Raw genomic sequence first — 56,895 nt, 5'->3', positions numbered from 1 at the left:
TCTGGCGGAGAAAACCCATGTCCGATCCGAATTTCTGGCTGACCCGGCGCGCCTTTGTCGGCAGCGCCGCGGCCCTCGCCGGTTCGGCCTGCCTTGCCGGTCAGGCCTTTGGCGACACCAAACCCAAGAAGAAACCCGAGAACATGGATCACGAAATGTCCAGCGGGTTCGTGAAGACCAAGGACCATGTCGAGATCTTCTACAAGGACTGGGGTCCGAAGGACGCGCAGCCGATCGTCTTCCACCACGGCTGGCCGCTGTCCTCGGATGATTGGGATACGCAGATGCTGTATTTCCTCGGCGAGGGCTACCGCGTCGTGGCGCATGACCGCCGGGGCCACGGGCGCTCCACCCAGACCGACATGGGCAATGACATGGACCATTACGCCGCCGATGCCTCGGCCGTGGCGGAACATCTGGACCTGAAGAATGCCGTCCACATCGGCCATTCCACCGGTGGTGGCGAGGTCGCCCGCTATGTCGCGCAATTTGGCCAGCCGCAGGGTCGGGTTGCCAAGGCCGTGCTGGTCAGCGCCGTGCCGCCGCTGATGCTGAAGACCGAGGCCAACCCGGATGGCATCCCGATGGAAGTCTTCGACGGCATCCGCGCGGCGCTGGCCGCCAACCGGGCGCAGTTCTTCCTCGATTTCGCCTCCGGTCCCTTCTACGGCTACAACCGCCCCGATGCGAAGGTCTCCCAGGGGGTGATCGAGAATTGGTGGCGCCAGGGCATGATGGGCGGCGCCGTGTCGCATTACGAAGGCATCAAGGCCTTTTCGGAAACCGACCAGACCGAGGATCTGAAGGCGATCACCGTGCCGACGCTGGTGCTGCAGGGCGATGACGATCAGGTGGTGCCCTACAAGAATGCCGCCGAAAAGCAGATCAAGCTGCTGAAGGCGGGCGAGATCAAGATCTACAAGGGCTATCCGCACGGCATGCTGACGACCAATGCCGATGTGATCAACGCCGACCTTCTGGCCTTCATCAAGAAGTAAGCCGAAGCGGCACAGGGAAAGGGAGGGTGGATCGCGTCCACCCTCCCTTTTTGCATTTGCAGTGTTAGGAACACGCCGGGCGCGGCGGGTGCGGCCTAGCTGGTCGCCGCCTCGATCGCGTCCAGAAGCGCGTCGGGGTCGATCGGCTTGGAGAGGAAATCGCGCGCGCCGCAGGTCATGGCGCGGTGCCGGGCGGCGGGCGTCGGATAGGCGGTCATCAGGATCAGGGGTTTTTCCCAGTGCCGCCGCGTCAGCTCTTCCTGCAGTTCGATGCCCGACAGGCCCGGCATGTGCAGATCGGTGACGATGCAGGCGAAGGCCTCGTGATTGTCGTAGTCCAGCAGCTCTTCCGCAGTGGCAAAGCCCAGGCCCTCCATTCCGGCCGAACGCAGCAGGCTATCGACGCTGCCGCGGACGCCGGGATCGTCGTCAACGATCGCAATCAACAGGGGATGGGACATCTGGGGACTCCGAGCGTCGGGACAAAAAGCGCCCGACATCACAGATATAGCGGCTGACGGCGCCGCGCACTATCATACCTACATGTTATACCGATGGATGCTTTCGTCGCGCACGCCCAGTTGTTCGGCCATGCGCACGAGGTCGGCCAGGGACTGCGCCTCCATCTTGCGCATGACATTGCCGCGATGGATCTTCACGGTGATCTCGCTGAGGTCGAGGCGGGCGGCGACCTGCTTGTTCATCAAGCCGGTCACGACCAGCGCCATGACCTCTTTCTCGCGCGTGGTCAGGCCATCGTACTGGGCCTGGACGCGGGCGGTCAGCTGGGCCTCGCTGCGCCTTTCCTGATCGGTTTCAAGGGCTTTGGCGACGGCATCCAAGAGCTGATCGTCGCCGAAGGGCTTGGGCAGGAAGTCGATCGCCCCGGCCCGCATCCCGCGCACCGTCATCGGAATGTCGCCATGCCCGGTGATCAGCACGACCGGCACGGCATGTTTCTGACCGGCGAGGCGTTCCTGAAAATCGAGACCGTTTTCCCCCGACAGGCGGATGTCGAGGACCAGACAGCAGCGGGCATCCGGCATCTCGGCGGCGAGATAATCGGAGGGGCTTTCGAAGAGACGAACGTGATAACCGCAGGACCGCAGAAGCGAGCCGATCGAGCCGCGCAGGCCCGGGTCGTCGTCGATCACGTTGACGCAGCCATTTGCCAAGATCTCTGTCATCCGCATGCTCCTGTCTGTGCGATGGGCAGGCGCAGGTGCATGGTCAGCCCGCCCAGGGGATTGGCCGCCGCATGCAGGCTGCCGCCGTGCTGTTCCATGATGTTGCGGCAGATGGTCAGGCCCATGCCCATGCCCTCGGCCTTGGTGGTGAAGAAGGGGCGGAACAGGGTCTCGGGGTCGGCGCCCGCCAGACCGGTTCCCGCATCGCTGACCGCGACCTTGACAAAGCCGGCATCGGCCGCGGCCGTGATCCGGATCGCGCGGTTGGGCGCCGGGGTTGCGGTCATTGCCTGTTGCGCGTTGAGGATGAGGTTCAGCAGGACCTGTTGCAGCTGCACCCGGTCGGCGCAGACCTCGGGCAGATCGGGCGGCAGGGCGACGACCATCTCGACCCCGGCCGCGGAAAGATCGCGCTGCAGCAGCAGCAGCGTGTCGGCCAGGATGGACTCCAGCGCGATCACGGCATGGACGGGTTCGGTGTTGCGCGCCAGATCGCGGATGCGGGCGATGACTTCGGCGGCGCGGGCGCCATTGGCGGCGATCTGGTCGAGGCAATCCTTGACCTCGGCCACCTGCGGCACCTCGCGCGCCAGCCAGCGTCGGCCGGATTTCGCGTAGGTGATGATGGCCGACAGCGGCTGGTTGACCTCATGCGCGATCGAGGCGGCGATCTGGCCCAGCGTCATCACGCGGGCCATGTGGATCAGTTCGGCATGGGTTTCGGCCAGCGCCGCCTGGGCGCGGTTGCGTTCGGTCACATCCATCGCGGTGATCAGCACATGGCGCCAGCCCTCGTCATCCGGCGGGCGCGAGACGCGCAGCACGACGTCGATCAGCTCGCCCCCCAGCCGGGTGAACTGGGCCTCGGCCTCGACCGGAGATTCGCCGGCCATCAGCCGTTCGAAGATCCGCGCCTGGGTGGCCCGCCCGCTGTCGGTGTGCAGGTGCAGGATGTTCACGCCGATCATGTCGGCGCTGTTGTCATAGCCGAAAAGCCGCGCGGCCTGCTGGTTGGCATGGCGGACGAAGGCCGAGGCGGCGGCCTCGCGCGCCAGCTCGGCGGTCGGGGCCGCGCCGCCTTTCAGCATCCGGTAGGCCTGCGACCAGTCGGATTCCCAGATCGGAAAGCCCGAGGCGTTGAGGATCGCCGCATAGCGCGCATCGGCCCGGCGCCGCTGTGCCGCCTGGGTGATCTGGCTGGCCGACAAAAGGCTGGTGACGCAGATCGCCAGCAGGCTGACCCCCAGCCGGATCGCGGGCGAGCCGAGCGGTGCATTGCCGTGGCTGATCACATAGCCGACCATGGCGAGCCCGGCCGAAACCGTGCCCGCTGCAAAGACCAGCCGTCGCTGGCCCGGGCGGGCAGCGATCAGCACGACGATCGTGTAAAGCACGGCCACCGCGCCCTGCAGCGGGCTGATGACGTCCAGCGCGAAGATGGCCAGCGCAAGGGCCAGAGCCGCCACGCAATGCGCGGTGGTGACGATCCGCCTTGCCTGCCTGTCGCCCTGAATGGCCGCCTCCTGCACCCTTGTCACCGATCGACGAAACCGCTTCAATCTGACGTTGTCGCGCCGCAAGGGCAAGTCTGCCTTATGGCGCATGAGGGCGGCTCTTCGTTTGGTCCCGTGGTCTGCTGAACCATCGGGCACAAGCGGCGGGCTTGCCATCATACGGAGGTTTGGGGTTGGGGTTTACACGACGGCGCGGACAAACCTCTGTATGATTGGCCGGAAGCCGCGCCGCGGCGAAGCTGCCCGCAGGGGATGGCATACGCCTATTCACAGGAGGAGACTGCGCATGTCCAGAACCGAAGGCCGGGATCACCAGATGTTCCCCGTGCTGACCCCTGTCCAGATCACCAGCGCCGCCCGCTTTGCCAGCGGCCCGGCGCGGCAGTTCGCCCCGGGAGAGTCGGTTTTCGCCATCGGTGCCAGCGGGGTCGCGACCTGGCTTGTGCTGTCGGGGGGGATCGTGGTGACGCGCCGCGACGGGCTGAACAGCCTGGCGCCGGTCACCACCCATGTCACCGGCCAGTTCACCGGCGAGGTCAACCAGCTGTCGGGCCGCCCCTCGCTCGCCGCCGGGGCCGCGGGGCCCGAGGGCTGCCTGGCCCTGCCCTTCGATGCGCCCCACCTGCGCGCGCTGATGATCGGCTCGGCCGAGATCGGCGAGATCATGATGCGCGCCCTGATCCTGCGCCGGGTCGGCCTGATCGGGCATGGCGGGGCGGGCACCATCCTGATCGGCACGCCGGGCAGCCCGGATGTGCTGCGGCTGCAGAATTTCCTGACCCGGTCGGGGATGCCCAACCTGCTCCTCGATGCCAGCGTCGACGAGGAGGGCCGCGCCCTGGTGGAACGCAGCGGCGTTCTGCCCTCCGAACTGCCGCTGGTGGTCTGTCCGGGCGGCCAGATCCTGCGCCGGCCGAGCGATGCCGAACTGGCCTGCTGCCTTGGCATCGTGCCGAAGATCGGGCCGGAAAAGCTTTATGACGTGGCCATCGTCGGGGCCGGCCCTGCCGGTCTTGCGGCTGCGGTCTATGCCGCTTCCGAGGGGCTGTCGGTCGTGGTGCTGGATGGCCAGTCGATGGGCGGTCAGGCCGGCGCCTCGGCCCGGATCGAGAATTACCTTGGCTTCCCGACCGGAATCTCGGGCCATGCCCTGTCGGCGCGGGCCTTCAACCAGGCGCTGAAATTCGGGGCCGAAATCGCCATTCCGGTGCAGGTCGATCATCTGAGCCTGCGCGACGGCCAGCTGGCCCTCGCCTGTGCCGACGATCGCAAGGTGCGTGCCCGCGCCATCGTCATCGCCGCGGGGGCGCGGTATCGCAGGCCCAATGTGCCCAACCTCGAGACCTTCGAAGGGGCGGGCGTGTCCTACTGGGTCTCGCCCATCGAGGCGCGGCTTTGCGCGGGCGAAGAGGTGGCGCTGGTCGGTGGCGGCAATTCGGCGGGTCAGGCCGTGGTCTTTCTGGCCCCCCAGGTCCGCCGCCTGCATCTGGTGGTGCGCCGCCCCCTGGCCGAGACGATGTCGCGCTATCTGATCGACCGGATTGCCGCCCTGCCCAATGTCGAACTGCATGTCGGCGGCGAGTTGCACAGCCTCGAGGGCAACCGCGACACCGGGCTTGAGGCCGCAAGCTTCCGCCACCGTGCCTCGGGCGCCATCGTCCGCCATCCCCTGCGCCACATCTTCCTGTTCATCGGCGCCGATCCCAATGCCGAATGGGCGCGCGCCTGTGTCGAGATGGATGAACATGGCTTCGTCAAGACTGGGCAGGGCGCGCTGCCGCTGGAAACCAGCCTGCCCGGCGTCTTTGCCATCGGCGACGTGCGCGCCGGTTCGACCAAGCGCGTCGCCGCCGCCGTCGGCGAAGGCGCGGCGGTCGTCTCGCAGATCCACGCCATGCTGGCCCAACAGACCGAGGTGACCCGATGAAGCGCTGCACCCACACCGACACGATCCGCACCGTTCACCCCAGCGCCAGGGGCTGCGAGGAATGTCTGAAGATCGGCAGCCCCTGGGTCCACCTGCGGCTCTGCCGGGAATGTGGCCATGTCGGCTGCTGTGACGATTCCCCGCATCGCCATGCCAGGGCGCATTTCCACGCCTCCGGCCATCCGATCATCGAAGGGTATGACCCGCCGGAAGGCTGGGGATGGTGCTTTGCCGACAAGACCGAGGTCGATCTGCCCGACCAGACCCCGCAACTGGGCCCGATCCCGCGCTTCTACTGACGCCGCACCGAACAGCGCCTATCCCGAGGCCCCCGAAGGAACCTTCCGGGGGCCTTTGCGTTGCATCTGGCAGGGCGCGGCCCTGGCGCCGGACCGGACCAAACCTTTGTATGCGATGTGTGAAGCCGGGTCCCCGTCTAACCTTTCCGCAAGGCCAAGAGGGCTCGGGTTCGACTCTTCTGGCTGACAAGGAACGACAGCGCGCGCCCCGCGTTGCCCCAGCACAACCCCAGAGGAGATCTGCCGTGACCCAAGCGAAAAAGACTGCCGCCGCCCGCCATCTTGCCACGCCCACCGACCTGTCGGCCGAGGCCACCCGCGACATCGCGGCCGGGCTGAACCGGATCCTCGCCGATGCCTTCGCGCTGTACCTGAAGATCAAGAACTTCCACTGGCACATGAGCGGCCCGCATTTCCGCGACTACCACCTGATGCTGGATGACCATGGCGACGAGGTCCTGGCGATGACCGACCCGCTGGCCGAACGGGTCCGCAAGCTGGGCCATACCACGCTGCGTTCGATCACCGGGATCATGAACACCCAGACCATCCTCGACAATGACGCGGATTACGTCGATCCGCAGGACATGCTGGCCGAACTGCACAGCGACAATCTGCAGATCCTCGGCGAGATGCGCCGCGTCCATGACATCTGCGACGAAGGTGGCGATGTCGCCTCGGCCAGCCTGCTCGAGAACTGGATCGACGAGGGCGAAAAGCGCGGCTGGTTCCTGTTCGAAACGCTGCGCAGCCCGATGACCGCCTGAACTTTCCTTTCGCCAAAACCAATGTGCCGCGCTGTCACCAGCGCGGCACATTTCATCTCATCAGGGGGCAGGGGCCCTCAGCGGGCCGCGCGCTTGCGCATGCTGTTCAGCTGCAACCCGGCCGCCACCAGCCCGGCCATGGCGCCACCCGCCGAAACCGCGGCCCAGCCATAGGGCCAGAGGAACGTGGCCAGCGCCGAACCCGCCGCACCGCCAAGGAACATCGACCCCATGAAGATCGTGTTCAGCCGCGACCGCGCCTCGGGCCGCAGGGCGTAGATCACATGCTGGTTCGACACCATGCTGCCCTGCATCGCGAAATCCAGCACCACGACCCCGACGATCAGCCCGGCGATCGAGGTCCAGAGCCCGAAGATCACCCAGGACACCAGCGTCAGAACCGCGCCAACGGCGATCACGGTATGCGGGCCGCGCTTGTCGGCGATGCGGCCAGAAATCGGGGCCGCCAGGATGCCGGTCAGACCCAGAAGCCCGAAAAGCCCCGCCACCTCGGCGCCATAGCCGAACTGCGGCTGTTGCAGGCGGAAGGCCAGCACCGTCCAGAAGGCCGAGAAAGCCCCGAAGACCAGCGCCTGCGACACCGCGGCGAGGCGCAGCGCCGGAAACTCCCGCCACAGCCCGCCCAGCGAATGCAGAAGCGCGCCATAGGACACTTTCTGATCGGGCTGGCTCCTCGGCAGGGTCAGCTGCACGGTGGCCGCCGCCAGAAGGGCGATCGGCGCGCCGATCCAGAACATCTCGCGCCAGCCCAGCGTGCTGCCGACATAGCCCGAGATCGTCCGGCTCAGAAGGATGCCGCTCAGGATGCCCGAGACGACGGTGCCCACCGTCGCCCCGCGCTTGTCAGGATGCGACAGATGCGCCGCGAAGGGCACGATCTGCTGCGCCACGGTCGAGCTTAGCCCGATCAGGGCCGAGGCGGCGACCAAGGACCAGCCGCCCGGCGCCATGGCCGCGCCGACAAGGGCGAGGGCCAGCACCAGAAACTGCAGGATGATCAGGCGCTTGCGTTCCAGAACGTCGCCCAGCGGCACCAGAAGGAACAGGCCCGCCGCATAGCCAAGCTGGGTCACGGTCGGCACCAGGCTGACGCCCGCCCGGCCCATGTCCTTCTCGATCATCTCCAGCATCGGCTGGTTGTAGTAAAGGTTGGCCACCGCCGCACCTGCGGCCACCGCCATGGCCAGAATGGTGCCACGCCCGATCTCTTGCGGTGTTTTCACGGCGGGGGCCTTTGCTGTAACGGGGCCGGGAACCGGCTGCGCGGACCCGAATGTCGGATTGATCATCTCGTACTCCATGCGGACCATCGCCGCGACTGTTTGCACGCATCAGATAGCGTATTTCCAATTCCCACATTAGCCGTTGCATTTGATCGGGCGGTATAACACTAAAGGTTATAATGAACGTCGATGACCTGGAAATCCTGGTAGAGGCCGTGCGCAGCGGCAGTCTCGTGGGCGCCGCCCGGCGCCTGCGGCTGACCTCGATGACCGTGACGCGCCGGCTGGCCGCGCTGGAGGCCGAACTGGGCGTGCGGCTCTTGCACCGGACCACCCGCGCGGTCGGGCTGACGCCCGAGGGCGAGACCTTCCTGCCCTATGCCGAAGCGATGATCGATCAGGCCGCCACCAGCCGCGAGGCCCTGCGTCCGGCGGGAGAGGGCGCACGCGGCCTGCTGCGGATCACCGCCTCCATCGCCTTCGGGCGGATCATGGTGGCGCCGATGATCCCCGGCGTGCTGGAGGCCAATCCCGGGCTGAGCATCGATCTGATCCAGACCGATGGCCTGGTGGACATCGTGGCCGATGGCATCGACCTTGCCTTCCGGATCGGCACGCTGCGCGACAACTCGCTGGTGGCCCGCAAGATTGCCGCCAACCAGAGGGTGCTTTGCGCCACGCCCGATTACATCGCCCGCCGCGGCGCGCCGCAGACCGTGGCGGATCTGCCCGGCCACGAATGCCTGACGCTCGGAGGTTTCGACCGCTGGGATTTTCGCCATCGCGTCACGGGCGAGGCGCTGTCTGCCCGGGTCCATGGCCGTTTCAGCGCCAATTCCTTCGAGACCCTCTATGGAGTCTGCCGTGGCGGCGTCGGCATCGCCTATCTGTCGCAATGGTTTGCCGCGGCCGATCTGGCGGCGGGCCATCTGGTCGCCCTGCCGCTGACCGATGCCCTGCCCGAGGATTCCGCGATCTGGGCCGTGCATCCCAGCCGCCGCCTGGTGCCCGCCAAGGTGCGCGTCTTTGCCGATGCGATGCAGAAGCATTTCCTGGCCGAGATGGCGCGCCACGCCCTGCCCGGCTGAACCTGCCTTTTGCCATTGATCCGGGCCGGAAACTGGAGGATGCCTGTGCCATGACCTGGACAGACCTGCTTCCCACCCTCACCGCGGCTTTCCTCGCCTCTCTGGTCGAGGTGGTCGAGGCTTTCACCATCGTGCTGGCCGTCGGCCTGACACGGGGCTGGCGCCCCGCGCTGACCGGCTCTGCGCTGGCCCTCGCGCTTCTGGTGCTGATCGTGCTGATCTTCGGGCCCCTGCTGGCGTTGATCCCGCTCGGCGCGCTGCAGTTCACCGTGGGCTGCCTGTTGATCCTGTTCGGGCTGCGCTGGCTGCGCAAGGCGATCCTGCGCTCAGCCGGATGGATTCCGCTGCATGACGAGGCGCTGGCCTTCGCCCGGGAGACCGACCTTCTGAAGGCCCAGGCCGCCGAGCGCCGCGCCGACATCGCCGCCGGCACCGCCGCCTTCAAGGCCGTGTTGCTGGAAGGGGTCGAGGTCGTCTTCATCGTCATCGCGGTGGGCACCGCCCATGGCCAGACCTTCTGGGCCGGCATGGGCGCGCTGGCGGCGGTGATCCTGGTGCTGCTGGTCGGCGCCGCCGTGCACAAGCCGCTCGTTCAAGTGCCGGAAAACACGCTGAAATTCGTGGTCGGCCTGATGCTGTGCTCTTTCGGCGTCTTCTGGACGGGCGAGGGGCTGGGCGCGGAATGGCCCGGCGCGGATCTGGCGCTGGTTTGGATCTTTGCCCTGTTCCTGATCTTCTCCCTTGCCGCGGTGCGCCTTTTTGCCAAGACCGGGCGGGAGGCTCTGCGATGAAATGGCTCGTCCTGATCTGGGAGGAGACCCTCGGCATGTTCGTCGATGACGGGGCGATGGCGCTTCAGGCCACGCTCCTCATCGCGGTGGTCGCCGGTGCGGTCAAGCTGCTCGGCCTGCCGCCGCTTCTGGGCGGGGTGCTTCTGCTGGTCGGCTGCCTGCTCGTGCTGGGCCTGAGCCTTTGGCGGAAAACCAGGGGCCGCTAGGCGCGCAGGCCGACCACCGCAATGCCGAGGGTTTCCAGCACCTTGGCCTCGATCTGCGGCGCCTCCATCCCGGCGGTGCGGTACATCGATTCGGGCGAGGCCTGGTCGATGAAAATGTCGGGCAGGACCATGCTGCGGAACTTCAGTCCGGTGTCGAAGACGCCTTCCTCGGCCAGAAGCTGGGCGACATGGCTGCCAAAGCCGCCGATGGCGCCCTCTTCGATGGTGATCAGCGCCTCGTGGCTGCGGGCGAGCTGCAGGATCATCTCGCGGTCGAGCGGTTTGGCAAAGCGGGCATCGGCCACCGTCGGCGGCAGGCCACGCTGGGCCAGCGCCTCGGCGGCTTTCAGAACCTCGGCCAGATGGGTGCCGAAGGACAGGATGGCGACGCGCGACCCTTCGCGGATCATCCGGCCCTTGCCGATCGGCAGGGGCACGCCCTTCGCCGGCATCTCGACCCCCACGCCCTCGCCGCGCGGATAGCGAAAGGCGATAGGACCGGAATTATGCGCGGCGGCGGTGGCGACCATGTGGACCAGTTCCGCCTCGTCCGCAGCGGCCATCACCACCATGCCCGGCAGATTGGCAAGATAGGCCACGTCGAAAGCCCCGGCATGGGTCGCCCCATCGGCACCGACGAGGCCCGCCCGGTCGATGGCAAAGCGCACCGGCAGGTTCTGGATCGCGACATCATGCACGACCTGATCATAGCCGCGCTGCAGGAAGGTGGAATAGAGGGCACAGAAGGGCTTCATCCCCCCCGCCGCAAGACCCGCCGCAAAGGTGACCGCATGCTGTTCGGCGATACCCACATCGAACATCCGCTTCGGGAAGCGGGTGGCGAAAAGGTCCAGCCCGGTGCCATCGGGCATCGCGGCGGTGATGGCGACGATCTTGCTGTCGGCCTCGGCCTCGCGGATCAGCGCCTCGGCGAACACCTTGGTGTAGGACGGCGCGTTGGAGGGCGATTTCTTCTGCACCCCGGTCAGCACATCGAACTTGGCGCGGGCATGGCCACGGTCGGCGGCCATCTCGGCCGGGGCATAGCCCTTGCCCTTTTTTGTGATCACATGGATCAGCGTCGGCCCGGTGGCCCGCGCCTTGACCGTGCGCAGCACCGGCAGAAGCTGGTCGAGGTCGTGGCCGTCAATCGGGCCGACATAGGAAAAGCCCAGCTCCTCGAACATCGTGCCGCCGACGGTCATGCCCTTGAGCATTTCCTTCGCCCGGCGCGCGCCTTCCTGGAAGGGTTCGGGCAACAAGCTGACCATGCCCTTGGCGGCCTGCTTGATCTCCTGGAACGGGGCGCCGGCGTAAAGCCGCGACAGGTAGGAGGACATCGCACCCACCGGCGGCGCGATCGACATCTCATTGTCGTTCAGGATGACGAACATCCGCTTTTTCAAAGCACCCGCGTTGTTCATCGCCTCGAAGGCCATGCCTGCCGACATCGAGCCATCGCCGATCACCGCAATCGCATCGCCCGGATCGCCGCCAAGTTCCGCCGCCATCGCAAAACCCAAGGCCGCGGAGATTGAGGTCGAGCTATGCGCCGCGCCAAAGGGGTCATAGCGCGACTCGCTGCGCTTGGTGAAACCCGACAGCCCGCCCTCGGTCCGCAAGGTGCGGATGCGGTCGCGCCGCCCGGTCAGGATCTTGTGCGGATAGCATTGGTGGCCGACATCCCAGATCAGCTTGTCGCGCGGCGTGTCGAACACGGCATGCAGCGCCACCGTCAACTCGACCACGCCCAGACCCGCGCCCAGATGCCCCCCGGTCACCGACACCGCCGAGATCGTCTCGGCCCGCAGTTCATCGGCCAGAAGCCGCAGCTCGCGGTCCGACAGGGATTTCAGGTCGGCGGGAAACTGCACGCGGTCAAGCGTCGGGGTGATGGGGCGCGATGTGTCGGACATGGATTCCTCAGCTTTCCCGCGCGATAACGAAGCGCGCCGCCGCAATCAAGGTCGCAGCCCGGTTGCCATAGGGCGAAAGGCAGGCTTCGGCCTCGGCAATCAGATCGCGGGCCCGCGCTTCGGCGCCTTCCAGCCCAAGGAGCGAGACAAAGGTCGCCTTGCCCGCCGCCGCATCCTTGCCCAGCCGCTTGCCCGCCTTGGCAGGATCGCCCTTCACGTCCAGAATGTCATCGGCAATCTGGAAGGCCAGCCCGAGGGCCTTGGCATAACCGGCGAGCGGCGCGCGATCTTCGCCCGCGATGATCGCCCCCGCCTCGGCCGAAAAGCCGATCAGCGCGCCGGTCTTGCCCGCCTGCAACCGGGTGATCTGGTCCAGCGTCAGAGGCTCTGCCGCCAGCTCGGCCGCCATGTCCAAAGCCTGGCCCAGAACCATCCCCTCGGCGCCCGAGGCCTTGGCGAGGCCCAGAACCAGACCCATCCGCACCTCGGGTGTCCCCAAGGCCGGGTCACACAGCAGTTCAAAGGCCAGGGTCTGCAAGGCATCGCCCGCCAGAACGGCGGTGGCCTCGTCCCATTTCTTGTGAACGGTCGGCAGGCCGCGGCGCAGATCGTCGTCATCCATGCAGGGCAGATCGTCATGGATCAGCGAATAGGCATGCAAGGCCTCGACCGCCGCCGCCGCGCTGAGGGCCCGGTCGCCAAGGCCGAAAAGGCGGGCGGTTTCCAGCACCAGAAAACCGCGCAGCCTTTTGCCGCCCTGCAGCGCATAGCGCATCGCCACCACCACCGGCACCTCGGCCCGGTCGGACAGCGCCGCGGTCAGCCGCGCCTGGATGGCACCGGCATCGGCGGCGAGAATCTCGGGAAAGCTCACATCCCCTCCACCGGGGTGACGCCCGTGGCCTTGCCCTCGGCGGCGCGGATCAGTTCGACCTTTTCTTCGGCATCCTTGAGCTTGCCCGCGCAATGCGCCTTCAGCGCCGCGCCGCGCTCATAAAGCGCAATCGACTGTTCCAGGGCTACATCGCCACGTTCCAGCTGGGTGACGACCTTTTCCAGCTCGGCCATGGCCTCTTCGAAGGTCATCTCTACGACGGGTTTATCAGCCAAGGCCACGCTCCTGCAAAACGCCCACATGTGCCGCGACCGAGGCCGCCAGCGCCGCCAGATCATAGCCGCCTTCCAGGCAGGATACCACCCGGCCCTGTGCCGAGGCCTCTGCCTGGTCGCAAAGCCTTTGGGTCAGCCAGGCAAAATCCTCGGTCTGCCAGTTGAGCTGCGCCAGGGGGTCGTCCTCATGGGCATCGAAGCCGGCGCTGATCAGGATCAGCTCTGGCTTCCAGGCGGCGAGCGCGGGGAAAACCTCGGCCTCATAGACCGCCCGCATCCTGGCGCCGCTGCTTTCGGGCGGCAGCGGCAGGTTGAGGATCTGGCCATGGGCGCCCTTCTCCTCGCGCCCGCCGGTGCCGGGCCAGAGCGGCATCTGCTGGCTGGAGATGAACAGCGCGCGCTCCTCGTTCCACAAGAGATCCTGCGTGCCATTGCCGTGGTGCACGTCGAAGTCGACGACGGCGACGCGAGCAAGGCCATGATGATCCAGCGCCCTCTTGGCCGCGATGGCCACGGTGCCGAAGAGGCAAAACCCCATCGGCGTTGTGGTTTCGGCATGGTGGCCCGGCGGGCGGGCGGCGACGAAGGCGGTCTTGTCCTCGCCCGCCAGAACCGCATCCACCGCCGCACAGGCGCCGCCGACCGCGCGCATTGCCGCCTCGAAAGAGCCGGGCGACATCCAGGTGTCAGGGTCCAGCTGCGCCGTGCCGCTGGAGGGTTCGGCCTGACGGATCCGGTCGATATAGCTTTGCGGATGACAGCGCAGAACCTCCGCCTCGGCCGCGAGGGGCTGTTCGCGCCGGGTGAGGCGCAGGCCCGCGACCCCCTTCTCGACGGCGTCCAGCCGGGCCACCTGTTCGGGGTGGCCGGCGGGCGTGCGGTGGCGGCTGGCGGCCGCATGGGCAAAGTACAAGGTCATGGCATCCCCCTTTTGACCGCGATCAAAGGGGAAAGCACGCGCCGAGGCAAGCCGTCACCGCATCCGGGTTTCAGGGGGGGCGACCCTGACCGCCCGCTTGTCGGGGCAAGGGTCAGAACAGATCCACGCTGCCCGATTGCGCCTGGGTCCGCGGCGGTGGCACCTCGTTCAGTTCCACCTCGTCATTCTTGACGAAGAGAAGCTTCACCTGGCCCGTCGTCGGCCGCAGGATCACCCGGCGGGCCAGCACGCCCCCCAGGCTTTCCGCGACGATGGGGATGCCTTCGTTGGCCAGAAAACTATGGGCAAAGGCACCATTCTGCCGCCCGATATCCGTCAAGGTGGCGGACATCCGGGCCCCGCCGAAGACCTTGGCCTGCAGGCGCGGCTTGGAGGCGCCGTTCTTCAACAGCTCGTTGATCAGCTTTTCCATCGCGTTCACGCCAAAGCGGATATGGCCGGAATCGGTTCCCCGCCCGGCCGGCAACAGGAAGTGGTTCATCCCGCCGATCGCGCCCACCGTGTCGAAAAGACAGACCGAGATGCAGGACCCCAGGACGGTGGAGAGCGATGTCTCCGCATGGGCGGAGACGTAATATGTGCCCTGAACGACGTAGACGAGTTTTCCCTCTGTGATCACAGTCATGATGCAACGCGTCCTTCTTCCGAGTTCTGGGCGCAGGCCCGCAGGATGGCGCCAGCGATCTCTGGCAGCGGCAATTGCTGGCGCACCGCACCGATTTCAAAGGCTGCCCGTGGCATGCCATAGACAACGCTGGAGCTTTCATCCTGTCCGATGGTGATGGCGCCGGCCTTGCGCAGGGCCAGCAACCCCTCGGCCCCGTCGCGCCCCATCCCGGTCAGCAGGGCCGCCACGACATGCGAGGCGACCGGCACCGCAGAGTGAAACAGCGCATCGACCGAGGGCAGGTGGCCCGAGACCAGCGGCCCGGATTCGACGGCGATCCGGTAAGGCTTGTTGGACCGCAATCGCATATGACCGGGACATCCGGCTGCGACGCAGACCCGCCCCGGGCGCAGTTCCATCCCGTCCTGGGCCGCCTCGACCACCGCATTGGTGCGCCGGGCCAGCAGGCGGATCAGGCTTTCGGAAAACCCCTGCCCGGTATGCTGCACAACTGCAACCGGCGGGCAGTCCGTGGGCAGCGCCGACAGGACCGCAAGCAAGGCATCCACCCCCCCGGTCGAGGCGCCGATGAGGATCAGCTTTCCCGGCCGGAAGGCACCGCTGCTGCGCGCCACCGCGGCAACCGGCGTCGCAAGCGCGGGATGAGGGCGCGGCGCCACGCGCCGCATCGCCGCCGAGATCTGCGCGCAGATGGTCTGGGGCGGCAGGGCCGTATCGATCGCCGGAAAGTCGTTGGCCGTTTCGGCATTGACCGGCGGGATCATCCCAGACCCGCTCAATCCACGATGATCCACGGTGATCCACCGCGCCTCCAGCGCGCGAAACAGCGCCCGCATCAGCGAAAATTCCGGCAATTGGGTCAGCTCGCGCGCGACGAGGACCATGTCCGGCTCCATCGCTTCGGCCGCCGTATAGGTCGCGGGCAGATCCGAGGCCTGGCTGATCACGCGAAAGCCCGGCACCGCGTCGAGAGCTTTGATCAGCTTGATCCGCATTGCAGGATTTCCACCTGCTATGATCACTGTGAGGTCTGGCACACTTCTCTCCTACCGATTCCTGGCCTGCGGGGGACGGGCATAAAGGTCAGAAATCCTGCCACATGCCCTTGGCGCTCGCCGGTTGGCTGCGTTGCGGCGCAGAGGTGACGGCAATCGGCGCCACAGCCTCCTTGGCCTTGCCGGGTTTCGGTCCCGCCTCGCGCGCGCTGCGCCGAAGCTCGAGGTTTTCGACCACGGGCCGTGGTGTTTTGACCGGAGGGCGCATGACCACGGCCTTCACCTGGAACTGTGCCACCAGCTCCGAAAGCCCGGAGGCTTCCTGGTTCATCGACTGGCTGGCCGCCGTCGATTCCTCGACCATGGCGGCGTTTTGCTGCGTGACCTGGTCCAGTTGTGACATGCCGACGTTGATCTCGGCCAGGCCCGTCGACTGTTCCGCCGCAGCCGAGGCGATGTTGGACACGAGCGTCGAAATATGGCCGACGCGGCTGACGATATTGGCAAGCGCATCGCCGGCCCGCCCGACCTGTTCCACCCCGCGCCCGACATGCTGGGTCGAGGCGCTGATCAGGGACTTGATCTCCTTCGCGGCGGCGGAGGAGCGTTGCGCCAAGGCCCGCACTTCCGAGGCGACCACGGCAAAGCCGCGCCCCGCGTCGCCGGCCCGGGCCGCCTCCACCCCCGCATTCAGCGCCAGAAGATTGGTCTGGAAGGCAATATCGTCGATCACCCCGATGATCTGGCTGATCTGGTCGGAGGAATTTTCGATCTCGGTCATCGCACTCACAGCCCCCTGAACCACCTTGCCGCTTTCTTCGGCTTCGGCCCGTGCCGATTTGACGATTCCCTCTACCTCGCGCGCGCCCTCTGCGGCGGAGCGGATCGAGGCGGTCAGTTCATCCAGCGCCGCCGCCGTCTCTTCCAGCGTCGCCGCTTGGGTTTCCGTCCTTGTCGACAGGTCTTCGGAGGATTGGCTGATCTCACGGGCGCGCGACCGGATGCTTTCCGCGGTGTCGACAACCAGAGAAATCGTCTCCGACAGGCGCCCGCTGGCCTGGTTGAAGTCCTGGCGCAGGCTTTCGTATTCGCCGAAATCCGTTTCGATCGTATGGGTCAAATTGCCGGAGGACAGGTTGTGCAACCCCGTCGTCAGATGCGAGACGACATGCTTGGCATGTTCCGCCGCCCGCTGCCGTGCCTGTTGCTCCGTCTCGTTGGCGGCAAGCTTTTCGCGCAGGGCATCCAGGGATTTCGCGATATCCCCGATCTCGTCATTGCGCCCGGTTTCCATAATCTCCGTCGTCAGGTCGCCACTGGCGATGGTCCGGATGGCCGTGCTGACGCGGGTGATCGGACCGGTGATGCTGCGCGCGGCGAAAGTGCCCAGCACAGCCAGAACCGCTGCTGCGGCAAGGCTTAAGATGATCAGACGGGTGACCGAGGCATTGACGTTGGCATAGGTCTCCCTGTCGGTCACTTCGACGAGGATATGGTAATCAAGGCCATCGATATTGACCTTCGCCGCCACGGAAGAGCCAATCTCGCCGGAATTGAGTTTGACATGCCGCCCGGGCACAAGGTCCTGCTCAGCGGCGCCGAGGGGGGGAAGCACGGGAAGCGGGTCAAGCACATCATAGACGGTGCCGAACCGGGAGGAGGTGCGTGCCGTTCCATCAGCGCCGAGCAGGATGACCTCTTCGGACTCGCGCAGGCCCACCGGGTTGTCCACGATATCCTGCAGACCCTTGTTGGACATCTGGACGGCAAAGACGCCGATGACTTTGCCATCTTCGCCGAGGATCGATTTGGCGGCGAAGGACGCGGGGGCGCCGGCAGAGGGTCCGTATTTGGCATAATCCGCGAAATGAACCCGCGGCGATGTGTCCGCCTTTGCCGCTGCGAAGGCGGCAGCAAGCGGGCCTTTCGCCTCGGGCCCGGTGAGGAGATTGCTGGCGAAATCGGCTTCCTTGTCGACCGTGAAGATGACGTTGCCATCCAGATCGATCAGAAAAAAATCATAAAACCCGTGCAACTGCGTCCATTTTCGAAAGGTCGGCTGAAGCTGGGCATGTTGATCGTTGTAAGGGCGCGGCACATTCGCACTGTCGAGGTCCATGCGCTTGCCGACCGGATTGGGGTTGTTGGTGATGTAATCGGCGGTCAGCGTTTCGGCCGGATTGGCGCCGATGGCCTTCCACCCCATCTCCAGGCGGCGAAAACCGGAAAGCGTCACCGGGCTGCCCGCCATATCCTGCAGGTCGCGGCCGACCTCATCATAAAAGCTTTCGACGTTGGCTTTTCGGGTCTGCAGCGTGCCCAGGATCGCGAACTCGGCATCGTGGGTCGCGAGCGATTTCAATTCAAAATATCCCACCGTGCCAACGATCGCGCACATCAACAGGCCGACTCCGACGATGGCGGCCGGGAGTTTGGTCTTCAACGGAATGGAGCCGAAATTGATCATTGTATTCCCTCTTGGCCAGTCTGGCTTGGCCCGGTCTGGTCGACTGCGAGATGCATCTTTCCGAGGGCATTCTGCAGGCGGGCATTTAAGGCCAGTTTAATGAGAGCGATTCGGACAAAGGGCCCCGCCCCCTGACATCGCAAATTCCTGGATGGCGGATGACGCGCCGCCGCCCCTTCAGAACAGCACCGGATCCGATCGGAGCGCGTCTTCCTGCGGCAGGGTATGGCCATGCAGGCGCAGCCGCAGATCGGCGAGGCGCAGACGGGTCATCGCGGCCTCAGGCACAAGGGTGCCGCTGACATGGCGCCGCGATTCCTGCGCCAGATCGTTGAGCCAAAAGGAAAGATCCTCCAGCGTCTGGCTCAGGAGATCGATCTTCTGCAAGGACACGCCGCTGGCGCGAAAGGTTGCCGCCGCGGCAGAGGCTTCCACGGTCAGTGGCGACTTGGCCAGAAGCGGCGTGATGCTGTCCTCGATCTGAAGCAGCAGTTGCGCACTGTCGGCAAGGATCGCGGCGGTGCGTTCCAAAAGGGGCGGCAGGGGTTCTTTCATCTGGCCCTCCGGTTACAGCGGGCCCACGACGCGCTCGATCGAGGCTTTCATCGTGGCGGTTGTGAAGGGCTTCCGGATGAGATTGTTCAGACCCAGCTCCTGCCCGATCCGCAAAAGCTCGGGCGTCGGCTGGCCGGTGATCAGGATGAACCCGATGCGGGCGGTCGACTTGTTGGTGCGCAAGGCATGCAGCAGCTCCAGCCCGTTCATGCCCGGCATGTTCATGTCGCAGAGAACCAGATGGACCGGGGCGGCGACCAGTTTGCCCAGGGCCGTACGTCCGTCATTCTCGGTCTGGTATTTGGTGATGCCCAGTTCTTCGAGAGATTGGGTGATCAGGGCTCGACTGACCGACATGTCATCAATCACGGTGATGCGAATGGTATCGCGCAGGCTCATTTGGCATGTCCTTCTTGACGGTCAGCGAGGGCGGCGGAGGGGGCATTGGCAGCGTCGGCAGAGGTCTGGCGGGTGCCGGAGCCCGAGGCGGTGCGCTGATAGGCGGTGACGCCCACGGCGCGAAACATCTTTTCGGCGGGACCCGCGACCCTTTCGGAATGGCCGATGCAAAGATGCGCATGGGGGGACAAAAGCTCGCCAAAGCGGGCCCAGAGCCGGGCTTGCGTCGGCTTGTCGAAATAGATCGCAACATTGCGGCAAAAGATCACCTGGAAGGGGCCGGAGATCGGCCAGTTTTCGATGAGGTTGAGCCGCCCGAAGGTGATCAGTTCGCGCGCCGCCGGGCCGATGGTGAAATGGCCCGCCTTGGCCGGATCGATGAATTTGCGCAGGGCGTCGGGAATGGCCTTCCGCTCCTCGTCCGGGTAGATGCCCGCCTTGGCCTTGGCGAGAATTTCGGAATCGACATCCGTGGCCAGGATGCGCAGGTTCAGCTTGGCAGCCTCGGGGCAGAGATTGAGCACGGTGAAGGCCAGCGAATAGGGTTCCTGCCCGGCGGAACAGCCAGCCGACCAGAGCCGCACCCGCCCGCCCTCGCGCGCCGCTTTGATCAGCGGCGGCAAAGCCACCTCGCGCAGCAGTTTGAAATGGTGATCCTCGCGGAAGAAATGCGTGACATTGGTGGTCAGCGCCGAAAGCATGGCCATGCGTTCGTCTTCGCCCTGCGGGCTGGTCAAGAGGGCGCAATAGTCACGGAACTGATCCAGCCCGAGGCTGCGCAGCCGTTTGAGCAGGCGGGAATAGACCAGATCCCGCTTGGCCAGCGTCAGGTGCAGCCCGAAATCGCGCATCGCCAGGTCCGCAATGACGGCAAAATCCGCATCGGTGAACTGTAGACGCTCGCGCGACCGGTCAGGGTCCGGACCCGGCGGCTGGACGGGAGAAATCGCCTCTCTCATGCAACGGCCCTTCCGCCCGGATGCAGAACCGCCCCAAGGTCGATGACCCGCGTCATGCCGTTTTCAATCGGGATGACACCGGTGATGCTTTGCCGCGCCATTTCGGAGCGGATGTCGGGCGTTTCCTGGATCTGCTCACGCGGCACCGAAAGGATTTCGGAGACCGCTTCCACGAGCAGACCCACGGTCTGGCCGCCATGCATGGCCACGACGATCACATTGCGCGGGTTTTCCGGGGTCTGCCCTAGGCCAAAGCGCGCGGCGAGATCGTAGATCGGGATGACGGAGCCGCGCAGGTTCATCACGCCCAGCACCTCGTGCGGCGCGTGCGGCAAGGCGGTCACCGGGCTCCACCGGCGGATTTCGCGCACCTGCGTGATCTCGATGCTGAAACTTTGCTCGCCGGCCGAGAAGGTGACGAACTCGACCTCGGATTTGGAGATATCTTCAAGCATTGGCATAGGCGGTCCTTCCCGCGTTCGAGAGGATGTTAGGCATTTGGTAGGTCGAGGAGACCCGGCCCCCGGCGATGGCATCGGGATCAAGGATCAGGGCAATGCGCCCGTCGCCGAGGACGGTCGCGGCAGAGACACCGGGGACCGAGCCGAAGTTGCTTTCCAGGCTCTTGATGACGACCTGGCGCTGGTCCTGCACGGATTCCACCACCAGCGCGCATTCGCCGAGGCTTTCGGATTCGACCAGCAGCAGAAGCGGCGCTTCCTGTGTGCCGGGCGACGGAAAGCCGAGGCTGCGCGCCACATCGACCACGGGGATCATGCGGCCGCGGATCGACAGGAGCGTTTCATCCGTGCCGATCCGGTGCAGATCGCCCGGCAGCGGGCGGATCGTCTCGATGATCGAGGTGATCGGCACGACGAGGGTCTGCCCGCCGACGGTGACCACCATGCCATCCATCACGGCCAGGGTCAGCGGCAGCATGATGGTGAATTCCGTGCCCTGCCCGGGCGCCGTGGCGATCGAGATCCTGCCGCCCAGGGCCTGGACCGCATTGCGCACGACGTCGAGACCGACGCCGCGCCCGGACAGGTTCGAAATGGTGGCGGCAGTGGAAAAGCCCGGCATGAACAGCAGTTGGTCGATTTCGGAATCGCTCAGATCCGCATCGGGGGGGACCAGACCCTTGCGCTTGGCAATCTCCAGGATCTTGGGGCGGTTGAGACCGGCGCCATCGTCCTTCACCGTGATGATCACGCTGCCCGAACGGTGCGAGGCCGACAGGCGGATCGTGCCCATCGGCGATTTTCCGGTGGTCGCGCGCGCCTCGCGGCTTTCCAGCCCGTGGTCGACCGCGTTGCGGATCATATGGGTCAGGGGATCGGCCAGACGTTCGACGACCGTCTTGTCGACTTCCGTCCCCTCGCCCGAGGTGACGAGTTCGGCCAGTTTTCCGGTTGCATCCGCCGCCTCGCGCACGATGCGCGACATGCGCTGGAACAGGGATTTCACCGGCTGGGCGCGGATGGCCATGACGCCTTCCTGAATGTCGCGCGCCAGAAGCCGGTAATCCTCGATATGCATGACAAGGTCGTCGTCATGGGTCGAGGTCATGTCCTGCAGGCGCTGCGCGATCATCGCCTGGTTGATGATCAGCTCGCCCACGGCGTTGATCAACCGGTCCACCCGGTCGAGATCCACCCGAAGGGTCGCCTTCGGGCCCTTCGCTTCGGAGCCGTCCTCGTTGCGTTCCGTCTTGGTCTTGGGCGGCACCGGAACGGCGATCTTGAATGCCGGCTGCGCGCCAAGCGGGCCATCGCTGAAGAGGCCAGCCATTGCCGGGTTCGGCCCCGGCTTGGCAGGCTCGCTGGAAGGTTTCGGGCCCGGGTTGGGCAGATCTGCGACGGTGTCGGGCGCGGGCGGCGGGCCCATCAGGGGCTTGATCGTCAGATCGCAAAGGCCGTGGACGAATTCGAACACATCCTGGACGACGGTCTCGCTTTCATCGGTGCGCAGATCCACCTTCCAGCTCAGCTTCGGCTCGGCCGGGTCGAATTCCTGCCAGTCGCTCAGCTGCGACATGTCGAGCGTGCTGGTCATCTGGCCCAGTTCGCTGAGGGCGGCGAAGAGCAGGGCCGGTTCATGGCCGTTGCTGTAAAGGGTGGCGCGCGGACGAAACTCGATATGGAAGCCGACCTGGACTTGTGGGGTGTCATCCATTGCGGCCACGGGTGCAGCCTCGGGCTCAGGTTCGGGCAGGAGGGGCGGGGTGGCATCGCCGAGGCCGGGAATATCCAGCGTCACGGCAGCGAATTCGAAATTGTCCCAGGCATCGACGGCCTCGATCTCGCCCTCGCCCAGACAGGCCTGCAGCGCGGTCAGGAAGCCCGAGGTCACCTCTTCGGCGATGGTGCGGCCGCTACGGGCGGCATCGACCAGATCGGCCAGGCAATCGGCCGAACGCATCAGCGTGTGGATGGTCTGCGGCGTCAGGTCCAGCGTGCCCGACCTTGCCGCATCCAGAACGGTTTCAAAGGAATGGGCGAAATTGACGAGGTCGGTCAGCTTGAAAGCCCCGGCCCCGCCCTTGATCGAATGAACGGCCCGAAAGACCGAATTGAGCGTTTCCTTGTCAAACTCGGCGCCTTGCATCGACTCGAGCCCCTCGGCGAGCGATTCAAGCAGCTCCTCCGTTTCTTCAAAGAAGGTATCGAGGATCGGGTTGCTCATCTTACGCCACCATCCCCGTCACCCGGCGAATGACGGACACGAGCGAGACGTCGTCGAAGGGTTTGACGATCCAGCCGGTCGCCCCGGCATCGCGCGCCCGGGCCTTCAGCTTGTCGCCGCTTTCGGTGGTCAGCACCAGAATCGGCACCTGATTGTCGATATCGCCATGGCGGATCGCGTCGATGACGCCATAGCCATCCATATTGGGCATGTTGATGTCGGTGATCACCACATCCGGGCGCACCTCGGCATAGCGTTCGACCCCTTCCACGCCGTCACAGGCCGATTCGAAATCAAACCCCGCCTCCTCCATGACCGAGCGCAGAAGTTCGCGGATTGTCTTGGAATCATCGATGGCAAGTACTTTCAGCGTCATTTCAAACCACTCCAGCCAGTGTTTTCAGCGTTGAGTCCCAGACGGGTGAAGTCCTGCACCAGTCGGGGCGGCAAGTCGGATACGTCAAAGCCCAGATCGCGCCCCTTCCAGGCGCGGGCCGCGGTCAAAAGCAGCTGAACCACCCGGGAATCGGGGCGTTTCTGGTGGCGCATCGAAATGCGGACCGACTGCTCGCCAGACCCCTCCAGAAAGCTCATCAGGGGTTCGGAGCGACCGATGCTCAGCCGCTCCTGTGGTTCGAAAAGTTTCCAGTCACGCGTCATGGGCATCTCTCAGGTACAATCCGCGAATGTTACATGTGATCCAATGCCCGCTTCGACCCGGGCTCCCTATCGGATAGCCCGCGGCGCTTAAGAATTGGTTTCGCTGAAATGGCCGAATGGGTCCGCAGGCGCATGAGGCCGCCGGAACCCAGGGTAAATTGGTTAAAAGGCGAGGATTCGGTGCAGCGACCCGCAGATCATGGCGTCTGGCGGGCAGAGGCGGGGCCTGTCAGGCGGCCTCCGCAGGGCGCAGAATCAGTCGGGTTGCAGCATGTAGCCTTCGCCGCGCACGGTCTGCAGATAGCGGGGTTGACGCGGGTCATCCTCGATCTTGCGGCGCAGGCGGGTGATCTGGACATCGACGGCGCGCTCCTGCCCGCCGCTGGCCTCCTTGGGCATGTCGCCGGTCAGACGCTCGCGCGCGACGGGCACGCCGGGGGCGGCGGCAAAGATCCGCATCAGCTGCGCCTCGGTCGCGGTCAGGCGGATCAGCTCGTTGCCGCGCCAGAGCTCGCCCCGTTCGGGGTCATAGCGCGCGGCGCCAAGCTGCAGGTGTTTCGGCCCGGTCTCGGAGGGTTTGACCTGCGGCACCCGGCGCAGGATCGCATTGATCCGCAGGAGAAGTTCCTTTGGTTCAAAGGGCTTGACGAGGTAGTCATCCGCCCCGGCCTCCAGCCCCTCGATCCGGTTGGAGGCCTCGCCCCGCGCGGTCAGCAGAAGGACCGGAATCGCCAGATGCCTGCGCAGATCGCGGGTGAAGCTGATGCCGTCTTCGCCGGGCATCATCACGTCGAGGACCAAAAGATCGAAGTCGAGACCCGCCATCAGCCGCCGCGCCTGATCGGCATTGCGCGCGGTGGTGACCAGAAAGCCGCTGCGGATCAGGAATTTCTGAAGAAGGCCGCGGATGCGTTCATCGTCATCCACCACCAAAAGATGGGCCTGCAGATCGTTCATGTCACGTCCTCCCGCAGGCCAAGATACTGCCGGCGCATTTCGGGGTCCATCATCGCCTCCAGCACGGTGCGGAAGCCTTGAACCGCCTGCGGCCCGGCGGCACGGTAGGCGGCGCGCATCCGGGCGCGCTGCGCATCCGACAGGGCGCGTTCCAGCGCCAGGCCCTTCTCGGTCAGATGCAGGCGGCGTTCGCGCTTGTCGGTCTTGCCGACCCGCGCCTCGACCAGGTTGTCGTCGAATAGGGTCCGCAAGACCCGGTTCAGGCTTTGCTTGGTCACGCCCAGAATGCCGAGCAGGCTGGAGACCGTCAGCCCCGGCGCGCGGTTGATGAAATGGATCGCCCGGTGATGCGCGCGGCCATAATCCATCTTCTCGAGGATCCGGTCGGGATCGGCCGTGAACCCGCGATAGGCGAAGAACATCGCCTCGATCCCCTTGCGCAGCTGCTCGTCGGTGAGGAACAAGAGGTTTTCGCCGCCGGCGGATGGTTCGGCCATGGATATCTCCTTCGTTGCCTGGAATTTACGTCAGCCTTGTTGACATTCCAAGACATAACTGTTAGCCCGGCGTCGATTTTGCGCAACATTATGTCCGAAGCGGACCGATCCAGCGCAACATTTGCAAAAGCGGAGGCTGAGATGGCAGGATATGACGATCGTGACGGGTTCATCTGGATGGATGGCAAACTGGTGGAATGGCGCGAGGCCAAGGTCCATATCCTGACCCATGCGCTGCACTATGCCTCCTCCGTATTTGAAGGCGAGCGCTGCTACAACGGCAAGATCTTCAAATCGACCGAGCATTCCGAGCGTCTGCTGAAATCGGGCGCGCTGCTGGACATGCCGATCCCCTATACCGCCGCCCAGATCGACGCCGCCAAGGCCGAGGTTCTGGCCGCCAATGGCCTGACCGACGCCTATGTCCGCGCCATCGCCTTCCGCGGCGCGGGCGAGGAGATGGGGGTGGCGGCCCTCGCCAACCCGGTGCGGCTGGCCATCGCCTGCTGGACCTGGGGCGCCTATTACGGTGACGCGAAGTTCAAGGGCGCGAAGCTCGACATTTCCAAGTGGAAGCGGCCTTCGCCCGAGACGATCCCATCGGCCGCCAAGGCCTCGGGGCTTTACATGATCTGCACCATGTCCAAGCACGCGGCGATGGCCAAGGGCTGCTCGGACGCGATGATGTACGATTATCGCGGCTATGTGGCCGAGGCGACCGGGGCGAATATCTTCTTCGTCAAGAACGGCGAAGTGCATACCCCCCTGGCCGATGCCTTCCTGAACGGCATCACGCGGCAGACCGTGATCGGCATGCTGCGCGACATGCAGATCGTGGTGCATGAACGCCATATCCTGCCGGAAGAGCTGGCGAGCTTCGAGCAGTGCTGGCTGACCGGCACCGCGGCCGAAGTGACCCCGGTCGGCCAGATCGGCGAGCACATGTTCGAGGTGGGCGAGCTGACCAAGCGGATCGCCACCGCCTACGAGGCGCTCGTCCGGGCGTGATCCGGCTGCAAGGATGGGCAGCATTGCCCATCCTACCTTCCCTGTTGCGCCTTTTGCCCCGAATCCGTCTTCTGGCCGTTTCCCCGGACTGCTACCAAGGGCAGAACAGAGGAGGACGTCATGACCATTCGTTGGGGGATCATCGGGCCGGGCGCCATCGCGCATAACTATGCGGACGGGCTGGCGCAGACCGAAGCGGGCAGGCTGGTGGCAGTCTGTGGCCGCGATGCCGGGCGGCGCGATGCCTTTGGCGATGCCTATGCCATCCCCGCCGAACACCGCCATGCCACGACGGCGGCGATCCTCGCCGATCCCGAGGTCGATGCGATCTACATCTCCACCCCGCATCCGCAGCATGCCGAACTGTCGATTGCCGCCCTGCGCGCCGGCAAGCATGTGCTCTGCGAAAAGCCCGCCGGGATGAATGCCGCCGAGGTCATCGCCGTGACCGAGGTTGCAGCGCAGGAGGGCCGCTTCTTCATGGAGGCCTTCATGTACCGCTGCCATCCCCAGATGGCCCGTGTGCTGGAGATCATCGCCGCCGGAGAGATCGGCACCCTGCTGCACATCCGCACCCAGTTCGGCTTTGACGCGCCCTACGAGCCCGGCTCGCGGCTTTACGAGATGGCGCTGGGCGGCGGCGGCATCCTCGATGTCGGCGGCTATCCCGTATCGCTCTCCCGGTTGATCGCCGGGGCGGCGGTGGGGCAGCCCTTTGCCAACCCGGTCAGCGTCAAGGGCACCGGGGTTCTGGCGGACACCGGGGTCGATGCCGTCTCGCACGGGCTGTTGACCTTCGCCTCGGGCTTTGTCGCCGAGATTGCGGTGGCGGTCTGCCGGACCATGGACAACCGGGCGATCATCACCGGCTCCAAGGGCCGGATCGTGATCGACGACCCCTGGGTGCCGGGGCGCAACGCCGGGCCCTCGGATGCGACCTTCCATGTCACGGTGGGCGAGACGACCCGGACCGAGACGCTGCGCGACCCGCGAATGCTTTTCGCCTTCGAGGCGGAGTATGTCTCCAAGGCCATCGCGGCGGGCGCCTTGCAGGCCGCTTCCCCCGCGCCCGCCCATGCCGATTCCATCGGCAACAACGAGACGCTCGACCGCTGGCGGGCCGAGGTCGGCTACAAGACCTTCGCCGAACGTCCCGAGACCAACCGGACCCTGCCGTGCGTTGTCCCCAAGGGCCTGCCGCCGATGCCGATGGCCCGGCTGGAGGGCGTGGCGCTGCCCATCTCCAAACTGATCCTCGGCTGCGACAACCGCAACACCCTGGCCGAAGGCGCGATCACCTGGGATGCCTGGATGGAGGCGGGCGGTAATGCCTTCGATACGGGCTTCATCTATGGCGGCGGGTTGCACGAGGCGGTGCTCGGCGAATGGATCGCCGCGCGCGGGGTGGCCAAGGAGGTCGTGGTGATCGCCAAGGGCGCCCACACGCCCTATTGCACCCCCGGCGCCATCGCGGCCGAGCTGGAGATCAGCCTTGACCGTCTGGGCCTGCCGATCGCCCCCATCTACATCCTGCACCGCGACAATCCGGATGTCCCGGTCGGCGAATTCGTCGATGCCCTGAACGCGCTGAAACAGGCGGGCAAGATCGGCATCTTCGGCGGGTCGAACTGGACGCCCGCGAGGCTGGCCGAGGCCAATGCCTATGCCGCGGCGCGGGGGCTGGAGCCCTTCCGCATCCTGAACAACAACCTGTCGCTGGCGGTGATGGAACAACCGCTCTGGCCGGGCTGTGTCACCTCCAACACGCCGGAAACGCTGGACTTCCTGCGCAAGGGCGGGGTGGCGCATCTGTCCTGGTCATCGCAGGCGCGGGGCTATTTCCTGCCCGAGGCCCTGCGCAACCGCCTGTCCAAGGACACCGGGCCCGAGGCCTGCTTTGGCAGTACCGCCAATGCCGAGCGGCGCCGCCGGGCCGAGGCTTTGGCCGCCGAAAAGGGCGTCACCGCCCATAACATCGCAACGGCCTGGGTCCTGAACCAGAGCTTCCCCTCGCTGGCGCTGATCGGCCCGCGCTCGCCGGGCGAGATCGTCTCGACCCTGCCGGGGGCGGCGCTGGCCCTGAGCGAGGCCGAGGTCCTGTGGCTGAACCTGGAGCGGGACGCCCGCTAGCGCGACTGCCAGGCCGAGGTTTTCGAGGCCGGGCCGATCCGCTTGGGGAGGTCGGCCTTGGCGGTCACCGAACTCGCCTTGGGTGCCGCATTCTGGCCCATCTGGTGCAGCGTCGGTTTCGGCGCTGGCGCCGCGGTCTCGCTGCCATCCTCCGCGGCGGCGGCGGGCATGACCGAGGCCATGGCGTTGCTTGCCATCTCGACCAGGCCCAGATCCTGCGCCATCCCGAAGCCTGCGAGGCCCAGCACCGGCAGGATCGACAGGGTCAGCAGAAGGCCGAAGGGCCGCTGACGGCTGGCCGAGCCGAAGGCGAATTGCGCGACCATGGCGGCGGGCCAGCCGCCGAGCAGCGACAAGAGCAGCAGCTGAAACGCCGGCATCCGCATCTCGCCCGCTGCGACCCGCCGCGCATCGACGGTGAAGGCGACGAAGGTCAGCAGGTTCACCAGAAGGAGCCAGCTGGCAAGGCTTGCGATCAGGATGGCCGGCGAGCCGGAGGAGGAGAGGGCATCTGTCATCATGCCCCCTCCCTAGCCGGCGATCAGGGCAGGATTGCGGAAAACCCGTGCCGGTTTGTGGGAAAATGCCCGCCGCCGCTATGCCCACAGGACCAGATGCGGCACCCCGTTCGAGGTCTTGTCGGGCGAAACCCCCTCGGCCCCTATCACCTTGCGCAACCGGCTGCGGAAGTTGGAGAAGCTGTCGAAACTCACCACATCGACCGGGGTTTCAAGGTCGAGCGTGACCTCGTAAAGCCCCTCTCCCACCTCGCGCAGGTCCACGACCTCGGCGAGGAAGGCCTGGCCGAGGTAGCGCCCCGGCACGATCTGGCCGATGTGAACCGGCGGGCGGGGTTCGTTGCCGATGGCGGCGTGCAGCGTGTTCCAGTCGCGCTGGCCGTAGCTTTTGGCGATCAGCTCCAGTGCTGCGGAATGGCTGATCTCGCGGCCGCGGGTCGCGAGGTCGGCGCGCAGGTGGCGGGCTTGCGCCTTGGCGGCGTCAAGATTGGGAAGTGGGGTCATGGCCTGTCCTGAGGGACGTCTTGCGCCGGGGCCTGCGTTGCCGATGCGTCCCGAGGAGATCAGGTTGCGCGTGTCTTCCCCGGTTTCACCATGATTGCAGGCGGCAGGGACCAGAGACCCTGCCGCCCGACATAGGCGGTTTGCCCCCGCCCGTCAACGCGGTCAGACGCTGCGGCCGCGGGCGATCCGGGTGAATTCAACCACGCGCCGCGCCTGTCCCGCCGCAATATGCTGGCGTTGCCAGACCGTGTGGAAGGCGGTCTCGGATCGGTCGCGCGCGATGCGCAGGAACTGCTTCAGGCGTTGCGAGCCGGAAGCGCTGCGGTGGTCCGCCAGATGTTTTGTCATGTGGGTCCCCTCGGTTGTGGACTCATGTCTTACCACAAAATCGCCGGTTTTCCTATCGCGGTGCCGGGTGACGTTGCGTGGCCTTGCCGACCCGGGGCCTCCGGGTCGGCGGAAATCGCCCTCAAAGGCTGTCGCGGCGCAGCGGCGTGGTGGAACAATGAAGCCCGCCACCGTTCTTGTGGTTGGCGGCATAGGGAAGCGTGGTCCAGGTCACGCCCGCCGCGGCAAGGCGGTCGAGCGTGCGGTTGGTGGCACCTTCGGGCATGAAGACCTTGCCGGGCGCGACGGCCAGCGAGTTCACGATCCACGGGTCGTCGCCGGGGTCGGTCTCGATATAGCGGATGCCGCGGGCGGTCAGCTCTTCAAGGAAGGAATAGGGCAGGCCCATCGGGTTCAGGATCGCCAGATCCTTGTCGATCATCAGGAAAGAGACGTCGAGGTGGATGTCATAGCCGGTCAGCTCGACGATCAGCAGATCCACCCCCTGACGTTTCAGAACCTCGCCCACCTGTTCGGCGCCCTCGCGGTTGACCCGCACGCCGACGCCGATGGCGCAGGTCTTCTCGTTCAGCCAGGCAAAGCTGCCGCCTTCCATGATGCCGCGGCCGGAGATGGTCCGCAGGATCGGGATGCCGATCTTGGCCAGCGTCCGGGTCACGGCCAGTTCCTCGCCCCGGCGGATGCGGGCGCCCATCCGGCAGACGATGGCGCCGCCCTTGACCATGATGACCGGGTCGCGGGTGTAGATCTGCTTCAGCCGGTTGCCGGCCTCGCCCTCCATGTAATGGACCTCCACCCCCTCGGCCTGCAGGGCGGCGACGAAGCCGTCGTGCTGGCGCTGCATCTGGACGAGGTCGGGGAGGCTGTCGGATTGGAAGTACCAGCCCACGGCAGGATCGCCGTAGCTTCCGATGTCGGGCAGACGCTTGGCGGGGTCGACCACGTTCATTTCCGGCCCCGGGCGGTGCATCAGGATCGAGCGGATCTTGCCCACGTCGTTGTCGATGCCCCAGACCTGCCCCCAGGAGGCCATCAGCTCGGAGGGGTCCTCGAAGGGCGGTTCGGCGCCGGCGGCGAAGGTCTTGACGGTTTGGGTATAGATCCAGTGGGGGTTGCTCATGGTGGGCCCTTGGGTTGGATTGCACGCGTGCAATCTTTGGTAAGTATCTGATATCGCTTGTTTCTGGCCTGTGCTGTTAACCTTTTATTAAAGGTTTCACACCGCCGAAAAGCCGTTGTCGACGAAAAGCTGGGTGCCGTTGACGAACTCGGCATCGTCCGAGGCGAGATACAAAGCGGCGCGGGCGATGTCCTCGGGTTGGCCGAAACGGCCCTGCGCAGCTTTCAGCGCGGCTTCGGAGACGTCGACGCCGAGGGCGGTCAGCTCCTTCACCTCGCGCAATCCATGCGGGGTTTCGATGAAGCCGGGGCAGACGGCGTTGCAGCGGATGCCGCGGTCGCGGAACTCCACCGCGATGGCACGGGCGAACATGTGGCAGGCGCCCTTGGTCGCGTCGTAAAGCACCTCGTTCGGCGTGGCATAGACGGCGGAGATCGAGGAGGTGCAGACGATGGCGCCCTTGCCGGCCTCCAGCATCATCGGCAGGACGGCGCGGGTCATCAGGTACATGGACTTCACGTTGACGTCGAAGAGGAAGTCCCAGTCCGCCTCCTCGGTCTCGAGGAAGGGTTTGATGACGATGGTGCCAGCATGGTTGAAAAGCACATTGACCGGGCCAAGCGCCGCCTTGACGCTGGCGACGGCGGCATCGACCTCGGCCTTCTTCGACACATCGGCGGCGGCGAAGGTGACGCGGTGGCCGGCCGCGGCCAGGTCCTGCGCCAGGGCCTGACCCACCGCGACATTGCGGTCGATGATGCCGACGGCGGCCCCTTCGACGGCGAACAAACGCACAGCGGCGGCACCACAGCCCGTGGCACCGCCGGAAACAATCGCTACTTTACCCTTGAGACGGTCGACCATGGCACCCTCCGGTTTCGGCGTCAGCCTAACACCGGGGGGCGCGGGGGCAAGGTCAGACCAGCGCGGTTTCCACCGTCGCTTCGCCGCGCGAGAAGTGCGAATAGGGGCAGATGAAATGGCCGCGCTCGACCATCTTGGCGGCGACATCGGCGGGCACGCCGGGCAGGGAAACCTCAAGCTTCACCGACAGGCCGAAGCCGCCTTCCGAACGCGGGCCGATGCCGACCTTGGCGGTCACGGTGGCCGCATCCGGCACGGTGCCGAGCTTTTCGGAGGCGGCGGCAAAGCGCATCGCGCCCAGATAGCAGGCGGCATAGCCCATCGCGAACAGCTCTTCGGGGTTGTGGCCCAGGCCCGAACCGCCCAGCTCCTTCGGCGAAGCCATGGTGACGGTCAGCGAGCCATTGGCCAGCTTGGACAGACCGTTGCGGCCACCGCCGTTTGCCGTGGCTTCGGTCCAGTATTTCGGGTCAATCGACATCATGCTCTCCAATCGTGTTCGATTTGATCGTGAGCGATGGAATAGCTGAGTCGCGGGGTTCCGTCAAGGCTCTTGCGATTTTATCGTGTACGATTTATTTAGAGGGCAGAGGTGTGCGATGAAACTGCAAGATATGATCTGCTTTTCTCTCTATTCGGCCAACCATGCGATGCAGAAGGTCTACCAGCCGCTGCTGGCGCCCCTGGGTCTGACCTATCCGCAGTATCTGGTGCTGATGGTGCTGTGGGACGAGGATGGCCGCAGCGTCGGCGATCTGGGCCGGGCGCTGCAGCTGGAATCGAACACGCTGACGCCCTTGTTGAAACGGATGGAGGTGCAGGGTCTGGTGACCCGCGCCCGCGTGGCAGAGGATGAGCGGCAGGTGCGGGTGAGCTTGACCGCGAAGGGCCGCGCCCTGCAGGACGAAAGCGCCGCGCTGTCGGGCTGCATCTTCGACGCCTGCGGGCTGGCGCTGGAGGATCTGACCGCGCTGCGCGATCAGATTATCGGTCTGCGCGACCGTCTGCGAGCCGACTGAGCGCCCACTGCGCCGCCTCGGCCACGGTGGGGTCGGGGTCTTGGGTCAGGCGCCGGGCCACCGGGATCAGGGCGGGATCGGCGGAATTGCCGATGGCGTAGGCGACGTTGCGCGTCATCCGGTCACGGCCGATCCGCTTGATGGGCGAGCCGGCAAAGCGGGCGCGAAAGGCGGCATCGTCAAGGCTGGCAAGATCGGCGAGTTCGGGCAGGCCGACCTTCGGCTGATAGCCGATCTCATGGGCGGTTGCGGCGAATTTGTTCCACGGGCAGGCGGCCAGGCAATCGTCGCAGCCATAGATCCGGTTGCCCATCAGGGGGCGGAGTTCAGGGTCCACCGGACCCTTGTGCTCGATGGTCAGGTAAGAAATGCAGCGCCGCGCGTCGAGCTGGTAGGGCGCGGGGAAGGCCTTGGTCGGGCAGGCGTCCAGGCAGGCGGTGCAGGAGCCGCAATGGCTGGTCTCGGGCGTGTCCTTGGGCAGGTCCAGCGTGGTGAAGATCGCGCCGAGGAAGAACCAGTTGCCGAGATCGCGGCTGAGGAGATTGGTGTGCTTGCCCTGCCAGCCGAGGCCCGCAGCTTGCGCGAGGGGTTTCTCCATCACCGGGGCGGTGTCAACGAAGACCTTGATCTCACAGGGTTCCCCCGCCTTGGCGCTTTGATCCATCATCCAGCGGCCAAGACGTTTGAGGCGGCGCTTGACCAGGTCGTGGTAGTCCTTGCCCTGGGCATAGGTCGAGATCACGCCATGACTCGGGTGGTTCAGGCCTTCGAGCGGGTTGGTTTCGGGGGTGTAAACCTCGGCCAGCATGATGACCGAACGCGCCGCGGGCCAGAGAGCGGCGGGATTGGCGCGCCAGGCTTCGCGGTCGGCCATCCAGGACATCTGGCCGTGCTGGCCGGCGTCCAGAAAGGCGCGCAGGCGGGGGATGGCTTCGGGAATCGCATCCGGCGCGCAGATGCCGAGGGCGGAAAAACCCTCGCGCAGGGCCTGGGCGCGCAGCGTCGCATGATCCACGTCATTCTCCCTTTCGCGGGGCGGGTGTATCAGAGGGATGCGGCAAAATCCACCGGCCGGGCCTGTGGCAATCTTGCATCGGGGGCTGTGGCTTCCCACATGAGGCTCAGGCTGCAAGTGACGTGCCTTTGATGGGCGTCCGATGCGGTGCTGCAAGGGAGACTGTGATGAATCTTGAGAAATTTACCGAACGCTCGCGTGGCTTTCTGCAAGCCGCGCAGACGATTGCGATGCGCGAAAGCCATCAAAGGCTCGCGCCGGAACATCTGCTGAAGGCGCTGATGGATGACGATCAGGGCCTGGCCGCCAACCTGATCCGCCGCTCGGGGGGTGAGCCGGAGCGGGTGGTGGAGGCCTTGACGCTGGCGATGGCCAAGCTGCCCAAGGTTTCGGGCGATGCGCAGCCCTTCATGGACCCCGCCCTGGCCCGCGTGCTGGACGAGGCGGAGAAAGTTGCGAAGAAAGCGGGCGACAGCTTCGTGCCGGTCGAACGCATCCTGATGGCGCTGTGCATGGTGGCGTCGAAGGCCAAGGAGGCCCTGGATGCCGGTGCCGTGACCGCGCAGAACCTCAACACCGCGATCAATGACATCCGCAAAGGGCGGACGGCGGATTCGGCCTCCGCCGAGGAAGGCTATGACGCCTTGAAGAAATACGCCCGCGACCTGACCGAGGCTGCGGCGGAGGGCAAGATCGACCCGATCATCGGCCGCGACGACGAAATTCGCCGCACGATGCAGGTCCTGTCGCGCCGCACCAAGAACAACCCGGTGCTGATCGGGGAGCCGGGCGTGGGCAAGACCGCGATTGCCGAGGGCCTGGCCCTGCGCATCGTCAACGGCGACGTGCCGGAAAGCCTGCGGAATAAAAAGCTGATGGCGCTGGACATGGGCGCGCTGATCGCCGGCTCGAAATACCGGGGCGAGTTCGAGGAGCGGCTGAAAGCCGTGCTGAACGAGGTCACCACGGCGGAAGGCGAAATCATCCTCTTCATCGACGAGATGCACACGCTGGTCGGCGCGGGCAAATCCGATGGTGCCATGGATGCGGCCAACCTGATCAAGCCGGCTTTGGCGCGGGGCGAGCTGCATTGCGTCGGCGCCACCACGCTGGATGAATACCGCAAATATGTCGAAAAGGACGCGGCCCTGGCCCGGCGCTTCCAGCCGGTGATGGTGTCGGAGCCGACGGTGGAAGACACGATCTCGATCCTCCGCGGTATCAAGGAGAAGTACGAGCTGCACCATGGCGTGCGCATCTCGGACTCGGCCCTGGTGGCGGCGGCGACGCTGTCGCACCGTTATATCACCGACCGTTTCCTGCCCGACAAGGCGATCGACCTGGTGGACGAAGCCGCCTCGCGGCTGCGGATGGAGGTGGATTCCAAGCCCGAGGAGCTGGACGCGCTCGACCGCCAGATCCTGCAATTGCAGATCGAAGCGGAAGCCCTGAAGAAGGAAGACGACGCGGCCTCGAAAGACCGGCTGGAGCGGCTGGAAAAGGAACTGGCGGATCTGCAGGAACAGTCGGCCTCGATGACGGCCACCTGGCAGGCGGAGCGTGACAGCCTGGAAAAGGCCCGCGAAATCAAGGAACAGCTGGACCGCGCCCGCGCCGAGTTGGAAGGCGCCAAGCGCGACGGCGACTTTGCCAAGGCGGGCGAGCTGCAATACGGGCGGATTCCGGGGCTTGAGAAAGCTCTGGTCGAGGCCGAGGCGCGCGAAGGCGAGGCCTTGGTGTCCGAAGCCGTGCGGCCCGAGCAGATTGCCGAAGTGGTGGAGCGTTGGACCGGTATCCCGACCTCGCGCATGCTTGAGGGTGAGAAGGAAAAGCTGCTCGCCATGGAAGAAAAGCTGGGCGAGCGGGTCGTGGGGCAGAAGGCTGCGGTGACCGCCGTGGCCAATGCCGTGCGCCGGGCGCGCGCCGGTCTGAACGACGAGGGGCGGCCCCTGGGCAGTTTCCTCTTCCTCGGGCCGACGGGTGTGGGCAAGACCGAGCTGACCAAGGCCTTGGCCGAGTACCTCTTTGACGACGACTCTGCGATGGTGCGGATCGACATGAGCGAATTCATGGAGAAACATGCCGTCTCCCGCCTGATCGGCGCGCCGCCCGGCTATGTCGGCTATGATGAAGGCGGGGTTCTGACCGAAGCGGTCCGGCGCCGTCCCTATCAGGTCGTGCTGTTCGACGAGGTGGAAAAGGCCCATCCGGACGTGTTCAACGTCCTCTTGCAGGTCTTGGACGACGGGGTTCTGACCGATGGCCAGGGCCGCACCGTGGACTTCAAGCAGACGCTGATCATCCTGACCTCGAACCTCGGGGCCTATTCTTTGAGCCAGCTGCCGGAAGGTGCGGACCCGACGCAAGCAAGGGCCGAGGTGATGGAAGCGGTGCGGGCGCATTTCCGCCCCGAATTCCTGAACCGTCTGGACGAGACGATCATCTTCGACCGTCTGGCCCGCAGCGACATGGGCGCCATCGTCGACATCCAGCTGAAGAAGCTGGAGGCGCGGCTGGCCGGGCGCAAGATCACGCTGACGCTTGACGCGGCGGCGCGGCATTGGCTGGCGGATGAGGGCTATGACCCGGTCTACGGGGCACGCCCCCTGAAGCGGGTGATCCAGCGCAACCTGCAGGATCAGCTGGCGCAGATGCTGCTGGCGGGCGAGATCCTCGACGGGTCGACCGTCACCGTCTCGGCCGGGATCGAGGGGCTGTTGATCGGCGACCGGGTGGTGCCTTCCGCCCGCGAGCGGATGCAGCCGCATGTGGTGCACTGAGCGATCGGTGCGGGATCGGGGGGCTTCGGCCCCCCTTTTCGTTTCACGGCCCCCTTTTCCCCGAGTTTCCGATAGTGGAAATCCGTGTCGGTTTTTCACGACAAAGCGCCGCAAGGGGGCGATTTTCCCGCTTGCGCCCGACCAGATCAGCCCGTAATTCCGGCGGCGGGACACCCCTCCCCAACGGGGGGCTTATATCTGGAAGGATACCATGTCTGATCTGCAGACCCCGGCAGCGCTGCCGGCAAACCCGCGCTTTTCCTCTGGCCCCTGCGCCAAGATCCCCGGCTTCTCCCTCGACATGTTGGCTGATGCACCGCTGGGCCGGTCGCACCGTGCCGCGGTTGGCAAGGCCAAGCTGAAAGAGGCGATCGACCTCACCCGCGAAATTCTGGGCGTGCCGGCCGATTACCGCATCGGCATCGTGCCGGCCTCGGACACCGGGGCTGTCGAGATGGCGATGTGGAGCCTTCTGGGCGCGCGTCCGGTCGAGATGCTGGCCTGGGAGTCCTTCGGTGAAGGCTGGGTCACCGATGTGGTCAAGCAGCTGAAACTGAACGCGAAAGTCAAGGTCGCGCCCTATGGGCAGATCGTCGATTTCGCCACGGTGGATTTCGATTCGGACGTGGTCTTCACCTGGAACGGCACCACCTCGGGCTGCCGGTTGCCCAATGGCGATGCGATCCCGGCCAACCGCGCCGGCCTGACCATCTGCGATGCGACCTCGGCCGCCTTTGCGATGGAGCTGCCCTGGGACAAGCTGGATGTGACGACCTTCTCCTGGCAGAAGGTGCTGGGCGGTGAGGGTGCGCATGGGATGCTGATCCTTTCGCCGCGGGCTGTCGAACGGCTGGAAAGCTATACCCCCGCCTGGCCCCTGCCGAAGATCTTCCGCATGACCTCCAAGGGCAAGATTTCCGAAGGGATCTTCCTCGGTGAGACGATCAACACGCCCTCGATGCTGGCGGTCGAGGATTACCTCGTGTCGCTGAAATGGGCCAAGTCGATCGGCGGGCTGCAAGGGCTGGTGGCGCGGGCCAGGGCCAATGCGCAGGTCATCTGGGATTTCTGCGCCGCCAACACCTGGATCGCCAACCTGGCCGAGACGGCGGAGATCGCCTCCACGACTTCCGTCTGCCTGAAGTTCACCGACCCGCGGATCAAGGACGGCGAGGCCTTCGCCAAGGCCGTCGCCAAGCGGATCGAGAAGGCCGGTGCCGGTCTCGACATGGGCGCCTACCGCGACGCGCCTCCCGGCCTCAGGGTCTGGTGTGGCTCGACGGTGGAAACCTCCGATGTCAAAGCCCTGATGCCCTGGATCGCCTATGCCTTCCAGGCGGAAATCGCCGCCCAATAAAGCGCCGTACAGATGTTGGTAGGATGGGCAATTTGCCCATCTTCCTCACCCCCCATTCATAGGAGCCCATCATGGCCCCCCGCGTTCTCGTATCCGACGAACTCTCTGAAACCGCTGTGCAAATCTTCCGCGACCGTGGTGTCGAGGTCGATTACATGCCGAAACTTGGCAAGGACAAGGATGCCCTTGCCGCCATCATCGACCAGTATGATGGCCTCGCCATCCGTTCGGCCACCAAGGCCACCGAAAAGCTGCTCGAGAAGGCCACCCGCCTCAAGGTGATCGGCCGCGCCGGCATTGGTGTCGACAATGTCGACATCCCCGCCGCCTCCAAGAAAGGCGTGATCGTGATGAACACGCCCTTCGGCAATTCGATCACCACCGCCGAACATGCCATCGCGATGATGTTCGCCGTTGCGCGGCAAATCCCCGAGGCGAACGCCTCCACCCAGGCCGGAAAGTGGGAGAAGACCCGCTTCATGGGGGTCGAGCTGTTCAACAAGACCCTCGGCGTGATCGGCGCCGGCAATATCGGCGGCATCGTCTGCGACCGTGCGGTCGGGCTGAAGATGAAGGTCGTGGCCTATGACCCCTTCCTGTCGGAAGAGCGCGCCAAGACGCTTGGCGTGACCAAGGTCGAACTGGACGAGTTGCTCGCCCGCGCCGATTTCATCACCCTGCATGTGCCCCTGACCGACAAGACCAAGAACATCCTGTCGCGCGAGGCCCTGGCCAAGACCAAGCCCGGCGTGCGGATCATCAACTGCGCCCGGGGGGGCCTGGTGGATGAGGCGGCTTTGGCCGAGGCGCTGACCTCGGGCCATGTCGCCGGTGCCGCGTTGGACGTGTTCGAGGTCGAGCCCGCCACCGCCAGCCCGCTGTTCGGCCTGCCCAACGTGGTCTGCACCCCGCACCTCGGCGCCTCCACCTCGGAAGCGCAGGAGAATGTGGCGCTGCAGGTGGCGGAACAGATGTCGGATTATCTGCTGACCGGCGCCGTGCAGAACGCGCTCAACATGCCCAATGTCACCGCCGAACAGGCCGTGGTGATGGGGCCCTGGATCAAGCTGGCCGGTCACCTCGGCGCCTTCATCGGCCAGATGACCGACGAGCCGATCCGCGCCATCAACATCCTTTACGATGGCCGCGTCTCGGACATGAACCTTGCCGCGCTGAACCAGTCGGTGATCGCCGGGGTGCTGAAGGCGCAGAACCCGGATGTGAACCTCGTCTCGGCGCCGATCGTGGCCAAGGACAAGGGCATCCAGATCTCCACCACCCGGCAGGACAAGACCGGCGTCTTCGACGCCTATATCAAGGTCACCATGGTCACCGACAAGCGTGAGCGTTCGGTGGCGGGCACCTGCTTTGCTGATGGCAAGCCGCGCTTCATCCAGATCAAGGGCATCAACATCGACGCCGAGATCGGGCAGCACATGCTGTACACCACCAACGAGGACGTGCCCGGTATCATCGGTCTGCTGGGCATGACCATGGGCAAGAACAACGTCAACATTGCGAACTTCACCCTTGGCCGTTCCGGCGTGGGCCAGGACGCCATCGCGATCCTCTATCTCGACGAGCGGATCGACCAGAAAGTGCTCGACACTCTCGAATCGACCGGCATGTTCAGCCAGGTCAAGGCGCTGGAATTCGTCGGCGCCTGAGCCGGCCTGCGCCAAAGGTCAAAGGCCCGCAGGATTGCCCTGCGGGCCTTGTTATTTCCTTGCCAGAATCTTCTGATCGCCGCACCGTCCGCCTGCGGCATGAAACGATCGCACAACAGGTTCGGGAGGGAATGATGGCCTTGCAGATCATCGGCTCCGGCTTTGGCCGGACGGGGACGCTGTCCCTGAAAACCGCGCTGGAAACCCTGGGCTTCGGCCCGACCCACCATATGGAAGAGGTCTTTCACCACCCGGACCAGGTCGCCCATTGGCAGGCGATCTCGGCGGGGCAGCCGGTGGAATGGGAGACGGTCTTCGCCGGCTATGGTTCGCAGGTCGACTGGCCCGGCTGCCATGTCTGGCGCGAGCTTGCCGCGGCCTATCCGCAGGCCAAGGTGATCCACAGCCGCAGGCCGGATGACAAATGGTGGGCCAGCTTCTCCTCCACCATCGGCAAGCTGATCGGCATCTATCCGACCCTGCCGATGCCGCCGCATATCCGCGCGATGATGGATGCGATGGCGCCGATCATCTGCGAGACGACTTTCGGCGGCCAGTGGACCGACCGGGACAAGGCGCTGGAGGCCTATCACCGGCGCGAGGCCGAGGTGCGCGAAGCCCTCCCCGCCGACCGGCTTCTGGTCTATGACGTGGCCGAGGGCTGGGGCCCGCTTTGCGCCTTTCTGGGCGTGCCCGTTCCGGACGAACCCTTTCCGAACCGCAACCAGAAGGTCGATTTCTGGGCAAACCTCGGGGGCGAGCCGGCCTGATTGCCCCCTTGCCGGGCAGAAGTGATCCCCGGTGCCTTGCCCCTGCCTTGGGCTTCCCCTATCCAAAACGCGCGGATCGGAGAAGACCATGCACATCTATGCCATTGGCGACATTCACGGCCATCTCGACCTTCTGAAGATCGCGCATCGGCGCATCGAGGCCGACATGGCGCGCAACGGCGCTGCGACCGTGGTGCATCTGGGCGATCTGGTCGACCGTGGCCCCGACAGCCGGGGCGTGGTGGAATACCTGCGCGAGGGCGTGGCTGCGGGCCGCGACTGGGTGGTGCTGAAGGGCAACCATGACCGGCTCTTCACCAATTTCCTCAACGATCCGAAATGGCATGACAACGGCCTCAGGATCGAGCTGAGCTGGCTGCACCCCAAGCTTGGCGGGGCGGCGACGCTGGCCTCCTACGGGGTGGCCAATGCGGCGGACCGGCCGGTGGCCAAGGTCCATGCCGATGCCGTGGCCGCCGTGCCGATGGCACACCGCCGCTTTCTGGAGGCGCTGCCGACCAGCTATGTCTTTGATCAGTCGATCTTCGTCCATGCCGGCATCCGCCCGGGCATCCCGCTGGCGCAGCAGGCCGAGGATGATCTGGTCTGGATCCGCAAGGGCTTTCTGGAGGATACCCGCGACCACGGCGCCTTGATCGTGCATGGCCATACCGCGCTGGACCGGGCCACGCTTTACGTCAACCGCCTGAACATGGACAGCAGCGCCGCCTATGGCGGCCCGGTCTCGGCCGCGGTGATCGAGGGGCGCCGGGTCTGGCTTCTGACCGACGATGGCCGCGAAGAGATGGTGGCGGTCTAGCGCCGCATCGCCCGGTAGGAGGCGAGGCCCGCCGCCGAGGCGAGGCCCGCAACCCCGGCCACCAGCCAGAAGAACCCGTGGCTGCCGAGGCCGTCCATCAGCCGGGCATAGACCAGCGGCGAGGCGACCGCGCCGACCAGTCCGACGCCGATGATGATCGGCGAGACGCGGGGGTCTGCCCCCATCTTGCGGCTGGCGGTGACATATTCGCCCTGGAAGAACAGCCCCGCCGCAATGCCGAGCGGCGGGAAGAACAGCGCCGGGCTGATCAGTGCCGCGCCAAGCGCGCAAAGCGTGGCCCAGAGCAGCGCGAAGAGGAACAGCGCGAAATCCGCCACCCGATGCGCCACCACGACCAGCGCCACCCGCGCCGCCAAAGCCGCGAGGAAGAACAGCGAGAGCAGCGCCGCCGCCCGCTCCTCGGAAATGCCGGCGCGGATCAGGGCGGTCGGGCCAAGGCCGGCGAGGCTGGCCTCGATCCCGATGGCGACCAGCGCAAAGGCCAGGATCGGCAGATGCAGGCGAAAACCCCGCGTCTGGCCGCCGCTGACCACGCCGGTCAGCCCGACCTTGCCCGAGAGCGCGAAGGCCAGCGCGGCGCAAAGCGCCATGGTCCAGAAAGCCGGGCGCAGATCGCCGCCGGTCAGGGCAAAGCCGAAGGGCGCCAGGATCGCCCCCAGCGAAAAGACCGCGTTCAGCATCCCCAGCCGCGAGGCGCCCTGCGCGCCATAGGCCACCAGGATACGCGGGTTGAACAGCGCGGCGAGCAGCCCGTAGCCAAAGCCGAAGATCAGCGCGCCGGCCAGCGCCACCGGCCAGAGCGGCGCCACCGCCAGCAGCACCGACCCCAGCGTCAGCAGCGCCATGCCGGGGCGCGGCGTGACCTCGGCGCCCTTGAAATACATCACCAGCACCGACAGCAGACAGCCGCCCCAGAGGGTCGAGATCAGCAGGCCGGACTCCGCCGTGGTCAGGGAAAAGCTGCGCTCGTAAACCGGCAGGGCCGGCCCGAGGATCCCCATGCCGGAACCCAGCACGACCATCGAGCCCAGCCCGGAAAGCAGCAGCGCAGACTTGGGCGAAACGGCCATGGGATTCCCGATCAATGACGCGGCGCAGATCTATCGCGGCAGGGGTATCGGGGCTTCCGGCGAAGGTCAATCGGGCGGATGCTAGCGCAGGCGGACGCGCGCGCGGGCCGACCGCCCCTCGGCATCGATGACCGACAGCGTCACGAAGCCGCGCCCCGGATCGGGCAGCATGAAGGAGGAGGCCTCGGCGCCGCTGATCACCGGGGCGCCATTGGCAAGCCAGGTGAAAGGCGCCGTGCCGCCCGAGACGCGGACCATCAGACCCTCGGGCAGCAGTTCCACCTCGGACCCGTCGGGCGGGAAGGTCAGCTGCGGCGCGTCGGGTTCGGGGGCGAAGGCGGCCTGCCGGCTGCGAAACTGGCGAAGCGGTTGCGGCAACTGGGCATTGGCCAGCATCAAGGTATCGGGCGGCGGGGCGGGTTGCGGGTCGAGCGCGGGTTTCAACCGCGCGAAGGCCTGGAACAGCACCGGCGCGGCAAGGTCGGCGCCAAAGGCGCCCGGCACCGGCGTGCCATCGGCGCGGCCCATCCAGACGCCGATCACGTTCTTGCCGTCAAAGCCGATCGCCCAGGCATCGCGGTGGCCATAGGAGGTGCCGGTCTTGTAGGCCAGCCGGTTCGAGGGCGCGCCGGGCGGCGGGGCGAGGCCGGCGAGGATATCCGCCACCTCCCAGGCCGAAACCCGGGTCAACACGCGGGCGCCTTCGGGGTTGTCCTTGCCATGGACATGGGTCAGGGGCCGCACGACGCCGCCACGGGCGATGGCGGCGTAGAGCTGGACCATATCCTCCAGCGTGACGCCGATCCCACCGAGGGCAATTGCCAGACCGGGCTGGCCGGTCGGCAGGGCGGATTTCATCCCCGCCCGGTCCATCGCTTGGAGCAGTTTGGCCGGGCCAAGCGCATCGGTCAGCGCCACGGCGGGGATGTTGAGCGACAGCTGCAACGCCTCGCGCACCCTTATCGTGCCGCGGAACTGGCGGTCGAAGTTCTGCGGACGGTAGCCGTTGAAATCGCTCGGCTTGTCGTCGATCGTGGTTTCGGGATGGATCAGGCCCTCGTCAAAGCCGAGGCCATAGATCAGCGGTTTCAGGGTCGACCCGGGCGAGCGCAGGGCGGTCGTCATGTCGACAAACCCGAGCCTCTCGCCGCCGGTATAGGCGGCAGAACCGACCGAGGCGAGAACCTCGCCGCTTTGATGATCGGCGACCACGATGGCGACCTGAATCCGGTCGCCGCGGCTGAGGACGGTATCGGCGGCCAGCCGCTCCAATGCGGTCTGCAGGCCCTTGTCGAGCGTGGTCTGGTGGCGGGTGGTGCTTTTGTCCTCGGCCAGAACCCGGTCGGACAGATGCGGGGCAAGGGCGGGGAAGGGGCGGCGGGCCTTGGGCACCGGCTCGCTGGCGGCGGCTTTCGCCTGTTCGGCATCGATCAAGCCATCGGCGCGGGCGCGGGCCAGCACGCGGTCGCGGGCCGCCGTGACGGCGCCGCTGCGGTCGGGCCTCCGGGTTTCCGGGCTTTGCGGGATGGCGACCAGAAGTGCTGACTCCGCCGGGGTCAGGCGTTTGGGTTCCTTGCCGAAATAGGCGATGGCAGCCGCGCGCATGCCTTCGACATTGCCGCCATAGGGCGCGAGGTGCAGGTAAAGGCCAAGGATCTGCGGCTTGGTCAGGCGGCGCTCCAGGGCCAGGGCCACGCGCATCTGGCGCAGCTTGCCCTCGATATGGCCGGTGCCAGACTCCTCCAGCAGGCGGGCGACCTGCATGGTCAGGGTCGAGCCGCCCGAGACGATATGGCCGCGCCAGACCGCCTGCGCCAGCGCCCGCAGCAGGGCGCGCGGGTCGATGCCGTTGTGGCTGTAAAAGCGCTTGTCCTCGTAATCCAAGAGCAGGCTGACGAAGAAAGGGTCGACCGAGGCCGGGTCGGTCGCCAGACGCCAGCGGCCATCGGCCACGGTATAGGCGCGCAAAAGGGCGCCGCCCCGGTCCAGCACCTCCTGACTGGTGGCAAGGGTGAGCGGGGGCAGATCGGTCGCGTCGATCCAGGCGTCCAGCCCGTCGCGCGCGAAAGCGGCGAGCCAGAGGCCCGCCGCCGCCGTGATGAACCAGCGCGCTTTCATCACTTGGTGATGGTGACCGTGCCTGCGTCCGTATGGGCGTTCAGGTCCGGCCGGTACATGTCTTCGACCGAGGCGGCGGGCTGGTGATAGGTGCCCGGGCTGACGGCGCGCAGGATATAGGCCAGACGGAAGCTGGAATTGTCCGTCCGGTCGATGGCGGTGAGGAACCGGTCCTGACGGAACTCCGAATGGGCGACATCGGTGGCGAGGTCAAGGAAGTCGAGGTTGGAGACCGAGCCGCCGGTGATCAGGTTCGGGTTGTCGATCTCGAACCCCGCCGGCAGGGCGTCGTTGACCATCAGCCTCGCCTCGCCCCTTCCGTAGGGGGTGACCTCCAAGACGGCAACCATGCGGTCGCCGACCTTGGCGCCATCGAGGGAGGCAGGCTGGCCGTCCAGCGTGTAATAGCTGCGGGTGATCGCATAGCCATTGCCGCCGGCACTGACCGGATCGGTCGGAACGCCGAAGGTGGTGACGGTGAGGGTGGTATCCTCGCCCTCGTTCTTCACAACAACCGGGTCGTGGTAGCTCGCGTCCAGCACCTTGACCAGCGGGCCCTTGGCCGGTTCGCCGTTCAGGGTGATGCCGCTGGCATCGGGCTGGCCGATCAGCGCATTGGCGGCCAGCAGCGACCAGGTCGCTTCTTGCGTCGAGAGGGAGCCTTGCGTGGCGATGCGGTTGGTCAAAGCCTCGCGGTCGATGGATTTCGACCCCGCCTCGACCGCGAGGGTCAGGACGGCGGCGGCATCGCGGCGCAAGGAGCCGTAGTCGGCACGCAGGATCTGATCCTCCTTCGTCGGCAGACCGTTCAAGAGCTTGACCGCCTTGGCGAACATCGCATCGGCGCGGGGCTGGTCGCCGTAGCTGGCGAGTGCCGCGCCGAGCTGCGCCATGGCGGTGGGCGTGGCGAAGGCATCGCCCTTCACATCGGCATAATAGCGCAGATCGCCGACCGCCGCCGCGCCCTCACGCGCCAGAACCATCAGCGCATAGGCCAGAGGCTCGCCGCCCTTGTCGAAATCGGCGTAGTAGTTGACCTGGTTGCGCAGGTTGTCCAAAGCCTGACGGAAGGCCTGATCGGGCACCGCATAGCCCTGCGCCTTGGCGCGGGAGAGGAAGTCGGTGACGAAGGCATCGAGCCACATGTCCCCCTCACCCGGCTGCCAGAGGCCGAAGGCGCCAGAGGCGCTCTGGTTCGTCAGCACGGCGGAAATCGCCTGCTCCACCCGCCCCTTGATGTTCTGCGCGCCGGGCAGGTCCATCGCCTGCGCCACCTGATCGAAGTAAAGAAGCGGCAGGGCCTTGGAGGTGATCTGCTCGGTGCAGCCATAGGGATAGGCGTCGAGCGTCGCCAGAAGGCCGGGCGCGTTCAGGCGGGCGATCGGGCCCACGGCCATGACGGCCTTGGCCGAACCGGGCAAGAGGCCGGTGAAGGCCGCCTCGTCGAAGGTGAAGCTCTTGCCCTTGGCGAGGTCGAGACGGCTGACCCGGCTGATCGTCGGATCATTGATCTGCACCGGCAGTTTCAGATCCTTGGTCAGCACCTTGCCATCCGGGGTGGTCAGGGTGACTTCGATGGTTTGCAGGCCGACGGCATCGGCCTTGACCGGAATCTCCACCACCGCCTTGCCAAGATCGGCCAGATCGACGCCCTCCGGCACCTTGCCCAGCGTCAGGCCGGAAGCGGTGACCGACAGGCCCATATGGCCCGAGGGGCCGGTGGCATGGACGATTTCCAGCAGAAGACGGCTCTGGTCGCCGGGTTGCAGGAAGCGGGCGAGCGAGGCGGTCACCACGACCGGATCGCGTACCAGCACATCGGCATTGGCCTCGCCCACGCCGCGCTTGCTCCAGGCCACGGCCATGACCTTGACGCTGCCGTTGAAGGCGGGAAGGTCGAAGGAGACGCGGGCATAGCCATCGGCATCCACGGTGATCGGGCCGGCGAAATTGGCGACCAGCTCCTCGGTGGGCGGGGGCGCTTGCAGGCGGGCGTTGGCGCCGGCGTCGCCGCCGGAGCGGACGGTGCCCTCGGCCCCGTTCAGCCCGTCGATCAGCCGTCCGTAAAGGTCGCGGATGCCGACGCCAAGCTTGCGCTGGCCGAAGTAATGGTCCTGCGGGTCGGGCGGCAGATAGCTGGTCAGGTTCAGGATGCCCTGATCGACGGCGGCGACAGTGACATAAGCCGTGTCGCCGGGCAGGGTGCCCTCGACCTTGACGGCGATGTTGAGGGGGCCACGCGGGGCGGCCTCGGGTGCGGTCTCGATCGTGGTTTTCAACGCGCGGGTGCCGGGGTCGATCTTGGCATAGGCCAGCCCGAGCGCCCGCGCCGGGTTGCGCCCGGCGGCAACGTCCATTGGGCGCAGCACGGCGGCGGTGACATAGGCGCCGGTGCCCCAGGCATCGGTCACCGGGACCGGGATCAGGTTCTCGCCCTCTTTCACGGCGACTTCCTGGTGCGAGATCACCTCGTTCGACAGAACCGTGATGAGCGCCGTGCCCGCAGCCCTGGGCACGATGCGCAGCATGGCGGTGTCACCGGTCTTGTATTCCGGCTTGTCGAGCGACAGTTGCAGCGTGTCCGGGGTCGAGGAGACATCGGCAGGCGCATACCACCCGGCATAGAAGCGGGTCGAGGTGACGGCCTTCTGCCCATCGCTGCGCGCCACGGTCAGTTCATATTCGCCCCAGGTGACGGGGGCGGCAACCTCGGTCGGGCCGGCGGCGGTCAGGTCGGCGTCACCCTCGGCCATGCGCTGGCGCGAGGTGACAGGTTCCCAGTTCCAGCCGCCATCTTGTTGATACCATTGGTAATTTGTCTCGACCCTTGTCAGTTCCCAATGAACCTTCATCGCAGCCGCCTTGGCATCCTCATCAACCCCGATCAGGTTGAAGCGCGCCTCGGCATTCTCGGGCGCCACGCCGTCGAAGAGGGGCTTCACCCCGATCATCGCGGCGGAGGGGGTCAGGGGCTTGGTCACCTTGCGTTCGACCGGGCGGCCCGAGCCTTCGGCCACCCGCAGGACGAATTTCACCTGCAGGGGGATCAGCGGGTCGTCAAACTCGGGCAGGGCGGCGTCGATGTCGGCATGGCCCGCGGCATCGGTGCGGATGTCGGAGAAAGAGCTGAGCCTTGCATCGAAAGCCGCGTCGAACCGGCCGAACTTGTAGCCGGGCCAGGCCTCCAGCCCATCGGCGGCGCTGACGATCACGTCACCCTCCACCGCAAGATCGGCCCCCGGCGCGCCAAAGAGATAGCGCGCGTCCAGCCCCACCTTCGGCACATCGCCCAGATGCAGGGGCGCGGTGCCGGGGTCGAGTTTGAAGTCGATCCGCTCGGGAAGGAAATCCTCGACGAGGAAGGTTTTGGAGGTGAGCGCCGGGCCATCCAGATCGGAATAGACCGCCATGCTCCACTGGCCGCGCGGGGCCGAGCCGGAAATCGGGAAGTCGAAGACATGGCCGCCCGCGCCGGCATCATCGGCGAGCGCGCGGACATATTCGACGCCATCGGGCCGCATCAGGATGGCGGTCAGGGGCAGGCCGGTGACGGCCTCTTGCCGCGCATCGCGAGCCAAAGCGGTGGCATGGACGGTTTCGCCCGCGCGGTAGGCGCCGCGGTCGGTGGTCAGGTAGACATCGACGGGCGGGGCGGCCTCGTGGCCTTCGACTCCACGGTCGGAGAGGTCGAATTCGGGGTCGGTCAGCGACATGAAGGCGGTGTCGACCTCGCCATCCCGTGCGACCAGCATCGCCGGGGCGGCGCTGTCGGTGCCGCGGATCAGGCCCGGCTCGAAGAGGGCATGGCCCTCGGCATCGGTCTTGGCGGTGGCCAGAACCTCGTTCGCGACGGACAGAAGCTGCACCTCGACCCCGGCCTTGGGCGCGGCATCGCCAAGCGCGCGGACAAAGACGTTGAGGCCATCGACCCCGCTCATCGAGGTCAGGCCAAGGTCAGAGACGACGAACCACTGCCAGCTGGCCGGCACAGCATAGGGGTCCACCCCCGGCACGGCGGCGCGCAGGGCATAGATGCCGGCGGGCTGGCCCTTGATCGCCTCGTCCAAGGGCAGGCGGGTGGTGACATCCTTGTTCACGTCCTGCCCGACCGTCGCGGTGCCAGTCCAGAGCTTGGTGCCCATCTGGCTTTCGAAATCGCTTTCCTGATAGTCATACATCGGCGAGTCGAAATAGCCGTTCTGCAGAATCCGCAACAGGTTGCGGTCGGTGACTTTCCAGACCTCAAGATCCAGCTTGGTCGTGTTCACCGTCACCACCGGAATCGCGGCCGATCCCATGCGCGGCAGGACATAGCCGCGCCCGGTAAAGCGCACGCCGGGGTTGCGGTCGCGGATATAGGCGGAGACATCGACATTCTTGGCCAAGGTCTCGCCCGTGGCCGAGGGCAGGCCCTTGCGGAAGGTCAGGGTATAGCGGGTGCCAAAGGAAATCCCCTCGACACACAGCTGGCGCGAGCCTGCGACCGTGACCGAAAGCCCGGCCTCCGGCAGTTTGACGAAGCTGGAATAATCGACGCCCGAGGCGACCAGATCATCCGAGAAATTGACGCAGACCTGCGGCCGGGCCGAACTGGTCTGCACCTGGTTGTCGGTGATGCGGAAGCCGTATTTGCCGGCAGCGGCCTCCAACAGGGCGGCGGTGTCGTCGCGCGGCTGCAGCTCTTGCGCCAGACGATAGGCCTGCACCGTGTCGCGGCCGCGGTCGATGCTTTCCAGCGCCTGGCCCATCTGGACCAGGATCGAATGCTGCAAGGGCTTGGAATCGGCGCGCAGATAGGCGTTGATCGCGGCCCGGAAGGCGCTGTCGCGCAGGCTGCTGGCATTGGCCTGGTCATTGCCGGCGGCCAGCATCAGGCGGCGGGCATATTCCAGCCAGTTGGCGGCGCTGTCCTCAAGGTTCAGCGCGGCGCCGGTGTATTTGTAGGCGGCATCGAAGTCGCCATCCGCCTCGGCCTCCTTGGCGGAGGAAAGATGCTCCTCGGCGGTGTAATCATTGGTGATGTGCAGGTTGGCGAGGCCCTTGGCCAGATCGGTGGCGGGCGAGACATCCCAGTCCTGCAGGAAGGTCAGTTCGGCCCGGCGGGTCTGGGCCAGCGCCTCGACCCCCTTGGCGGCCTTGACGACCTGGCCGGAATAGGCCCCGTCAAAGGCGCTGGGCGCGCCAGCCCCGGCCTTGAGGAAACAGGAGCCGTTCTTGGTGTTGAAGGTCAAAGCCTCGCATTTCTTGGTGGTCAGGCAGGCCGTCTCGCAGGATTCGAGCGTGGTGTCGAAGATCGAGGACAGATCGCCCCCCGGCAGGTCGGTGTTTTCCGACAGCACAAGCCTGCGGGCGGGCACCAGATCATCGGCCCGCGCAAGCCCCGCATCCAGCAGGAAAAGACCGCATACCATCCCCAAAATGGCTGGGGCCACCGACCGCAAGGCAAAGCCACGCATCAAAATTCCTCCGCAATACCAAGGCCAATTCATCGCATGGCAAGGCCGCTTTCGGCAAGGATTCTAACCTGTCCGCCGTTAAGGGCGTGTTCATCTTGATGCGCCAATCTGCCGGAAAGACGGTGAGTCTCGCGGGTCAGGGCCTTGGGGCTTGGGACGGGTACGGTCAGGGATGGACAGTGTGGAACGGCTGGCGAAAGAACGAAGGGCAAGGCTTGCCGCCGAACGTCTCCTGGAACAGAAAAGCCGCGAACTCTTTGCCGCGAATGAGAAATTGTCGATCCATGCCCGCTCGCTCTCCGACCAGATCGTCGAACAGCGCGGCATCGCCCGCAGCGCCGTCTCCGAGGCGGAGATGCTCAAGGGCCAGCAGTCCCGCTTCATCGAGGATCTGGACCGCGCCCATACCCATGCGGTGATGGCCGAACGCCGGCTGTGGGATTCGATCAACACGATCAACGACGGTTTCGCGGTCTATGATTCCGACCTGCGGCTGGTGGCGGCCAACAGCGCCTTTCTGCGCCCGCTGGAAGGCCTGCCGATCGCGCCGGGGATCACCTATGCCGATATCATGCTCCGCCTGGCCGAGGCGGGGCGCGTCGAACTGACCGGGCGGACGGTGGCCGATTTCGGGACCGACATGGTGGCCCGGCTTGATGCCGAGCCGATCGAGCCGGTGACGCTGCAGATGACCAACGGGCAGTGGATCAAGCTGGTGAACCGCCGCGCCCAGGACGGCGACCTCGTCTCGCTGGCCGTGAACATCACCGAACAGATGCGGATCTGGGCCGGGATCGAGGCGATCCCCGACGGATTCGTGCTTTTTGACAGGGAGGACCGACTTTTGACCTGCAATCAACGGTATCGCGAGATTTTTTCGGTCTCTGCCCCGATCATGAAGCCGGGGGTGAGCTTTGAGGAGATGCTGCGCTATGGCCTGGCCCATGGCCAGCACGCCGTGGCCGAGGGGGAGGAGGAATCCTGGCTGGCGCAAAGGATGGCGCAGCACCGCGCCGCGAGCGGCCCTTTCGAACAGCAGCTGAAGGATGGCCGCTGGATCCGCGGCCAAGACCATCCGACGCCGGACGGCGGCCGCGTCGGCCTGCGCATGGACATCACCCATCAGAAAGAGGCCGAAGCCGCCCTTCTCGCCGCGACCGAGGCCGCCGAGGCCGCCAACCGCGCCAAATCCGCCTTCCTCGCCAATATGAGCCACGAGATCCGCACGCCGATGAACGGCGTGGTCGGCATGGCGGAGCTTTTGTGCGACACCTCGCTGTCGCCCGAACAAAGGCTGTTTGCCGAGACGATCAAATCCTCGGGCGAGGCACTTCTGGTCATCATCAACGACATCCTCGACTATTCCAAGATCGAGGCGGAGCGTCTGACGCTTTACCCAGAACCCTTTGATCTGGAACGCACAATCCACGAAGTTGCGATGCTTCTGCAGCCCAGGGCGCGCAGCAAGGGGATCGACCTGATGATCGATTTCGACATGTTCCTGCCGACGCGCTTTGTCGGCGACCCGGGGCGGCTGCGCCAGGTTCTGACCAACCTCGTCGGCAATGCGGTCAAGTTCACCGACAAGGGCCATGTGCTGATCCGCGTCGTCGGCTTGCCCACCGAGGCGGGCGAACAGCAACTGCATGTCACGGTGGAGGATACCGGCATCGGCATCGCGGGCGAGCATCTCGACCATATCTTTGGCGAGTTCAACCAGGTCGACAGCGAATCCAACCGCAAGTTCGAGGGGACGGGTCTGGGCCTCGCCATCACCCAGCGCCTGATCGAACGGATGGAGGGCGCGGTCTGGGTCGACAGCGAGCCGGGCAAGGGCTCGGTCTTCGGCTTTCGCGTGACGCTGCCGGTGGCCGAGGATGCCGATGTGCCGCATCTGCCAGTCGATCTGCGCCGGGTTCTGGTGGTGGACGACCTCTTCATCAACCGCACCATCCTGGAACGCCAACTGCAGCCCTGCGGGGTCGAAGTGACGCTGTGCCGGTCGGGGGCCGAGGCCTTGGAGGTCCTGGCCCATGACGCGGGTTTCGATGCTGTCTTGACCGACCACGCGATGCCCGAGATGGACGGGCTGGCTCTAGCCGCGCGCATCCGCGGCCAGGGCCTGACCATGCCGATCGTGCTCCTGTCCTCCAACCCGGCGCAGGCGCGCGAGGGCGAGGGGGCGGAACATCTGACGGCCATCCTGCAGAAACCGATCCTGCGCTCGGACCTCTACCGCCGCCTGAAGGAGATCGGTCGTGTCGAGGACCCCGAACCGGTGCTGCCCGAACTTCCCGCCGAACCGCCCGCCCCGCGCAGCATGCGCGTGCTGACGGCCGAGGACAACCGGACCAACCAGCTGGTCTTTCAGAAGATGGTCAAGGACATCGACATCGAACTGGTCTTTGCCAACAACGGGCGCGAAGCGGTGGAGCTTTATCAAAGCTTCCGGCCCGACCTGATCTTCATGGATATCTCGATGCCCGAGATGGATGGCCGCGACGCCGCCCGCGCCATCCGCGTGCTGGAAGGCGGCAAGGGACATCTGCCCATCGTCGCCCTGACCGCCCTGGCGATGGAGGGTGACGCCGAGGATATCCTCGCCGCCGGGATCGACCGCTACATGACCAAACCGCTGCGCAAGGTCGCGATCTGCGACGTTCTGGCCGAATTCTGCCCGCCCGAAGCGCGGCCCGCCCTGGGGGAGGTCAAGATGACCGGCACCTGATCAGCTTTCGCGCAGGATCTCCAGAAAGGCGGCGCCGAAGCGTTCGGTACGCGCCTCGCCCATGCCATGCAGGTTATACAGCTCGGCCAGGGTCGAGGGCCGGCTTTCGGCGATCTGCTTCAGCGTCGCCGGCGTGCAGGACAGGTACTTGCCCAGGCCGTTCTCGCCGCGCGACAGGGCGACCTGCGCCTCCTCCAGCCGGTCATAGATCGGCCCGGCCTCGCGGCCCGACAGCTTGCGCCGGGTCGGATGCGGGCTGTTGGGCTTTTCGCCGAGGATGACCTCCAGAAAGGCCTGGCCATAGCTTTCCAGCTTGCGCGCGCCGATGCCGTTGATGCCGATCATCTCGTCCAGCGTCTGCGGGCGGCGTTCGGCCATCTCGATCAGCGTCTTGTCGGGGAAGACGACATAGGCCGGAACGCCCTGCGCCTCGGCCAGATTGCGGCGCTTGGCTTTCAGCGCGGTCAGAAGGGCCACATCCTCCTCATCGACCTGGACGCGGGCGGTGGTGCGCTCGCCCCGGTCAGCCTTCTCGACGGTATCGGCGCGCAGGGTGATGGATTCCTCGCCGCGCAGGATCGGCACCGCGCTGTCGGTCATCCGCAGGGCGCCGAACCGGTCGGGATCGGGGCGCACGAGGTCGCGGCCCATCATCTGGCGAAACACCGCGGCCCAGGCGGATTTCGACAGATCGCGCCCGACGGCAAAGGTCGGCAGCTTGTCATGGCCGCGCTCAACCACCTTGGCGGTGGAAGTTCCGGTCAGAATATCAATGAGATGGCCTGCGCCGAAATATTCCCCGGTGCGCAGGACGGCGGACAGGGCCTTGCGGACGGATTCGGTGGCGTCGAACAGCTTGGCGGGCCGCTGGCAGAGGTCGCAATTGCCGCAGGGCGCGGAGTCCTCGCCGAAATAGGTCAGCAGCACCTGCCGGCGGCAATGCAGCGCCTCGGCCAGGCCGAGAAGCGCGTTGAGGCGGCCATGGTCAGCGGCCTTGCGCTCGGCGGGGGCGGCGCCTTCGTCGATCTGTTGGCGGCGCAGGCGGATGTCGTCGGGGCCATAAAGGGTCAGCGTATCGGCCGCCGCACCGTCGCGCCCGGCACGGCCGATCTCCTGGTAATAGCCCTCGATCGATTTGGGCAGATCGGCATGGGCGACCCAGCGGATGTCGGGCTTGTCGATCCCCATGCCGAAGGCGACGGTGGCGACGACGATCAGCCCATCCTCCTGCTGAAAGCGCAGCTCGGCCTGGCGGCGTTCGTCCGCCTCCATCCCGGCGTGATAGTGCAGGACAAGGTGGCCCGCCTCGCGCAGGGCCTGGGCCAGAACCTCGGTCTTGGCACGGCTGGAGCAATAGATGATGCCGGATTGTCCTTTGCGGGCAGCGGCATAGCGCAGGATCTGGTCGCGCGGGCTGTCCTTGACGGCAAAGGCGAGCCTTATGTTCGGCCGGTCGAAGCCGCGCAGAAAAGTGACCGGAGCCACGCCGTCGAACAGGCGGGTGACGATCTCGGCCCGTGTTTCGGCATCGGCGGTGGCGGTGAAGGCGGCGAGCGGTACGCCCAGGCTGCGGCGCAATTCGCCGATGCGCAGGTAATCGGGGCGGAAGTCGTGGCCCCATTGGCTGACGCAATGCGCCTCGTCCACCGCGATCATGGACACGCCGATCCGCCGCAGCATCGACAGGGTCGCCGCGGCCGCCAGCCGTTCGGGCGCGAGGTAGAGAAGCTTCAGCCGCCCGTCATCCAGCGCCTGAAACACCTCTTCCGTCTCATCCTCGGTATTGCCGGAGGTCAGCGCCCCCGCCTCCACCCCTGCGGCCCTTAGCGCGCGGACCTGGTCGCGCATCAGGGCGATCAGGGGGGAGATGACCACCGTCACCCCCTCACGGCACAGTGCAGGCAGCTGAAAACACAGGGATTTCCCGCCACCCGTCGGCATGATGGCCAGCGTGTTGCGCCCCTGGGTTACCGCTTCGACAATCTCGGCCTGACCGGGGCGAAAATCGGCAAAGCCCCAGACCTGATGCAACAGGGCATTGGCCGCGGTCATCGGATCGCTGGCGTCCTGGCTCTCAAACACGACGGCTCTCCACCCCTCTGGGGGTCAATAGACGTTGCGCGTGACGATGATCCGCAGGGCCATGATGATGACGAAGACGATCAGCGGCGCAAAATCGATGCCGCCCGAGATCGGGATCAGCTTGCGCACCCGGCGATAGACCGGCTCCAGCGTGTTGGAAAGGCCGTACCAGATTTGCGCCACGAGCGGCTGCCGCAGGTTGAGCACCTGAAAATTGATCAACCAGCTCATGATGACATGCACCAGCACGATCCAATAGGCGATGTTCAGGATGAGCAGAAGGATATCTCGAAGCGAACCCATGAGCAGACCTTTCGTTTGCGCAGATGTGGTAGCCTGCATGGGGCCGAAGCGCAATCTCTTCTGCGGCGCTTGCTTAAAGCCGTGGCTTCGGGCTTGATTGGCCAAAAGGCGGAGCAGGTCATGGCAAGCAAGCGGCAGCGCATCTGGGGCTGGTATTTCTTCGATTGGGCGAGCCAGCCCTACAGCACGCTTTTGCTGACCTTCACCTTCTCGCCCTACTTTTCCGAGGTGGCGACGGGCAAGTTCGCGGCCTCCGGCATGACGCCCGAGGCGGCCCATGCGGCGGCGCAGACCTATTGGACCACGGGGCAGACGCTTTCCGGCATCCTGATCGCCTGCCTGGCGCCGATCCTGGGCGCAATTGCCGATGGCACCGGGCGGCGGATGCCCTGGATCTGGGGGTTTTCGGCGCTTTACGTGATCGGATCGACCATGCTCTGGACGCTGAGCCCGGTGGAGCCGGATCTTTTCATGGCGATGGTCTGGTTCGGCATCGGCCTGATCGGGATGGAATTTGCGACGATCTTCACCAACGCGCTGATGCCGCATCTGAGCGCGGATGAGGATATGGGCAAGATCTCCGGCTCGGGCTCGGCCTGGGGTTATCTGGGCGGGATCGTGTCGCTGATCGTCATGCTGTTGTTTTTCAACGAGAACAGCGTGACGGGCAAGACGCTGATCGACCTCGCGCCGCCCTTCGGTCTGGATGCGGGCTTGCGCGAGGGGACGCGGGCGGTCGGGCCCTTCACCGCGATCTGGTATGTGATCTTCATGGTGCCCTTCGCGCTGTGGGTCAGCGAGGGGCCGGTCAAGGCGCGGGTGCGGCTGGGGCAATCGCTGCGCCACCTTTGGGCGCTGATCCTGTCCTTGCGCGACAGGCAAAGCCTTGGGGCGCATCTTCTGTCCTCGATGCTCTACCGCGACGCGTTGAATGCGCTTTACGGGATCGGCGGCATCTATGCCTCGGGTGTTCTGGGCTGGTCGATCACCCAGATCGGGATCTTCGGCATCATCGCGGCGATTTCGGCGGCGGTCTTCACCTGGGTCGGCGGGCGGATGGATTCGGCCTTCGGGCCGAAACCGGTGATCGTGGTGTCGATGGCGGTGCTGATCCTGGTCTGTCTGGTGGTGGCGGGCATGTCACGCGACCAATTCTTCGGGGTCAGCCTCGCCCCCGGATCGGGCCTGCCGGATCTGGTTTTCTACATCTGCGGCTGCGGCATCGGGGCGGCGGGCGGTTCGTTGCAGGCGGCAAGCCGGACGATGATGGTCTTTCACACCACGCCCGAGCGCGCGACCGAGGCTTTCGGGCTTTACGCGCTGTCGGGCAAGGCCACGACCTTTCTGGGCACGGCGGGGATCGCGCTTTTCACCGCGATCAGCGGGTCTTCGCGCCTGGGCATCGCCATCCCCTTGATCACGCTGTTCATCCTTGGGATGGTGGTGCTGTCTTGGGTCAAACCGATGGGGGAACGCGTGTGAAACGTCTGATTCTGTTGCTTCTCTTGACGCTGACCCAACCGGCCCTGGCCGAGACGACGGCGGCCAGGCTCTTTGCGGCGCAGACCCAGCCGACCTCTGGCCCGGCGCAACCGATCGGCGCCTATGGCCGTGGATGTGCGGCGGGCAATGTCGAACTGCCGGAAACCGGGCCGACCTGGCAGGCCATGCGCCTGTCGCGCGACCGCAACTGGGGTAACCCGGTTCTGGTGTCCTATCTGGAGGATCTGAGCGCCAAGGTCACCGCCTTTGGCTGGAAGGGGCTTTACATCGGCGACATGGGCAATCCGCGCGGCGGACCGATGATCTCGGGTCACGCCAGCCATCAGATGGGGCTGGATGCCGATGTCTGGTTCCTGCCGCCCGCCAGCCTGAAGCTTTCGGCGGCGCAGCGCGAGAAGATCTCCTCGATCTCGATCCGCACCAATGACCAGCTTTCGGTCAACCAGAACTGGAACCCCTCCTACCGCGAGGTCCTGAAGGCGGCGGCCTCGGACCCGCGGGTGGACCGGATTTTCGTGGCCGCAGCGATCAAGATCGAGATGTGCAAGACGGCCAGCGCCGCCGATGCCAAGTGGCTGCAGCATATCCGGCCCGAGGCGAACCATCAGGACCATTTCCATGTGCGGCTGAAATGCCCGCCGGGTTCGTCCTATTGCCAGACCCAGTCGCCCAGCGTTTCGGAACTGTCCAAGGGCGGCAGCGGCTGTGACGATACCCTGGCCTGGTGGGTGTCGGACGCCTATCTGCACCCCAAGCCGGTGAAGAACCCGGGGCCCAAGCCGCCGCACAAGAAGGGCCCGCGCGAGTTCACCATGGCCGATCTTCCGGCCCAATGTTCCGCGGTTCTGCAGGCGAACTGAGTTCTGCCCGTTGACAGCAAGCCCGCGCCGGGGCTAAAGGCCCTC

The 56,895-nt window shown here is 65.9% G+C and carries 50 protein-coding genes; 18 read left to right on the top strand and 32 right to left on the bottom strand.

The genetic code is table 11. The features are described 5' to 3' along the window. Window positions 1-17: 17 nt before the first annotated feature. The gene (locus tag AC1DZT_RS06320; protein ID WP_478005762.1) at window positions 18-998 is read left to right on the top strand and encodes an alpha/beta fold hydrolase; all 981 of its coding nucleotides are present in this window, start codon (window positions 18-20) and stop codon (window positions 996-998) included. A gap of 95 nt (window positions 999-1,093) precedes the next feature. Here AC1DZT_RS06320 and AC1DZT_RS06315 read toward each other — a convergent pair whose 3' ends face one another. From AC1DZT_RS06315 to AC1DZT_RS06305, 3 genes are all read right to left on the bottom strand, one after another. Further along, on the bottom strand, window positions 1,094-1,459 hold the full coding sequence (locus tag AC1DZT_RS06315) for a response regulator transcription factor (RefSeq protein ID WP_478005761.1): 366 nt from the start codon (window positions 1,457-1,459) through the stop codon (window positions 1,094-1,096). A 78-nt stretch (window positions 1,460-1,537) separates the two neighbouring features. Continuing rightward, window positions 1,538-2,185, bottom strand: coding sequence for a response regulator transcription factor (locus tag AC1DZT_RS06310; RefSeq protein WP_478005760.1), 648 nt, complete (start codon window positions 2,183-2,185; stop codon window positions 1,538-1,540). Further along, entirely contained in the window at window positions 2,182-3,789 is a 1,608-nt protein-coding gene (locus AC1DZT_RS06305) for a sensor histidine kinase (protein WP_478005759.1), read from the bottom strand. Before AC1DZT_RS06305 ends, AC1DZT_RS06310 begins: the two co-directional genes overlap by 4 nt. 196 nt (window positions 3,790-3,985) lie before the next feature. Between AC1DZT_RS06305 and AC1DZT_RS06300 the strand changes: the two genes are divergently transcribed. From AC1DZT_RS06300 to AC1DZT_RS06290, 3 genes are all read left to right on the top strand, one after another. Then, window positions 3,986-5,626 carry an NAD(P)/FAD-dependent oxidoreductase gene (locus AC1DZT_RS06300; protein WP_478005758.1) on the top strand — a complete coding sequence of 547 codons (1,641 nt, stop codon included), beginning with the start codon at window positions 3,986-3,988 and terminating at the stop codon, window positions 5,624-5,626. After that, a complete protein-coding gene (locus AC1DZT_RS06295; protein ID WP_478005757.1) occupies window positions 5,623-5,925 on the top strand; it encodes a UBP-type zinc finger domain-containing protein in 303 nt (100 codons plus the stop codon). Before AC1DZT_RS06300 ends, AC1DZT_RS06295 begins: the two co-directional genes overlap by 4 nt. A 245-nt stretch (window positions 5,926-6,170) precedes the next feature. Further along, on the top strand, window positions 6,171-6,692 hold the full coding sequence (locus tag AC1DZT_RS06290) for a Dps family protein (protein WP_478005756.1): 522 nt from the start codon (window positions 6,171-6,173) through the stop codon (window positions 6,690-6,692). A gap of 77 nt (window positions 6,693-6,769) precedes the next feature. On the opposite strand, the gene AC1DZT_RS06285 is transcribed toward AC1DZT_RS06290, so the two are convergent. Beyond that, a complete protein-coding gene (locus AC1DZT_RS06285; protein WP_478005755.1) occupies window positions 6,770-7,936 on the bottom strand; it encodes an MFS transporter in 1,167 nt (388 codons plus the stop codon). 179 nt (window positions 7,937-8,115) lie between these two features. Here AC1DZT_RS06285 and AC1DZT_RS06280 point away from each other — a divergent pair, with 179 nt between their 5' ends. Genes AC1DZT_RS06280 through AC1DZT_RS06270 form a run of 3 tightly spaced genes read left to right on the top strand, consistent with a single transcriptional unit; the run spans window position 8,116 to window position 10,021 of the window. Next, window positions 8,116-9,024 (top strand): LysR family transcriptional regulator, encoded by a 909-nt coding sequence (locus tag AC1DZT_RS06280; RefSeq protein WP_478005754.1) that lies wholly within the window; start codon window positions 8,116-8,118, stop codon window positions 9,022-9,024. Window positions 9,025-9,074: 50 nt separating this feature from the next. After that, window positions 9,075-9,815 carry a COG4280 domain-containing protein gene (locus AC1DZT_RS06275; RefSeq protein WP_478005753.1) on the top strand — a complete coding sequence of 247 codons (741 nt, stop codon included), beginning with the start codon at window positions 9,075-9,077 and terminating at the stop codon, window positions 9,813-9,815. Next, a complete protein-coding gene (locus tag AC1DZT_RS06270; protein ID WP_478005752.1) occupies window positions 9,812-10,021 on the top strand; it encodes a hypothetical protein in 210 nt (69 codons plus the stop codon). The genes AC1DZT_RS06275 and AC1DZT_RS06270 overlap by 4 nt, the downstream gene beginning before the upstream one ends. On the opposite strand, the gene dxs is transcribed toward AC1DZT_RS06270, so the two are convergent. From dxs to AC1DZT_RS06190, 16 genes are all read right to left on the bottom strand, one after another. Next, entirely contained in the window at window positions 10,018-11,937 is a 1,920-nt protein-coding gene (gene dxs / locus AC1DZT_RS06265) for a 1-deoxy-D-xylulose-5-phosphate synthase (RefSeq protein ID WP_478005751.1), read from the bottom strand. The genes AC1DZT_RS06270 and dxs overlap by 4 nt on opposite strands. 7 nt (window positions 11,938-11,944) lie before the next feature. After that, window positions 11,945-12,811, bottom strand: a complete 867-nt coding sequence (locus AC1DZT_RS06260; RefSeq protein WP_478005750.1) for a polyprenyl synthetase family protein — start codon at window positions 12,809-12,811, stop codon at window positions 11,945-11,947. Continuing rightward, on the bottom strand, window positions 12,808-13,074 hold the full coding sequence (locus tag AC1DZT_RS06255; RefSeq protein ID WP_478005749.1) for an exodeoxyribonuclease VII small subunit: 267 nt from the start codon (window positions 13,072-13,074) through the stop codon (window positions 12,808-12,810). Before AC1DZT_RS06255 ends, AC1DZT_RS06260 begins: the two co-directional genes overlap by 4 nt. Then, window positions 13,040-13,966 (bottom strand): histone deacetylase family protein, encoded by a 927-nt coding sequence (locus AC1DZT_RS06250; protein WP_478005748.1) that lies wholly within the window; start codon window positions 13,964-13,966, stop codon window positions 13,040-13,042. Before AC1DZT_RS06250 ends, AC1DZT_RS06255 begins: the two co-directional genes overlap by 35 nt. A 112-nt stretch (window positions 13,967-14,078) precedes the next feature. Next, complete coding sequence (locus AC1DZT_RS06245) at window positions 14,079-14,612, bottom strand: chemotaxis protein CheD (protein WP_478005747.1); 534 nt, start codon at window positions 14,610-14,612, stop codon at window positions 14,079-14,081. Continuing rightward, window positions 14,609-15,610 carry a CheB methylesterase domain-containing protein gene (locus tag AC1DZT_RS06240; RefSeq protein ID WP_478005746.1) on the bottom strand — a complete coding sequence of 334 codons (1,002 nt, stop codon included), beginning with the start codon at window positions 15,608-15,610 and terminating at the stop codon, window positions 14,609-14,611. Before AC1DZT_RS06240 ends, AC1DZT_RS06245 begins: the two co-directional genes overlap by 4 nt. A gap of 88 nt (window positions 15,611-15,698) precedes the next feature. Further along, window positions 15,699-18,077, bottom strand: coding sequence for a methyl-accepting chemotaxis protein (locus tag AC1DZT_RS06235; RefSeq protein ID WP_478005745.1), 2,379 nt, complete (start codon window positions 18,075-18,077; stop codon window positions 15,699-15,701). Between the two features lie 177 nt (window positions 18,078-18,254). Beyond that, a complete protein-coding gene (locus AC1DZT_RS06230) occupies window positions 18,255-18,632 on the bottom strand; it encodes a hypothetical protein (RefSeq protein WP_478005744.1) in 378 nt (125 codons plus the stop codon). A gap of 12 nt (window positions 18,633-18,644) precedes the next feature. Next, window positions 18,645-19,031 carry a response regulator gene (locus AC1DZT_RS06225; RefSeq protein WP_478005743.1) on the bottom strand — a complete coding sequence of 129 codons (387 nt, stop codon included), beginning with the start codon at window positions 19,029-19,031 and terminating at the stop codon, window positions 18,645-18,647. Then, window positions 19,028-19,990: a CheR family methyltransferase gene (locus tag AC1DZT_RS06220; protein ID WP_478005742.1), complete on the bottom strand. Its 963-nt coding sequence runs from the start codon at window positions 19,988-19,990 to the stop codon at window positions 19,028-19,030. The genes AC1DZT_RS06225 and AC1DZT_RS06220 overlap by 4 nt, the downstream gene beginning before the upstream one ends. After that, window positions 19,987-20,451, bottom strand: a complete 465-nt coding sequence (locus AC1DZT_RS06215) for a chemotaxis protein CheW (protein WP_478005741.1) — start codon at window positions 20,449-20,451, stop codon at window positions 19,987-19,989. Before AC1DZT_RS06215 ends, AC1DZT_RS06220 begins: the two co-directional genes overlap by 4 nt. After that, the gene (locus AC1DZT_RS06210; RefSeq protein ID WP_478005740.1) at window positions 20,438-22,675 is read right to left on the bottom strand and encodes a chemotaxis protein CheA; all 2,238 of its coding nucleotides are present in this window, start codon (window positions 22,673-22,675) and stop codon (window positions 20,438-20,440) included. Before AC1DZT_RS06210 ends, AC1DZT_RS06215 begins: the two co-directional genes overlap by 14 nt. A 1-nt stretch (window position 22,676) precedes the next feature. Beyond that, window positions 22,677-23,051 (bottom strand): response regulator, encoded by a 375-nt coding sequence (locus AC1DZT_RS06205; protein WP_477998669.1) that lies wholly within the window; start codon window positions 23,049-23,051, stop codon window positions 22,677-22,679. Beyond that, complete coding sequence (locus AC1DZT_RS06200) at window positions 23,048-23,335, bottom strand: STAS domain-containing protein (RefSeq protein WP_478005739.1); 288 nt, start codon at window positions 23,333-23,335, stop codon at window positions 23,048-23,050. Before AC1DZT_RS06200 ends, AC1DZT_RS06205 begins: the two co-directional genes overlap by 4 nt. Before the next feature lie 255 nt (window positions 23,336-23,590). After that, a complete protein-coding gene (locus AC1DZT_RS06195; RefSeq protein WP_478005738.1) occupies window positions 23,591-24,292 on the bottom strand; it encodes a response regulator in 702 nt (233 codons plus the stop codon). Then, window positions 24,289-24,789, bottom strand: a complete 501-nt coding sequence (locus AC1DZT_RS06190; RefSeq protein WP_477998672.1) for a MarR family winged helix-turn-helix transcriptional regulator — start codon at window positions 24,787-24,789, stop codon at window positions 24,289-24,291. Before AC1DZT_RS06190 ends, AC1DZT_RS06195 begins: the two co-directional genes overlap by 4 nt. A gap of 141 nt (window positions 24,790-24,930) precedes the next feature. Here AC1DZT_RS06190 and AC1DZT_RS06185 point away from each other — a divergent pair, with 141 nt between their 5' ends. After that, window positions 24,931-25,797 (top strand): branched-chain amino acid aminotransferase, encoded by an 867-nt coding sequence (locus AC1DZT_RS06185; protein WP_478005737.1) that lies wholly within the window; start codon window positions 24,931-24,933, stop codon window positions 25,795-25,797. Window positions 25,798-25,917: 120 nt separating this feature from the next. Beyond that, complete coding sequence (locus tag AC1DZT_RS06180; protein ID WP_478005736.1) at window positions 25,918-27,927, top strand: aldo/keto reductase; 2,010 nt, start codon at window positions 25,918-25,920, stop codon at window positions 27,925-27,927. Here the strand turns inward: AC1DZT_RS06180 and AC1DZT_RS06175 are convergent. The 6 genes from AC1DZT_RS06175 to AC1DZT_RS06150 form a co-directional block, all read right to left on the bottom strand. Further along, window positions 27,924-28,448, bottom strand: coding sequence for a DUF1294 domain-containing protein (locus AC1DZT_RS06175; protein ID WP_478005735.1), 525 nt, complete (start codon window positions 28,446-28,448; stop codon window positions 27,924-27,926). The genes AC1DZT_RS06180 and AC1DZT_RS06175 overlap by 4 nt on opposite strands. Before the next feature lie 75 nt (window positions 28,449-28,523). Beyond that, on the bottom strand, window positions 28,524-28,949 hold the full coding sequence (locus AC1DZT_RS06170) for a glyoxalase superfamily protein (RefSeq protein WP_478005734.1): 426 nt from the start codon (window positions 28,947-28,949) through the stop codon (window positions 28,524-28,526). A gap of 162 nt (window positions 28,950-29,111) precedes the next feature. Continuing rightward, the gene (locus AC1DZT_RS06165) at window positions 29,112-29,297 is read right to left on the bottom strand and encodes a hypothetical protein (protein WP_478005733.1); all 186 of its coding nucleotides are present in this window, start codon (window positions 29,295-29,297) and stop codon (window positions 29,112-29,114) included. 121 nt (window positions 29,298-29,418) lie between these two features. Beyond that, on the bottom strand, window positions 29,419-30,417 hold the full coding sequence (locus AC1DZT_RS06160) for a dimethylarginine dimethylaminohydrolase family protein (protein ID WP_478005732.1): 999 nt from the start codon (window positions 30,415-30,417) through the stop codon (window positions 29,419-29,421). Between the two features lie 96 nt (window positions 30,418-30,513). Beyond that, on the bottom strand, window positions 30,514-31,281 hold the full coding sequence (locus AC1DZT_RS06155; RefSeq protein ID WP_478005731.1) for an SDR family NAD(P)-dependent oxidoreductase: 768 nt from the start codon (window positions 31,279-31,281) through the stop codon (window positions 30,514-30,516). Between the two features lie 52 nt (window positions 31,282-31,333). After that, window positions 31,334-31,762, bottom strand: coding sequence for an organic hydroperoxide resistance protein (locus AC1DZT_RS06150; RefSeq protein ID WP_478005730.1), 429 nt, complete (start codon window positions 31,760-31,762; stop codon window positions 31,334-31,336). A gap of 118 nt (window positions 31,763-31,880) precedes the next feature. Between AC1DZT_RS06150 and AC1DZT_RS06145 the strand changes: the two genes are divergently transcribed. Then, the gene (locus AC1DZT_RS06145) at window positions 31,881-32,300 is read left to right on the top strand and encodes a MarR family winged helix-turn-helix transcriptional regulator (RefSeq protein WP_478005729.1); all 420 of its coding nucleotides are present in this window, start codon (window positions 31,881-31,883) and stop codon (window positions 32,298-32,300) included. Here AC1DZT_RS06145 and queG read toward each other — a convergent pair. Beyond that, window positions 32,266-33,315, bottom strand: coding sequence for a tRNA epoxyqueuosine(34) reductase QueG (queG, locus tag AC1DZT_RS06140; RefSeq protein ID WP_478005728.1), 1,050 nt, complete (start codon window positions 33,313-33,315; stop codon window positions 32,266-32,268). The genes AC1DZT_RS06145 and queG overlap by 35 nt on opposite strands. Before the next feature lie 167 nt (window positions 33,316-33,482). Between queG and clpB the strand changes: the two genes are divergently transcribed. The 5 genes from clpB to AC1DZT_RS06115 all read left to right on the top strand — a co-directional run bounded on the left by clpB (window position 33,483) and on the right by AC1DZT_RS06115 (window position 40,709). Then, window positions 33,483-36,095 (top strand): ATP-dependent chaperone ClpB, encoded by a 2,613-nt coding sequence (gene clpB, locus AC1DZT_RS06135; protein WP_478005727.1) that lies wholly within the window; start codon window positions 33,483-33,485, stop codon window positions 36,093-36,095. A gap of 211 nt (window positions 36,096-36,306) precedes the next feature. Continuing rightward, window positions 36,307-37,452, top strand: coding sequence for a phosphoserine transaminase (locus AC1DZT_RS06130; RefSeq protein WP_478005726.1), 1,146 nt, complete (start codon window positions 36,307-36,309; stop codon window positions 37,450-37,452). 71 nt (window positions 37,453-37,523) lie between these two features. Continuing rightward, the gene (gene serA / locus AC1DZT_RS06125) at window positions 37,524-39,119 is read left to right on the top strand and encodes a phosphoglycerate dehydrogenase (RefSeq protein ID WP_478005725.1); all 1,596 of its coding nucleotides are present in this window, start codon (window positions 37,524-37,526) and stop codon (window positions 39,117-39,119) included. A 134-nt stretch (window positions 39,120-39,253) separates the two neighbouring features. Then, window positions 39,254-39,889: a sulfotransferase family protein gene (locus AC1DZT_RS06120; RefSeq protein ID WP_478005724.1), complete on the top strand. Its 636-nt coding sequence runs from the start codon at window positions 39,254-39,256 to the stop codon at window positions 39,887-39,889. An 88-nt stretch (window positions 39,890-39,977) separates the two neighbouring features. Continuing rightward, the gene (locus AC1DZT_RS06115; RefSeq protein ID WP_478005723.1) at window positions 39,978-40,709 is read left to right on the top strand and encodes a metallophosphoesterase family protein; all 732 of its coding nucleotides are present in this window, start codon (window positions 39,978-39,980) and stop codon (window positions 40,707-40,709) included. On the opposite strand, the gene AC1DZT_RS06110 is transcribed toward AC1DZT_RS06115, so the two are convergent. From AC1DZT_RS06110 to AC1DZT_RS06100, 3 genes are all read right to left on the bottom strand, one after another. Continuing rightward, window positions 40,706-41,800 carry an MFS transporter gene (locus AC1DZT_RS06110; RefSeq protein WP_478005722.1) on the bottom strand — a complete coding sequence of 365 codons (1,095 nt, stop codon included), beginning with the start codon at window positions 41,798-41,800 and terminating at the stop codon, window positions 40,706-40,708. The two genes, AC1DZT_RS06115 and AC1DZT_RS06110, sit on opposite strands and share 4 nt — an antisense overlap. A gap of 81 nt (window positions 41,801-41,881) precedes the next feature. Continuing rightward, entirely contained in the window at window positions 41,882-43,921 is a 2,040-nt protein-coding gene (gene pbpC / locus AC1DZT_RS06105; RefSeq protein ID WP_478005721.1) for a penicillin-binding protein 1C, read from the bottom strand. Then, window positions 43,918-49,329 carry an MG2 domain-containing protein gene (locus AC1DZT_RS06100; protein ID WP_478005720.1) on the bottom strand — a complete coding sequence of 1,804 codons (5,412 nt, stop codon included), beginning with the start codon at window positions 49,327-49,329 and terminating at the stop codon, window positions 43,918-43,920. Before AC1DZT_RS06100 ends, pbpC begins: the two co-directional genes overlap by 4 nt. Window positions 49,330-49,546: 217 nt before the next feature. Here AC1DZT_RS06100 and AC1DZT_RS06095 point away from each other — a divergent pair, with 217 nt between their 5' ends. Then, entirely contained in the window at window positions 49,547-52,102 is a 2,556-nt protein-coding gene (locus tag AC1DZT_RS06095) for a hybrid sensor histidine kinase/response regulator (protein WP_478005719.1), read from the top strand. On the opposite strand, the gene recQ is transcribed toward AC1DZT_RS06095, so the two are convergent. Further along, a complete protein-coding gene (gene recQ / locus AC1DZT_RS06090; protein ID WP_478005917.1) occupies window positions 52,103-54,154 on the bottom strand; it encodes a DNA helicase RecQ in 2,052 nt (683 codons plus the stop codon). It lies immediately after the preceding gene. Between the two features lie 54 nt (window positions 54,155-54,208). Further along, the gene (locus tag AC1DZT_RS06085; RefSeq protein ID WP_478005718.1) at window positions 54,209-54,487 is read right to left on the bottom strand and encodes a YggT family protein; all 279 of its coding nucleotides are present in this window, start codon (window positions 54,485-54,487) and stop codon (window positions 54,209-54,211) included. 120 nt (window positions 54,488-54,607) lie between these two features. On the opposite strand from AC1DZT_RS06085, the gene AC1DZT_RS06080 reads away from it, so the two are divergent. Together AC1DZT_RS06080 and mepA are read left to right on the top strand one after the other, a co-directional pair. Next, the gene (locus AC1DZT_RS06080) at window positions 54,608-55,969 is read left to right on the top strand and encodes an MFS transporter (RefSeq protein ID WP_478005717.1); all 1,362 of its coding nucleotides are present in this window, start codon (window positions 54,608-54,610) and stop codon (window positions 55,967-55,969) included. Then, on the top strand, window positions 55,966-56,850 hold the full coding sequence (gene mepA, locus AC1DZT_RS06075) for a penicillin-insensitive murein endopeptidase (protein ID WP_478005716.1): 885 nt from the start codon (window positions 55,966-55,968) through the stop codon (window positions 56,848-56,850). The genes AC1DZT_RS06080 and mepA overlap by 4 nt, the downstream gene beginning before the upstream one ends. Window positions 56,851-56,895: the final 45 nt, after the last annotated feature.

It is taken from the genome of Rhodobacter sp. P1_C2 (assembly GCF_056406375.1).
Note: the sequence above shows the minus strand (reverse complement) of the source record. Positions and strands in the feature narration are given on the sequence as shown.

Coding starts and splice junctions, on each gene's coding strand:
- AC1DZT_RS06320 (WP_478005762.1), top strand. CDS start 18: ATGTCCGATCCGAATTTCTGGCTGACCCGGCGCGCCTTTGTCGGCAGC.
- AC1DZT_RS06315 (WP_478005761.1), bottom strand. CDS start 1,459: ATGTCCCATCCCCTGTTGATTGCGATCGTTGACGACGATCCCGGCGTC.
- AC1DZT_RS06310 (WP_478005760.1), bottom strand. CDS start 2,185: ATGACAGAGATCTTGGCAAATGGCTGCGTCAACGTGATCGACGACGAC.
- AC1DZT_RS06305 (WP_478005759.1), bottom strand. CDS start 3,789: ATGCGCCATAAGGCAGACTTGCCCTTGCGGCGCGACAACGTCAGATTG.
- AC1DZT_RS06300 (WP_478005758.1), top strand. CDS start 3,986: ATGTCCAGAACCGAAGGCCGGGATCACCAGATGTTCCCCGTGCTGACC.
- AC1DZT_RS06295 (WP_478005757.1), top strand. CDS start 5,623: ATGAAGCGCTGCACCCACACCGACACGATCCGCACCGTTCACCCCAGC.
- AC1DZT_RS06280 (WP_478005754.1), top strand. CDS start 8,116: ATGAACGTCGATGACCTGGAAATCCTGGTAGAGGCCGTGCGCAGCGGC.
- AC1DZT_RS06275 (WP_478005753.1), top strand. CDS start 9,075: ATGACCTGGACAGACCTGCTTCCCACCCTCACCGCGGCTTTCCTCGCC.
- AC1DZT_RS06270 (WP_478005752.1), top strand. CDS start 9,812: ATGAAATGGCTCGTCCTGATCTGGGAGGAGACCCTCGGCATGTTCGTC.
- dxs (WP_478005751.1), bottom strand. CDS start 11,937: ATGTCCGACACATCGCGCCCCATCACCCCGACGCTTGACCGCGTGCAG.
- AC1DZT_RS06255 (WP_478005749.1), bottom strand. CDS start 13,074: ATGTGGGCGTTTTGCAGGAGCGTGGCCTTGGCTGATAAACCCGTCGTA.
- AC1DZT_RS06250 (WP_478005748.1), bottom strand. CDS start 13,966: ATGACCTTGTACTTTGCCCATGCGGCCGCCAGCCGCCACCGCACGCCC.
- AC1DZT_RS06245 (WP_478005747.1), bottom strand. CDS start 14,612: ATGACTGTGATCACAGAGGGAAAACTCGTCTACGTCGTTCAGGGCACA.
- AC1DZT_RS06240 (WP_478005746.1), bottom strand. CDS start 15,610: ATGCGGATCAAGCTGATCAAAGCTCTCGACGCGGTGCCGGGCTTTCGC.
- AC1DZT_RS06235 (WP_478005745.1), bottom strand. CDS start 18,077: ATGATCAATTTCGGCTCCATTCCGTTGAAGACCAAACTCCCGGCCGCC.
- AC1DZT_RS06230 (WP_478005744.1), bottom strand. CDS start 18,632: ATGAAAGAACCCCTGCCGCCCCTTTTGGAACGCACCGCCGCGATCCTT.
- AC1DZT_RS06225 (WP_478005743.1), bottom strand. CDS start 19,031: ATGAGCCTGCGCGATACCATTCGCATCACCGTGATTGATGACATGTCG.
- AC1DZT_RS06220 (WP_478005742.1), bottom strand. CDS start 19,990: ATGAGAGAGGCGATTTCTCCCGTCCAGCCGCCGGGTCCGGACCCTGAC.
- AC1DZT_RS06215 (WP_478005741.1), bottom strand. CDS start 20,451: ATGCCAATGCTTGAAGATATCTCCAAATCCGAGGTCGAGTTCGTCACC.
- AC1DZT_RS06210 (WP_478005740.1), bottom strand. CDS start 22,675: ATGAGCAACCCGATCCTCGATACCTTCTTTGAAGAAACGGAGGAGCTG.
- AC1DZT_RS06205 (WP_477998669.1), bottom strand. CDS start 23,051: ATGACGCTGAAAGTACTTGCCATCGATGATTCCAAGACAATCCGCGAA.
- AC1DZT_RS06200 (WP_478005739.1), bottom strand. CDS start 23,335: ATGACGCGTGACTGGAAACTTTTCGAACCACAGGAGCGGCTGAGCATC.
- AC1DZT_RS06195 (WP_478005738.1), bottom strand. CDS start 24,292: ATGAACGATCTGCAGGCCCATCTTTTGGTGGTGGATGACGATGAACGC.
- AC1DZT_RS06190 (WP_477998672.1), bottom strand. CDS start 24,789: ATGGCCGAACCATCCGCCGGCGGCGAAAACCTCTTGTTCCTCACCGAC.
- AC1DZT_RS06185 (WP_478005737.1), top strand. CDS start 24,931: ATGGCAGGATATGACGATCGTGACGGGTTCATCTGGATGGATGGCAAA.
- AC1DZT_RS06180 (WP_478005736.1), top strand. CDS start 25,918: ATGACCATTCGTTGGGGGATCATCGGGCCGGGCGCCATCGCGCATAAC.
- AC1DZT_RS06175 (WP_478005735.1), bottom strand. CDS start 28,448: ATGATGACAGATGCCCTCTCCTCCTCCGGCTCGCCGGCCATCCTGATC.
- AC1DZT_RS06170 (WP_478005734.1), bottom strand. CDS start 28,949: ATGACCCCACTTCCCAATCTTGACGCCGCCAAGGCGCAAGCCCGCCAC.
- AC1DZT_RS06165 (WP_478005733.1), bottom strand. CDS start 29,297: ATGACAAAACATCTGGCGGACCACCGCAGCGCTTCCGGCTCGCAACGC.
- AC1DZT_RS06160 (WP_478005732.1), bottom strand. CDS start 30,417: ATGAGCAACCCCCACTGGATCTATACCCAAACCGTCAAGACCTTCGCC.
- AC1DZT_RS06155 (WP_478005731.1), bottom strand. CDS start 31,281: ATGGTCGACCGTCTCAAGGGTAAAGTAGCGATTGTTTCCGGCGGTGCC.
- AC1DZT_RS06150 (WP_478005730.1), bottom strand. CDS start 31,762: ATGTCGATTGACCCGAAATACTGGACCGAAGCCACGGCAAACGGCGGT.
- AC1DZT_RS06145 (WP_478005729.1), top strand. CDS start 31,881: ATGAAACTGCAAGATATGATCTGCTTTTCTCTCTATTCGGCCAACCAT.
- clpB (WP_478005727.1), top strand. CDS start 33,483: ATGAATCTTGAGAAATTTACCGAACGCTCGCGTGGCTTTCTGCAAGCC.
- AC1DZT_RS06130 (WP_478005726.1), top strand. CDS start 36,307: ATGTCTGATCTGCAGACCCCGGCAGCGCTGCCGGCAAACCCGCGCTTT.
- serA (WP_478005725.1), top strand. CDS start 37,524: ATGGCCCCCCGCGTTCTCGTATCCGACGAACTCTCTGAAACCGCTGTG.
- AC1DZT_RS06120 (WP_478005724.1), top strand. CDS start 39,254: ATGGCCTTGCAGATCATCGGCTCCGGCTTTGGCCGGACGGGGACGCTG.
- AC1DZT_RS06115 (WP_478005723.1), top strand. CDS start 39,978: ATGCACATCTATGCCATTGGCGACATTCACGGCCATCTCGACCTTCTG.
- AC1DZT_RS06110 (WP_478005722.1), bottom strand. CDS start 41,800: ATGGCCGTTTCGCCCAAGTCTGCGCTGCTGCTTTCCGGGCTGGGCTCG.
- AC1DZT_RS06100 (WP_478005720.1), bottom strand. CDS start 49,329: ATGGTATGCGGTCTTTTCCTGCTGGATGCGGGGCTTGCGCGGGCCGAT.
- AC1DZT_RS06095 (WP_478005719.1), top strand. CDS start 49,547: ATGGACAGTGTGGAACGGCTGGCGAAAGAACGAAGGGCAAGGCTTGCC.
- recQ (WP_478005917.1), bottom strand. CDS start 54,154: ATGACCGCGGCCAATGCCCTGTTGCATCAGGTCTGGGGCTTTGCCGAT.
- AC1DZT_RS06085 (WP_478005718.1), bottom strand. CDS start 54,487: ATGGGTTCGCTTCGAGATATCCTTCTGCTCATCCTGAACATCGCCTAT.
- AC1DZT_RS06080 (WP_478005717.1), top strand. CDS start 54,608: ATGGCAAGCAAGCGGCAGCGCATCTGGGGCTGGTATTTCTTCGATTGG.